Genomic DNA, 57,553 nt, shown 5'->3' with positions numbered 1-57,553 from the left:
TTTATGGCTGCAGATATCTTCGATACTGCTGTCTGCCAGCTGCTGGTTGCTGATCAGGTCTTCGTAGATATGGTATTCATCCTGGAACTCATCCTCTTCTACCAGCAGGAATTCTCTCAGGAAATCGCCCAATTCAGGTTTGATCTGCTCATCATGACATTCGTTGATGTATAGCAGCAGGTTCAGCAGCTCTGTTCCGCGGTCGATTGTGTCTTCTTCGATATCTGCCCACTCGTCAGAATCCAGGTAATCTTCTTCCAGTTTCTGAACATCACTGGCAAAGAAGTTGATCATCAGCAGATCAAAGAAGATTTCTCTCATTTCCTCAAATGCAGGATGCTCATCAAACACCTCGTCAAATTCTTCTACTTTCTCAAGGAAGCCCAGGTCTTTGCTGAACACATCTACCAGGTCTTGTTCCAGTTTTACTGAGTCGATACCCGAAAGTGCAGCGAATTTATCCAATGAAGCGACAAGGGCGCTTTGTACTTTACTATCCATATACTTGAATTTGGTTGTTGTTATATACTAATTTGACCTTACCAGTCAGGGTTTGATTTAATAAAGGTGTATTCCTGGATTTTGAATAGTTGTTCAGGCTGGTATACTCCCATTTTTCCGTCATGCTAAACAGGGTGAAGTTTGCAGCCTCTCCTGCTGCAATCACCGGTACTTTTAAGTTAAGCAATTTCCGCGGATTAACAGCTAACTTTTCTGCAATCTGTCCGGCGTCCATGCCTGCTTTTACCAGTAAGGGCAGCACCGTTTGCAGGGCGATGATGCCATATGCCGCAATTTCAAATTCTACATCTTTAAATTCAGGTTCATGCGGACGGTGCTGTGAAGAAACCGCATCGATCGTGCCCTCTTTCAATCCTGTCAGTAAAGCTTTGATATCGGCTTTGCCGCGCAAGGGCGGTTTTACTTTATAGTTGCTGTCGAAATCATTCAGCAGCTCTTCGGTAAACACCAGATGATGTGCTGCCACATCACAGGAAATCTGTACGCCGTCTTTTTTTGCTTTTTTGATCAGGGCTACTGATCCCGCGGTAGAGATATTACTGATGTGTACGGGCGACTGGTGGTAGGTGGCCAGAAAGATATCCCTTGAGATGTGCATCTCTTCTGCCAGTGCCGGCATGCCTTTCATGCCCAGCAATACGCTGGTCTTGCTCTCATTGATCTGGGTTTTTCCCGCGATGGATTTGTTCTCCGGGTAAACGATCAGCAGGCCGCTGATGCCTTTGGCGTACTGCAAAGCGCGACTCATAAAGCCATCGTCGCTCACCGGTTTGGTACCGTCTGAAAAGGCTACTGCGCCCGCCTGCTGCATATCATACAGCTCAGCCAGTTCCTTGCCTTCCAGATCATGGCTGATTGCCCCTACCGGGTAAATATCTACCAGGTTATTTTTTGATTTATTGATAATGTATTCTACTTCTGCTTTGGAATGCACAACCGGTTTGGTATGCGGCAGAACTGCCAGCCCGGTGAATCCACCGGCCTGCGCAGCAGCGCTGGCTGTTTGTATGTCTTCTTTTGTCTCAAATCCCGGATCCCCTACAGAACAGTTCAGGTCAAAAAAACCGGGAGCAAGAAACGCCCCTTTACCGTCTACCAGTTCTTCTTTTGCCTGGGGCCCTGCAGATGCCTGTGGTTTCAGCGACTTGCCAATTTCAACGATCATTCCCTGTACCACACGAACATCACATACTTGATGATTAAACTCGCTATTCGGATCGGCGATGGTCACGCCAGTGAGGAGAAGGTTCATGTTTTATATAGTTTTCTTGTTAAAAAATCTGATCAATAGGGCTTCGGCAGCTAAAAAAACGGCACACAAAACTAGACAAAGTTTCCATAATTCCGTGTGGTTATTTTCCTGCGCCGCGGGAGATAAACTGCTCCCCGCACCCGCAATAGTTAAGTTCTTTGTTCCAAAAAGCTGTGCAAGTGCCTTATCACCGGTAAAATGCATGTCTGATTCTGCACGGCTCTCATTAAAGGCATAAATGCTGAGCAGCGAATCTGTTTTCATCAGTTTATAAAAACCGGCAGCCCTGATCTGGTCGGCAATGTACAGCAGCGTTTTCCCCGGGCTTTGCCTAACCTCAGGAATCACTTCTTCCCTGCCAGACCTCAGCCGCAGCGACTGGTTAGGGTTTAGGGTAAGTTGCTGGCTGCTGAGCAGATTATCTTTGCCTATCGTATAATACAGCGGCTGCTCCTGCATACTGGTAAAGGCGATTTTATAAAGCAAAGGTACGAACACAGGGTGCTGAGGCAGGTTGCTGTCATCCGCTGTTAATGAGCTGGCGGAGAGATAAACCTGGCCGGCACCCAGCCCGTAACGACTAAAAAACGATTGATCTCCGGGCAGTTTCATGATATCCCTGCGGTTGCTGCGCGTGTTTCTCTGATACAGCAGATGGCGGTATACTTTAGGTAAATCCAGCTTTGCAGGTACTTCCTCAAATACATCATTAAAGATATTGCTTTTGAGATCCAGCGCAGTAACACTGACAGTGTCTTTGCTCATAGAAAGCACCGGAGGAAGCGATACTCCCTGCAGGAAGGATGAAAATTCTGTCGTTTTAGCATCCAGGTCTGGAAAGATCACTACCGTGCCACCGTTTTGGATAAAGCCTTTCAGCTGCAGCGCCAGTCCGCTGGACGGGCTTTTCAATCCGGATAATATGATGAGCTGATAACCTGAGAAAGCACTGTAAACCACATTGGATTCGGGCATTGTGCTTAGCCTGAAATAGCTGTCGCCGGAAAAAAGTGATGTAATATGCCGTTCAGACGGATCACCGCTAATATGTAAAATATTAATTCCGCTGTTCACTTTAAATGTAAACTTTAGTTCGTCATCAAAAGTGAGTGGAAAATCCTTGATGCTCAGCACCCCTTTTTGCCAGCCTGCAGATAGGCCGCTAAAACTAATTGTATCGGTCAGGGATTTGCCCGCAGGGATACTGAGCCTTGCCAAAACCTTCTGCTGGTTATTGATCATTAGTTTAACAGGAATAGCGGTACTGGACTCAGCAGAATAGTTGTGCAGCTTCACTACAAACTTCTCCTGTTCCCCGGGTTTGTGCGCAGGTGACAGCGACCAGATACTGTCTGCCCCAACGTTGGGTTGTGTATTGGCCTGGAGCCTTACCAGTGAAAGATGGCTTTCGCGGTCGGAATTTATTGCTTTTGACCCCACGAATCCACGCTGAAAATCGGATATGATATAGTTAAACCGGTTTCTCTTGCCGGCATCTGTGCTGTTCTGACGGTTGATCACCTGTTGTAAACTGCGATGTGCGGCTGAAATTTTGATCTCGTCCAACAGGTTCAGCAGTTCTTCGTAGCTGACCAAACGCTGGTGCCTGCCTTCAAAGTCATTTGTAATCAGCTGAAAACGGTCATTGGGAGAATATTGCCGCGCAATTTCTTTCGCCCTGCGCCTGGCTTCGTCGAGCAGGCTGCCATCTTTATTTACCGCAGCCATACTGTAAGAATTATCAATATAGATGTGAACAAGGTTGCCCCTGGCCGGATCGTATCCCGCGCCGCCCTCAGAGATATATGGACGGGCAAAAGCCAGTACAACAAACACGATGGCCAGTATGCGGCATAACAGGATGAGCAGGTTTTTGAGTTCTTCCCGGGATGAATTTTGTTCCTGTGCAGCCTTTAAAAACTGTACATTGCTAAAATATACTTTCCTGAATTTTCTGAAATTGAATAAATGAATAAGGATAGGAATGACTACCGCCAGCAGAAAAAAAAGAAAACCTGGGTATAGGAAATTCATTAAAAACCAAAGTTAGAAATTTTATCTGAATTTTTTCATCGCGGTATAAATTGCATCATCCAGATCATAGATATCGTTACGGAATTCTATCCTGCCGTTTTCTGCCCAGGCAGTTTTATAATTGATAAATACAGCTACATTCTTTTTAGTTCCAAACCATTTGGGTTTAACCTGGTAAACATTTACTGTATCCGCCTTTTTTGCCAGCCTCTTTTGATAGATTGCCATCTTCGTGGTATCTATCGGCGGCAGGTTTACTTCCATCCTCAACTGATCATACTGGTATTTATTGTCAACCAGTTTCTCTGCAAATTCAAGCGGCCGTTCTACCCGTACACAGCCATGGCTGATGGCACGGTTCGATTGCATAAAAGCTGATTTATTATTGGTATCATGCAGGTAAATACTCGATCCGTTATCAAATATAAATTTAAATTTGCCCAGCGCATTGCCCTCACCAGAACCTTGTTTAAACTGGAAAGGCAAATGTTCCCGCGGATATTTTCTCCACTGGATCGTATCCGGGTCTGCAATCAGCTGGCCTTTGTAATACACCCTCATATTATTATTTGATAAATAATAGGGATCACGCATCGCCTGGTAATAGATCTCGCTTTGCGCAATGCTCACAGGGATATTCCATACCGGATTTACCTGGATAGAATTGAACTTGCTCAGCAGGATCGGAGTCTGGTGGTTTTTTGGTTTATCATCCAGTGAATGCGTTTTCAGGAACACCTTCATCTTTTCTTCATAATCCTTTTCACGCCTTCCCCCAACGCAAACCTTCATGTGTGTAACCGTATCCTGATGGCTAAACCAGGTCAGCGAAAAATCCGGGATATTTACCTCTACATACTCGTCCCCGATCCCCGCAATTTTCCAGCGTAGCCTTTCCATATTAACCTCGATAGCTTTGATGGCTGCGGCATTTACCGAAGGGCTTTTTTTCAGGTTTGCCAGTTCACGCTCAAGGCTCAGATAATCTTCGCCTGCAGGCTGTATGGAGCGTAGTAATTGCGCAAGGCTTTTACTCTCCAATACTTTTAACATACTGGCACTGTCCGGCCTGATGGTGCTCACATAATATCTGTTGAGTACTTTCCGGGGTATGATACTGCCATAACCGATAAAAGTATCGTATTTTAAAAGGGAAGCAGCAGCAGTTAATTCAAGGTCCGCTATCACAGGATAGACGTCGGCGATAGATTTAAACTGATGTGCCGACAACTTTGACAAGAGCGCATTCAGCGCTGTATACCTGAATATTTCCGGATTAAAGCCATGTGAGGTACTCGCCGATATATAATTTTTTAGGGTATCCAATTCCCCGTTGGTAAAGAAACGGGTAACCAGATCAGTCCTGTGTTCCTGGGCGGAATAATAACTACCAATCACTTTTGGGTTGCTGAGCGTAGATTTCAGGGAGTCAAAATGGCGGTTAAATACGACATTATATGCTGCTGTGTCAAAATCCTTGTACAGCTTATCATTAAAATGTTTGGACAATACCAGCCCAACTTCAGGAGTGGTTTTGAACCAGTTACAGGCAGACAGTAAGACAGAGAAGGTTAATAACAGATAAAGTACTTTTTTCAAAACGTGTTTTTTTAGCTGACCGGCATTTTTATACTATGCGATCTCTGCACCCTGATCAAATAAAATGCCATTTATTTTTTGATTTCTCAATTCTATCTATATATTTGCAACACCTCAGTGTGCAGCCGCAAATTGAATAGGGACAAAAAAATTATGAACAAACATTTGAATCATCACTTACATTTGCACCATCGCCAGTTATGGCGATAGATATGTAATGTTTTGTACTTCAAAACTTGTTTCCGAATTATTTTCATGTTCCATTCAATAATTTCAATCAATTGAAAACACTAAAAATTGCTATCCAGAAATCTGGTAGACTAAACGAAAAATCTGTAGAAATCCTTAAAAATTGTGGTTTATCTTTCGAAAACTACAAAAGTTCACTCATATCAACTGTTACAAACTTCCCGCTGGAAATTCTTTTCCTCAGAGATGATGATATTCCTGAATACGTTCAGGACGGCATCGCCGATCTGGGTATCGTTGGCGAGAATGTGATCACTGAAGTAAATGCTGATGTAGAATACCTTCAGAAACTTGGTTTTGGAAAATGCACACTCAAAATCGCTATTCCCAACGACAGCGAAATCACTGATATCAGCGGACTTGAAGGCAAAGCCATCGCCACTTCTTACCCCGTTATCCTCGAAAAATACCTGCAGGACAATAACGTAAATGCAGTTGTGCGTACCATTTCAGGATCTGTGGAAATTGGCCCGGGCTTAGGTTTAAGCGACGCCATCTGTGATATCGTTTCTACCGGAGGAACACTGAAAAGCAACGGACTAAAACCCTTTGCCGAAGTAATGAAATCTGAAGCTGTCCTGATCGGGAACAAAGGCATCGAACTCAATGAAGATGTGATCGAACTGTTGCAAAGGATCCGCTCTGTACTGCGCGCAAAAGAAACAAAGTATGTGGTGCTCAACGTGGCCAAGTCTAACCTGGACAAAGTAGTAAGCCTGTTGCCTGGTGTAAAAAGCCCTACCATCGTTCCTTTGTTCGAACCGGATTGGGTTGCTGTCCACTCGGTAATTGCAGAACAGGACTTCTGGGAAAAGATCAACAGCCTTAAAGCTGCCGGTGCAGAAGGAATTGTAGTGATGCCAATCGAAAAGATCATCGCATAACTGAATAAACAGCAGGTTCATTCGTTAGTTATAGACTAACAAAAATTCATAAAACATGAAAGTCTACAGTTATACTGATTTGTCAGAACAGAATATTGAAGATCTCTGTTTAAGACAATTGTCTGATGATGAAACCATCGCAGACAGGGTGAAAAGTATCATTTCGCGTGTAAAAGAAGAAGGCGACAAAGCGCTCTTCAGCTACGCACAGGATTTTGATCAGGTAGGGTTGAAAGAGCTTTATATCTCAGCATCTGAAATCGACGCCATTGCGGCAACGATTCCTGATGACGCGAAAAAAGCAATTGAAACCGCCTATGCAAATATCAAAAAATTCCATGCTGCACAATTATATAAAGAAGCCGCGATAGAAACGATGCCTGGAGTCTCCTGCTGGCGCGAGGCCCGCGCAATTGAACGCGTAGGTTTATATATCCCCGGCGGCACAGCAGTGCTTCCCAGTACTTTTCTGATGCTTGGCATCCCGGCTGTACTGGCGGGATGTAAAGAAATCGTGGTATGTTCACCTCCGCAAAAGGACGGCAAAACAAACTGTTATCTCGCCTATTGCGCCACGTTGCTGGGGATAAAGAGAATTTACATGGTTGGCGGTGCACAGGCAGTTGCAGCAATGGCTTTCGGAACGGAAAGCGTGCCAAAAGTGTACAAAATCTTTGGCCCCGGAAACCGTTATGTAACACAGGCCAAACAGCTGGTGGCCTCGGGCATGACAGCGATAGATATGCCGGCCGGTCCTTCAGAAGTGCTGGTATTTGCTGATGAAACTGCCAATCCGGCTTTCGTGACCTCAGACCTGCTTGCACAGGCAGAACACGGTGCGGATAGCCAGGCGATCCTCGTTTCTACCTCTTCACAGATCATAAAAGATACGATTGAACAGGTGCAGCTTCAGCTAAAGGCACTCCCGCGTGAAGCTATTGCAGCACAGGCCATCGCAAATTCTTATGCCCTGCTCGTGGAAAACACTGCACAGGCTATGGATTTCAGCAATACCTATGCTCCGGAACATTTGATCCTCGCTACTGATTCTTTTCAGGAACTAATTCCGATGATCATCAATGCCGGTTCGGTCTTCCTCGGAAACCTGACACCTGAAAGTGCCGGGGATTATGCTTCAGGAACCAACCACACCCTGCCTACCAGCGGATTTGCAAAAGCTTATTCTGGTGTTTCTATCGATTCATTTATCAAAAAGATCACTTTTCAGCACATCAGTCCCGAAGGTTTAACCAACATCGGCCCTACTGTAGAAATATTGGCTGCAGCCGAAGGGCTGGAGGCACACAAAAATGCAATCACTATTCGTTTAAATTCATAGAGATGGATGTTAAGAACTTACAACGCGAAAATATAAAAAACCTAAAACCCTACTCAACGGCCAGAGACGAATACAAAGGTCAGGCGAGCGTTTTTTTAGATGCCAACGAAAACAGCTTCGGCTCTCCCCTGCCGGAAAACTTTAACCGCTACCCTGATCCGCTCCAGCTGGACGTAAAGGATGCGATCAGCAAAATAAAGGGAGTACCCATAGAAAATACTTTTTTGGGCAATGGCAGCGATGAAGCAATAGATTTGCTTTACAGATGTTTCTGTAACCCCGGAAAAGACAATGTGATTATCCTGCCGCCTACCTACGGCATGTACGAGGTATCGGCAAACATCAATGACGTGGAGATCCGCAGGGTGAACCTGCTGCCCAACTTTCAGCTGGACCTGGAAGGTATCGCCGAAGCTATCGATGAAAACACGAAACTGATCTTTATCTGCTCTCCGAACAACCCCACCGGAAATTCAATCATCCGTACCGATATCGAAACCATACTGGCCAATTTCAAAGGGCTCGTAGTGATCGATGAGGCTTATATCAACTTTGCCAAACAGCGCACGTTCATCCAGGAACTGACAGAATATCCGCACCTGGTGATCCTGCAAACGTTCTCCAAAGCATGGGGACTTGCCGGCCTGCGCCTCGGAATGGCTTTTGCATCCAGTATCGTGATCGATATCATGAATAAGGTGAAAGCGCCATACAACATCAGCCAGTCTACACAGGACCTTGCATTAGCTGCCCTGCAAAATGTAGCACAGGTAAACGACTGGATCAAAGTAACCGTAGCAGAAAGAGACACACTGAGCAAAAACCTCGCTGATCTTGCAATGGTCAGAAAAGTTTACCCCTCAGATGCTAACTTTGTACTTGCAGAAGTAGAGGATGCCGCCGGGACATACCACACGCTGGTAGAGCAGGGGATTATCATTCGCGACCGCTCAAAAGTGGTGCTGTGCGACGGATGCCTGAGAATTACTGTGGGTACACCAAAAGAAAACGAAATCCTGTTAAATGCTTTAAAATCGATAAAATAACCATGAAGAAGTTCCTTTTTATAGACCGCGACGGCACCCTGATCACTGAACCTGAAGACGAGCAGATCGACTCATTCGCCAAGCTCAAATTCTATCCCAAATCTTTATATTATCTGGCTAAAATAGCAGCAGAGCTTGATTTTGAACTGATCATGGTAACCAATCAGGATGGACTGGGAACAGATTCACATCCTGAATTAAACTTCTGGCCGGTACATAACTTTATCCTGGATACTTTTGCAGGTGAGGGCGTAACATTTTCAGAAGTCATTATCGATAAAACCTTTGCCCATGAAAATGCACCTACACGTAAACCCAATACAGGTTTGCTGCAGCATTTCCTCACTGGTGAGTATGATCTTGCAAACTCTTTTGTAATCGGCGACCGTATCAATGATGTGATCCTGGCCAAAAACCTGGGCGCAAAAGCGATCTGGCTGAGGAATAACGACCTGCTGGGTGCCAACGAAATACTGGACAAAGCAGAAACACTGACGGAAATTATCGCGCTGCAAACACAGCACTGGGTAGATATTTATACTTTCCTGAAAGCGGGCAGCAGACAGTTTCAGCACATCAGGAAAACCAATGAAACGGATATCGAAATTGGTATTGACCTGGATGGAACCGGAAAAGGGGACATCAAAACAGGCCTGAACTTTTTTGACCATATGCTTGACCAGATTGCCCGTCACGGGGGGATCGACCTTAAAGTGATTGCCAAAGGCGATCTGCATATCGATGAACACCATACGGTTGAAGATACGGGCATCGCCTTGGGCGAAGCTTTTGCCAAAGCACTGGGGAATAAACTGGGCATCGAACGCTATGGCTTCTGTTTGCCGATGGACGACTGTCTCGCACAGGTAGCGATCGATTTTGGCGGGCGCAACTGGATTGTCTGGAATGCAGAATTTAAACGTGAACGAGTTGGCGATGTACCTACAGAGATGTTTTATCATTTCTTTAAATCGTTCAGCGATGCCGCAAAATGCAACCTGAACGTAAAAGCTGAAGGGGATAATGAACATCATAAAATTGAAGCCATCTTTAAAGCTTTTGCAAAAGCGATTAAAATGGCAATCAAAAGAGATGCAGACAAGTTAGTTTTACCAAGTACCAAGGGGTTGTTATAACGAATTATAAAATGATAGGTATCGTAAATTACGGGGCAGGGAATATTTTTTCTCTTACCTCGGCCTTATCCAGGCTCGGGATTACTTATGGCATGATCAATTCTGAAGATGAATTTGATCAGTATTCACATATCATCATTCCCGGTGTAGGGCACGCAGGGGCAGCGATGGACAAACTGAACAAAAGTGGCCTGGTAGATAAAATCAGGTCATTAACAAAACCTGTACTGGGGATTTGTGTAGGTATGCAGCTCCTGACAGATCATTCTGAGGAAGGCGACGCCACCTTAACCAGCATCATTCCCCTCCAAACGAAACTCTTTGATAAAGAGCTGGGAATCAAGATTCCCCATATGGGCTGGAATAATGTAGAGATCAAAAACAATTCATTATTCGAAGGTGTTGAAAATCAGACACAATTTTACTTTGTGCATTCGTATTTTATTGAATATAACCCTATTTTTGGAATCGCTACCGCTGATTACGGTCAGGAATATTCGGCGGCAATACAAAAAGATAATTTTTACGGGGTGCAGTTCCACCCAGAGAAGTCCGGTGCTGCCGGAGAACGTTTATTATTGAATTTTTCAAACTTAAAATAACAAGATGTACATTATTCCCGCTATAGATATTTTAGATGGCAAGGTTGTCCGGTTAACCGAAGGCGACTACAACCAGAAAACAGTATATGAAGTCTCCATTGCCGACATGATCGAAACTTACCGGTCCAACGGTACAGAGTTTATTCATATTATTGACCTGAATGGTGCCAAAGGGGATTTCAGCAACCAGGCCGAATTATTCGAGATTATCCATAAAACAGATATGCGTGTACAGTACGGCGGTGGTATCCGTACGATTGAGCAGGTAACTAATTTACTTGACGCAGGTATCCACCGTGTCATCGTAGGTACACAGGCGATTACCAACCCGGATTTCCTTGCTGAATTGAGCAAAGAAGTGGGCAAAAAATATGATTACGCAAACCGTATCGTTATTGCCATCGATGTTCTGGATGAGGTAATCAAGTACTCAGGCTGGATGGAAAGCTCGCCGATCAAACTGATGGACTATGTTGACAAATGCCTGCAGCTGGGATTCTTCAGGTTCCTGTGCACAGATATCAACAAAGATGGTAAACTGGGCGGCGCCGCTGTAGACCTGTACAAAAAACTGCTTGAGCACTCTCCCTTCATTAAACTGATCGCCTCGGGCGGTGTAAGCTCAATGGAAGATATCGAAGAGCTGGCAAAACTTGAAGTTAGATCAGTTGTAGTGGGCAAAGCGATTTATGAGAACCGCATCACTATCGAAGAAATCAAGGAATGGAACCTTAGGGCAATGACTTCCCTTTAATCCATGCTGAGTAAACGTATCATTCCATGTCTGGATGTTAAGGACGGCAGGACAGTAAAAGGTGTTAACTTTGTGGATCTTAAAGACGCAGGAGACCCCGTAGAGCTGGCATGGCAATATGCCCAGCAGGGTGCCGATGAACTGGTATTCCTTGACATTACAGCTACCCACGAGCGTCGTAAAACGATGATCGAAATGGTGAAGTCTGTAGCAAGACAACTCAATATTCCTTTTACCATTGGCGGTGGAATCACTGAAATTGCCGATGCCGAAGCGCTGCTCAATGCCGGAGCCGACAAGATCAGCATCAATTCTGCCGCAGTAAAAAACCCACAGCTGATTGCAGACCTGGCGAAGGTTTTTGGCCGCCAGTTTGTCGTAGTTGCAGTAGATACCAAGCTGGTCAACGGAAAAAATATGGTGCACCTCAATGGCGGCCGGCTGATCACTGAACTGGAAACAGAACAATGGATCAAACAGGCCGAGGATCTGGGCGCAGGAGAAATCCTGCTGACCTCCATGGACCATGACGGCACCAAACAGGGCTTCGACTGTAATTTATTACAGACGATCAGCCAGATGATCAATATCCCCGTAATCGCTTCAGGCGGTGCCGGATCAATTGAACACTTTACAGAAGTTTTTACAACTACAGGCGTTGATGCCGCACTCGCAGCCTCGGTCTTTCACTTTGGTGAGATCCCGATCCCTGTACTGAAAAACGAATTAAAAAAACACAACATACCAGTAAGGTTATGAATATAGATTTTGAAAAAACCGATGGTTTGGTTCCTGTGATCATTCAGGACGTACAAACATTGGAAGTGTTAATGCTGGGTTATATGAACCAGGAAGCATGGACAAAAACACAGGCAGAAGGAAAAGTAACCTTTTACTCACGTTCCAAAAGCCGTTTGTGGACCAAAGGCGAAGAAAGCGGGAACTTCCTTTATGTAAAAGAAACGCATATCGACTGCGATAACGACACGATCCTGATTAAAGCTACACCGGTAGGCCCTACCTGCCATACAGGCAGCAGAAGCTGTTTTAAAACAAACTTCAACCAGAACTTTATTTTTGAACTGGAGAAGATTATTGGCGACAGATACGACAACCCTACGGAAGAATCTTATGTAAATAAGCTGCGTAAAAAAGGGCTGAATAAAATTGCCCAGAAGGTTGGTGAAGAAGGTGTGGAAACCGTAATTGCGGCACTGAATGAAACTGATGTGGATTTTGTGAATGAAAGTTCCGACCTCGTATTCCACTTGCTGGTATTACTGAGGGAAAAAGGTAAAACCTTAGCTGATATTGGTATAAACCTTGAAGGCAGGCACCGCTAGGTGCTTTTGATCCCACCTGACTTATGCTGAAACATGTAAAATCACTGAGCGGCCATCAAAACCCCGTTTATGCTTTGGCCAACTCCGGTAAAGAAGGAATCTTTTTTACCGGTGGTAATGATAAAGGCGTGGTAGAATGGTCGCTGGAGAAAATGTCTTTTCTAAAGGTATTGATGCCGGTAAAAAGCTCAGTTTATAGTCTGTATCATTCTGGCGATCAGCTTTTTGCCGGACAGCGCAGTGGCGAGCTGAGCATATTCGACTTCAAATCACAAACAATCCAGACTACTTTTCAGGCGCATGAAAAGCCTGTGTTTGATATCGTGGTCATTCCTTCCAAACAGGAATTTCTGACAGCAAGTGAAGATGGTACTGTAGCTGTGTGGTCGCTTACCGACCACTCGTTGTTATACCGTATTCCAGTTTCTTATGATACTGTCCGTGCTATTGCAATCAGTCCCGATGCTGAACATGCGGCTTTCGGATGTAAAGATGGTACGACCAGGATCTACAACCTGACAGATTACAGCCTTGAGCATACCCTGGAAAAACATACTTTACCGGTAACCTCGGTGCAGTATTCGCCTGATGGTAAATACCTGATCTCCGGAGGCAGGGATGCACAGCTCAACTTCTGGTCGGTCCCGGATTATGAATTTAAGCACAATATCCCGGCACATCTCTTCAGTATCTACGGAATTGCTTTTAACCCGGTACTCCCCTACTTCGCAACTGCCAGTCAGGACAAAAGTATCAAGTTATGGGGAACAGAGGATTTAAGGCTGTACAAGATCCTTAGCATTGAAAAGAACACGCATGGGCATACCCACTCGATCAACAAACTTGTATGGACACCGGATGGCAAATACCTGATTACAACAGGTGACGATAAGCTGGTAATGATCTGGGAGTGGGAGTAATCTTTGCCCTGACTAGAAAAACCGCTTGATGATCCTTGTTTTATGGCTGTACCTCCCCAGCTCCGGATTATAGATGCCCTGGTCATCAATAGGGTCAATTCGTATCCTTCCTGAAGCATGGATGATCCTGTGCTGATCCAGAAGGATACCTACATGGATAATCCTGCCTTCGGGATTGTCAAAGAAAGCAAGATCACCAGTTTTTACTTCCGGAAGAAAGTTAACCGTTTCTCCCTGCTCGGCCTGTTGTGCAGCATCTCTTTTAATACGGATACCAGCAAGTTTATACACAGCCTGCGAAAAACCAGAACAGTCAATTCCAAACAGTGTCCTGCCCCCCCACAGATAAGGAGCATTGAGGTAAAACATAGCCAGTTCTGCAATTTTTTCTCCTGTAACTGCGCCAACCTGATAAAGATCAAATTCCGGCTTAAACTGTTGGTCTCCTATCGTGCTCATCCCTTCAGCATATGATGGTAAAACAGCAGCCGCAGGTAAATAAAAAGCACTGCCATCTGCGGCAGTAACGGCATTTACGATCTGTGGAGGCACCAGGCTGTGGTAATTTTGAGCAGCCCGATAATCTTCTTCAGTAACTACGATCAATTGCTTAAAATCCATCCAGCCCTCATAGTCGTCATAGGCATTGCGGATACGCCACCAGGGTTCCGCCTGTTCAAGCACCTCAACTGCATCTCCAAATAGTAATTGAGTAGAGATCTCTGCCCTGTCGGATGCCGCTGGCCTTAAAGGCGCAATGGCTACCCTGCATATTGCGAATTTCTGTTCCATATTAAATACTGCCCTTAAGCATCAAAATAAGATGCTATAAAATTAATGTTCCTGAACTAATAAACGTCATTTTAAACATTTGATTCATAAAATTGTTAAATTAGTATTACAAATTAACAAACCGTATTATGAACTTCAGGAAGATTTTAATAGCCGTAGACAACAGTACATGCGCTGAGAAGGCTGCAAAATCAGGCTATGAAATGGCTAAGGCCTTTGGCGCAGAAGTTGCGCTGGCAAATATTATAGAGCCTATACCAGCTACCATCAACCAGGACCTTACCCTTGCTCCTGTTTTCCTGGAAACCTATGATAACAGTGAAGAGCATAGCCATGTCCTGCTACAGGAAATAGAGAAAACTTATTCGGGAGGGATTAAAACCACCTATTTGAGTATTATTGACAGTGCTGCACATGGCATTGTAAACCAGGCCGAAGAATGGGGCGCTGATCTGATTGTGATCGGTACTTATGGCAGAACCGGACTTTATCACTTTCTGATGGGCAGTGTTGCCGAGCATGTGGCACGTAAATCAGCCTGTCCTGTAATGATCATCCCGAACAAGGCGGATGTATAATCAAATCCGGTTTTATATATAACAGAAAAGGACGCAAATTGCGTCCTTTTCTGTTATATATCGATCAGGACTAGCCTTCCTGGTGTAACCAGGCTTTTTTCTTTAATAATTCTTCTTCTGTTTCGCGGATATCCTCATCATCCACGCAGCAATCTACCGGACATACGGCGGCGCACTGCGGCTCATCATGAAAACCTTTGCACTCTGTACATTTATCCGAAACGATATAATAAACCTCGTCAGATACTGCTTCCTGGGATGCACCTGCGTCAACCTCCTGATCACCAAAATCAATGATGCCGCTCAGATTGGTACCATCTGAAAATCTCCAGGCCGTACCTGCGTCATATATTGCATTATTTGGGCATTCAGGCTCACATGCTCCGCAATTAATACATTCGTCTGTTATTTTAATAGCCATGTCTTAGTATAAATCTATTTGCTAAAGTTACCTTTGCACTGCAAATATAACAATTAATCGTTTAAAATCATTCCAAACATGCCTACCCTTACCGCTGAAAAGTTAATTATTGCATTTCACAAACTAAGTATTTTCCTGAATCAGCCAGATGAAGATTTTAACAGGGTAACTGATTCGGCCCTGAACCACAATGCCTGGTTCCAGCCCGAAGAAGTAAAAAGGTCACTGTCCTCTTTACAGGAAATGCTGCAGCCGGGGGCACTGGAGAAATGGTTTGAACAAATCAGCGTAACAGAAACACCTAAGAAAATTGGAATGATCCTGGCAGGAAATATCCCCATGGTAGGTTTCCATGATATTCTCAGCGTGCTCGCAACCGGTAACATTGCGATGATCAAGCTTTCATCGTCAGACAGTAAACTGCTACCCATACTACTTAAACAGCTGATCACCTTTGAGCCGGCGCTTGCAGAAAGAATTATATTTGCAGAACGGCTGAAAGACTTTGATGCGATCATAGCAACAGGCAGTAACAACTCTTCGAGGTATTTTGATTATTATTTTGGTAAGGTTCCCAATATTATCAGGAAAAACAGGAACAGTATCGCTGTACTTGATGGTAAAGAAAGTACTGAAGAAATCGCCTTGTTAGGACATGATATTTTTGATTACTTTGGCCTCGGATGCCGCAACGTATCAAAGGTTTATTTGCCTGAAGGTTACGAGATTAAAAATTTCTTTGAAGCTCTTGAAACCTTCCAGCCGATCATCAACCATTTTAAATACAATAACAACTACGATTATAACAAATCTATCTTTCTGGTCAATGGAGAACCACATTTTGATAATGGTTTTCTGTTACTAAAAGAAGATAAGGGCCTTTCCTCTCCGCTTGCAGTTTTGTATTTCGAATATTACAAAAACATCGAAGAACTCAACCAAACGCTGGGCGGGATGCAGGATCAGATCCAGTGTATAGTTTCTCATGCTGATCTTAAACCGGAAAGCGATGTAGTGTCATTTGGCCAAAGCCAGCATCCACAATTATGGGATTATGCTGATAATGTGAATACTGTTGCTTTCCTAAACAGCTTATAATACACTAAGCCTGGTTTATACACTGGTCGTATACTGGTCGTGTTCTGGTCGTAGAGAGGTCGCTGAGCGCTCTGACTGTGTTTGGTAACTGCTCGGTCTGGCCATACCACAACGATACCACAGACTTACCCCAGCGATACCTCAGCAATACCTAAAAGGTATAAAAAGGGTATTGTTAAGGTATGCCTGAGCTGTTGATACGGTACGAGTGGACAGAACACGCTGAGAGTGCTCAGAAAGCACACACAGACCTCTCTTCGGACGAGATACGAGCAGTACACGAAGCAAACATATTACATCCCAAAAACAGCAGAAGAACCGTCCCCTGAGCAAAAGAATCTGCTTAGCGCCTCTTCCTTTCGTAATTCTCATTTTGAAACACTATTTTTGAACAAAATGTATGTAATCAAAGTTAAAGGCATTGCCAAAATACCAGACTATGTTCAGCTGCGCGACGATAAGTTTACGCTGCTGGCATATTTCAGGGTAGACAGACCCGATAAATCCCTGGATAAACTGGGGTTGGGCGACAAGCTGCCTTATATTATGGACCTGGTAAAAGAACTACCATTTGGCCAGATTGCAAAATTAGATATTTAAAACAATGACAGGAAACGCAGTTATCAATTTAAAGAATGTAGATGTATTTCAACAGAAACACCTGGTGCTCTCCAATGTAAATCTCAATATAGATAAAGGTGAATTTGTATTCCTGATCGGGCAGACCGGTTCCGGAAAAAGCAGTTTGCTGAAAATCATCTACGGGGATCTTCACATTGGTAATGGCGAGGGACAGATTGCCGGCTTTGACCTTAAGAAACTTGCCGAAAAAGACGTGCCTTTTCTGCGCAGGAAGCTGGGGATTGTTTTTCAGGACTTCCAGTTGTTAACGGACAGGACTGTTCAGCAGAATCTGGATTTTGTATTGAAAGCAACCGGCTGGAAGGATAAAAAACTGATCGAAGAACGTGTTAAAGATGTACTCGAAAAAGTAGGCCTGCGGTCAAAAATCAGGAAAATGCCACATGAACTTTCCGGAGGAGAACAACAGCGCGTGGTCATTGCCCGTTCTTTGTTAAACAATCCTGATATCATTCTTGCTGATGAGCCAACCGGGAACTTAGATCCTGATACTTCAGAAGAAATTGTATTGCTACTGAAACAGATCAGCCAGAATGGTACAGCTGTACTGATGGCTACCCACGATTACCATATTATCCGCACTTTGCCTTCACGCATCATTAAATGTGAATCTGGCATCGTGCATGAAGATGCTACGATAAACTAGGCATATCCCTGACAAAAATTTCCTTTTCAGCCATTCTGTACAGTGTTGTTCAATCAAAACTGACAGCATGGCTGATATATTTCATTGGCAAACATTTTGACTTTATACCCAAAAATTCTACTATAGTATGTTTAGCAAGAAGAAACCGAACGATACAGAAAATCCTACTACGGAAAACACTGCAGAAGAGCAGTTAAATAATGAGCAATTTGATGACGCGGGTGCGGCAACTGAGGAAACAGTAACAGAACCTGTTGAAGAGATTTCTGCTGAAGAGAAGCTAAAATTGGAAAATGCAGCACTGAACGACAAATACTTACGTCTTTTCGCTGAATTTGATAACTATAAAAGACGTACGCAGAAAGAACGTGTTGAGCTTTTACAAACAGCAGGCAAGGATGTAATCGTTTCGATGCTGCCTGTACTGGATGATTTTGACCGTGCAAATAAAGCGACCGAAAATGCTACCGATATCAGTGCCATCCGCGAAGGGATACAACTGGTACATACCAAACTGAAAAGCATTCTGGTTCAGAAAGGCCTGAAAGAAATGGAAAGCATCAATACTGTATTTGATACAGATCTTCACGAAGCTATTACTAAAATCCCTGCCCCTACAGATGAGCTGAAAGGAAAGGTTATAGATGAATTAGAAAAAGGATACACTTTAAATGATAAAGTGATCCGCTTTGCAAAAGTTGTTGTAGGCAGTTAATTATGAGTAAAAGAGATTATTACGATATCCTTGGCGTAGCTAAAAACTCTTCACCTGAAGAGATTAAAAAAGCTTATAGAAAGTTAGCCATCAAATACCATCCGGATAAAAACCCGGATGACCATACTGCGGAGGATAAATTCAAGGAGGCTGCAGAAGCTTATGAAATCCTGAGTAATCCCGAGAAAAAACAGCGTTATGATCATTATGGTCATGCCGGTGTTGGTGGTGCCTCGGGTGGTGGCGGTGGCTATGGCGGCGGCGGTATGAACATGGAAGATATCTTTAGCCAGTTTGGTGATATCTTTGGTGGCGGCGGCGGCGGCGGCAGTCCTTTCGAAAGCTTTTTCGGCGGTCAGCAGCGCGGCGGTGCCAGCGGCAGACGTGTAGCTAAAGGATCTAACCTTCGTATTAAGGTAAAACTCACTCTTGAAGAAATAGCGCATGGCGCAGAGAAAAAAATAAAGGTAAACAAACAGGTAGTTTGTAAAACATGCGACGGCAGTGGCGCGAAAGATAAATCATCGATCAGCACCTGTAAAACATGTGGCGGAAATGGTTCTGTGCGCAGGGTAACCAATACGATCCTGGGACAAATGCAGACAACTTCTACCTGTCCTACCTGTAATGGTTCAGGCAGCCAGATCACTTCAAAATGTACTTCCTGCCATGGCGAAGGTACAGTACGCGGTGAAGAAACTATCTCTATCAATATTCCGGCAGGAGTAAGTGACGGAATGCAGCTGAGCATGAGCGGAAAAGGAAATGCAGCACCAAACGGCGGTATTCCGGGAGACTTGATTATCCTGATCGAAGAAATCCCCCACGAAACACTGAAGCGTGAAGGTAACAATATCGTGTACGACCTGCACCTGAGTATTGTAGATGCTGCGCTGGGTTACAGTGCTGAAGTACCTACAATTGACGGCAGAGCGAAGATCAAAATTGAACCGGGAACGCAAAGCGGAAAATTACTGAGGCTGAAAGCCAAAGGTATTCCTGAAGTAAATTCTTATCACCGCGGAGATCAGATCATTCATGTCAATATTTGGACACCAAAAGCATTGAGCAGCGAAGAACGCAGTATGCTGGAAAAATTAAGAGATTCTCCAAACTTCAAACCTCAGCCAGGTAAGAATGATAAGAGCTTCTTTGAAAAAATGAAAGAATATTTTGAGTAAAAGCTCAAATAGAAAATAAGTAATACTTAAGATTGCCCCCAAAGATTTGGGGGCTTTTTTATGCGGTAAACATTTATTAAAAAGTGTTGTTCTGTATTTAACTATGGATAAACTTCAACACAGCATCTACACATTACTTTTTTTCTTTTTGACCTTCGCCGGCTTGTATTTCTCGGCAGCTTTCCTGATACCCATAGCGCTGTCTGCCATCTTTGCGATGCTGCTGAGCAGGCTGTCCTCCTGGTTCGAACATAAAGGTATGGGCAGAGGGCTGGCCTCATTTCTTTGCATTCTGATTTTTCTGGGTTCGATAGCCATTGTGGTGACCTTATTGGCCTGGCAGTTAAGCGGGTTTGCAGAAAACATAGACGTAATGAAAGAACGTGTTGCCAGTTTATTTACCAACCTGCGGCGCTGGCTGCATGAAAGCACTGGTATCACCATGAAACAACAGCAGCAGATCGCCAAAGAAGGCAGTGCAGGAAGCGGTGCCGGGTCAATGCTGGCAGCATTTGCCGCCAGTATGATGAGTATTCTGGTAAATGCCATACTCGTGCTGGTTTATATGTTTCTTTTCCTGGTATACCGGTCACATATTAAAAAGTTCATACTTAAGCTTGTTCCTGCAGACGAAAAAAATACGGCGGAAAATATTGTGCATAAGTCGGGCAATGTAGCACAGCAGTACCTCGGAGGACTGGGCGCCATGATTGTTCTGTTATGGATCATGTACGGCATTGGCTTTAGTATCGTTGGTGTAGAAAGTGCCATCTTTTTTGCCGTCTTATGTGGAATCCTTGAAATTATTCCCTTTGTCGGAAATATTACCGGAACTTCTTTAACTGTGCTGGCCGTAGTGGCCCAGGGCGGCGATACAAAGATGATTATTGGGGTACTGGTGACCTATGCCATGGTACAGTTTATCCAGACTTACCTGCTTGAACCGCTTATTGTAGGCGAACAAGTGAATATCAATCCCTTGTTTACGATCCTGGTGATTGTACTGGGAGAAATGGTATGGGGTGTTGCAGGTATGATCCTCGCGATTCCGCTGCTTGGGATTGTAAAAATCATTTGTGACCAGGTTCCCCAGCTTCAGCCCTACGGGTTTTTAATCGGAACTGAAAATCAGCGGCAGAAAAAAACGGGTGTGATCGATAAATTGAAGCTCATGCTGTCGAGATAAAAAACACTGACTGGCCTTCTTTTCAGAAAAATCGTGCGATTTGTAACAATTTCTTCTTTTTGTGTACTAACATAGAACTAAACAACTAAAACTATTTTCTATGCTAAGCGTAAACAATATTGTGAAGCAATATGCAGAGCACCGTGCACTTGATGATGTAAGTCTGACGGTTGAACAGGGCAAAATATTTGGGCTTCTCGGCCCAAATGGTGCCGGCAAAACATCCCTTATCAGGATCATTACCCAAATTACGGCACCAGACAGCGGAGAGGTGATCTTCAACGGTCAGCGTTTAAACTCAAACCACATCGCTCAGATCGGCTACTTGCCGGAAGAACGCGGATTGTACAAAAAGATGGAAATCGGCGAGCAGGTGCTATACCTTGCAAAGCTGAAAGGCCTGAGCACTGCCGAAGCCACAAAGCGGGTGAGGTACTGGTTTGAAAAACTGGAAATGGGCAGCTGGTGGAACAAGAAGGTTGAAGATCTCAGTAAAGGGATGCAGCAGAAAGTACAGTTTGTAGCCACGATCCTTCATCAACCCGAACTTATTATCCTTGACGAACCTTTCTCCGGCTTCGATCCCGTTAACGCAGAAATCATCAAAAACGAAATCCTGGAGCTGAACAAACAGGGTGCAACATTTATCTTCTCCACGCACCGCATGGAATCAGTAGAAGAATTATGCGACAGCATCGCCCTGATTCACCGCTCTAAGAAGATCCTCGACGGCTCAGTTGAGGAGATCAAGGAAAAGTACAGGAACAACACTTACTGGCTGGAATATCAGGGAGAATATAACACAGAGCTTCCTTCTGATGTATTTGAAGTCCTGCAAAAGGATATCAGAAAAGGAACAACAACGCTGAAAGTAAAAATCAAAGAAGGACAATCTGCCAATAATATGCTTGCTGCCCTGCTTCCGGTAGTCAATATTCAGCGCCTTGATGAGGTGATCCCAACAATGAACGATATTTTTATTGACCAGGTAAAAACAAAAGATTAACGCTATGAACAAGATTTTACTCATTATACAACGTGAATACCTTTCAAGAGTGAAGAAAAAGTCATTCATCGTGATGACGCTGCTCACTCCGGTAATCTTTGCCGGATTTTATGGCATGATGATTTATTTTTCCATCCAGGGGATAAAAGGCAGTTCCAATAAAATAGCGGTGGTTAACGCTAATAAAACGCTGACAGAAAAGCTGATTTCTACGAATAACGCAACTTATACCTATGTAAATAAGCCGCTGCCACAGATGAAAGCCGAACTGGCCACATCAGGTTACGATTATGTGCTTTATCTGCCCGACTTTAGTCTTGATGACCCATCAGGAATACAGCTTTTGGGCAAAAAACAGGCAGGACTCACATTGAATAACAAAGTAGCTGATGACGTAGAAAATGCAATCCGTAACCAAAAGCTGAAACAAAGCGGCCTGGCACAGAAAGACCTTGACAACCTCAAATCCTCTGTAGATATTGACATGAAGAAAATTGGCGATACCGGCAAGGAAGAAGACTCCAGTGCAGGCGCCAGTACCATCATTGCCTACGTAGGAGGGATTCTGATGTTTATGTTCATCCTGTTATATGGCATACAAGTAATGCGTGGGGTGATCGAGGAGAAAACAAACCGTATTATCGAAGTGATGATCTCCTCAGTTAAACCTTTTCAGCTCATGATGGGAAAGATCATTGGGATCGCCCTGGTGGGCCTTACACAGTTTATCCTGTGGATTGTGCTTACAGGCATTATTTCCACCGCGGTGGTGAAAATTTATGCTGATAAAAGTATGGCACAAAGCGCTGTAAGCACGGCTTTGAAAAAGCAAAATGAGAACAAAATCATCAAAGAAGCCACAGAAAAAAGCCCTATCGGAAATATACAGAAGAGCCTGGCAAACCTGGATGTGACGAAGATCATCACTTTGTTCCTGTTTTTCTTCCTCGGAGGTTATTTGTTTTACAGTGCGCTGTATGCCGCTATTGGTTCTGCGGTAGATAGTGAGACAGAAACGCAGCAGTTCATGTTTCCGGTAATGATGCCGCTCCTGCTGGGTTATACACTCTCACTGAGTGTGGTCACAAACGATCCCTACGGAAATATGGCTTTCTGGTTATCGATGATCCCTTTTACCTCTCCTATTGCAATGATGGTGAGATTACCTTATGGAGTGCCCGACTGGCAGCTGGCTTTATCAATGGCCTTGCTCATCCTGGGCTTTATCGGCACGGTATGGGTAGCCTCCAGAATATACAGGGTAGGGATTTTGATGTACGGCAAGAAAACCAGTTTCAAAGAAATGATCAAATGGTTTACCTATAAGAATTAATCAGCAGAATGAAAGCAGCAGTCATAGACCTTGGTACAAACACGTTTCATCTGATCATCTCAGAAATCAGTCCTGCCGGTGTAGACGTAATCTACAAGACTAATGTTCCCGTAAGGCTTGGCGAAGGCCGGATTAATGATAACGTGATCATTCCAGAAGCTTTTGAGCGGGGCATCAGGACTTTAAAAGAATTCAGGGATAAAATCGATGAGTATGGGGCTGCAGTGGTTAGGGCCATTGCAACCTCTGCTGTACGCAGCGCAGGCAACGGGGCCGATTTTGTAGCTGCCGCAGCAGAACGGGCAGGAATACAGATCGAAGTGATCAGCGGTGAAGATGAAGCTGCTTTCATATTCACTGGTGTAAAAGCAACCGGAGTAATTAAAGACACCTCCCTGATCATGGATATTGGTGGCGGCAGTACCGAATTTATCATCTGTAACGCAGATGGCTATCTGTGGAAGAAAAGCTATAATATAGGTGCAGCGCGCCTGATGCAGGCCTATTTTCATTCAGATCCGATCAGCGCTGAAGACGAGCAGGCAATTTTACACCGGCTCAGTTCGGAACTACCGGACCTGAAAACCGCCTATGCCCAATATCAGCCAAAAGTACTCATCGGCTCTGCCGGAGCATTTGAGACTTTTGCGGCCATGCTGCTCGAGGATACAGATATCAAAAATATAAGCTCGGCGGCGCTGGATACCGCAGCTTATAAAGAGCTGGCGAAAAAGCTTATTCGTTCCACTCATGCAGAAAGAGCTGCAATGCCTGATCTGATTTCCCTGCGGGTAGATATGATCGTGATTGCCGCACTGATCACGAGCTATGTACTTAAAGAACTGGATTTAAAAGCAATGAGCCTATCTACGTACGATCTGAAGATGGGAGTCCTTTACAGCATTTTCGAAGATCAGAAACCTGGAAACAAAGATTAGAAGCTGGACAGCGCTGTATACAATTTTTCTGTAGGCAAACCCATTACATTGGTATAGGAGCCGCTGATCTTCTCCACGGCAACAAAGCCCAGCCAGTCCTGAATCCCATAGGAGCCCGCTTTATCAAAAGGATTGTAATTGTCTACGTAGTTTTCGATCTCCTCGTCGGTAATGGCCCTGAACCAGACTTCGGTCATGTCATAAAAGGTTTTGAGCTGATCCTTATGGGCGAGGCTTACGCCGGTATATACCTGATGCACTGTTCCGGATAATTTGCGCAGCATTTCGCGGGCAGCGGCTGCATCTGCGGGCTTGCCCATGATTTCTCCGTCGTAGGCTACGATTGTATCGGCCGTGATCACAAGACTGTACTCACATTCATCAACAAAGGCCAGGGCTTTTTTTTCAGCAATATAACAGGCGATTTCAGCGGGGGAAAGATGTTCGGGGTAACTTTCATCCACATCTTTTAAAAGTACGTTAAAATCAAGCCCCATGGCTTGCATGAGTTCTTGTCTGCGCGGAGATTTGGATGCGAGGATCAGGGGAACGGTTTGCTTGTACATAGTGATTCAAATATGCGCTAAAATAATAAAAGCGGCCCGGAGCCGCTTCTATTATCTTATATTTTTTTGGGATTAGTTATTTCCCTGTCCGCCCATTCTTTTTTCCATGGCAGCTTTTCTTTCTTCCAGGTAAGCAGCATAAGCTTTTTTCTGATCATCAGTTAACAATCCTTTGATCTTTTCATTGTTGTCCTGCATCAGCTTCATCATTTTTTCGCGGGATGCTTTTCTGTCATCACCTGCTTCTTCACGCGCTTTTGCCATCTGGGTATTCTGATCAAGCAAAATAGTTTTTACTTTAGTTTGCTGATCTGTTGTCAGTGCCAGCTTTTCAGTAAGCTGAGTAGTAGCTTTTGTAGCCCGTTCTTCCGGAGTACCCATCATTCTTCCACCTTGTGCATGTGCAAATGTTATCATACTGAATAACATACCGCAGATAATCAATAATTTTTTCATCTCTGTTTTTTTAAGTTTAAGCCTGTACAAATGCAGGTTTGATTTAAGTTTTGTTTTCAGAATAGAGTGAAAAAATTACGGAAGGTTTAAAAGCAAGGTAAATATTATTTACTGGCATCTGCTGCCGAAGGATTGGCATCAAACCATCTTCCCTGTATTTTAAGTACTTTTTCAATGACATCCCTTGCGGCAGTTTTGCCGCCGTTAAAAGGAGAAATGTAACTGCAGATCGCTTTAATATCTGTAGAGGCATCAGCAGGGCATGCAGGAATTCCCACCAGTTTCATTACATTCAGATCGGGAATGTCATCTCCCATATACAGCACTTCAGCGGCGCTAAGCCCATGGCTGTCAAGATAATTATTGAAGATCTCTACTTTATCGGCAACGCCCAGATAAACATCGGGTATGCCCAGTCCGGCAAAACGTTTGGCCATCGCCTGTCCGCTGCCTCCGGAGATAATGCAGACATGGTAACCTTTTTTAACGGCCAGCTGCAAAGCGTAACCATCTTTGATATTGAAAGTGCGTAGTAGTTCGCCGGATTCGGATGCCAGCACGTCGCCGGTAGTCAGCACCCCATCTACATCAAATACAAACGTGGTGATTTCCTTTAATTTTTGCAGCAGCATTTAAATATGATTTGTTCAAAAGTAAGCAGCAAAAACCGCAAATCCCTTACAGATGCGTTTTTTTAATACTGTTGCTCAGCAATTCATAAATCTGCTGCAGCTCAGGTGAGCCCTGCAGTAATTGAAGATGTTTCTTCATCGTTTCCTGGTCATCTCTTACGGCGGGCCCTGTCTGCACCTCTGCCGGTACAGCATTTTGAATCTTCTGCGCCGTTTCAGTAATCAGGGGCTTAAGCAGGTCGAACTTCAGATGATGCTGTTCCAGTAACAGGCTGCTCAGCTGATAAAGGTGATTGGTAAAATTGCAGGCGAAAACGGCAGCAAGGTGCAGTATTTTTCGCTGGTCGCTGCTTACTTCTGCAACCTGCCGGCTCAGCAAATGTGCAATTGCAGAGATCTTTTCCAGTGTGCCGGGGCGGTCGGCCTCAATGCAAAAAGGAACATTTGTAAGATCGACCGCTTTGGTTTTAGAGAAAGTCTGTAAAGGGTACAAAACACCGTATCCACTGCCGGCACCTTCAAGAACACTGATTGATGTAGCCCCTGAGGTGTGCACAAGAATACCTTTAACTCCTTTTAAATGTAATGCGACGGCCGGTATAGCATCATCTTTGACGGCAATGATATAAAGATCGGCAGAACGGTCAATATCTTCCCAGTGCATTACCGGTTTTGCTTTTGTAAGTGCAGCCAGGATTTCAGCATTTTTACTGTCCTGGCTCCATACCTGTAGGATCTCTGCACCCATCGCTTTAAAGGCGATAGCCAGGTGTGTTGCCACGTTTCCTGATCCGATGCAAACAATGTTCATTTAAGCTCTGATTTCTTTTTGTCTTCTGATGATTGAGATCAGGAAGCCGATAACCATTACGATTAATCCAACCCAGTACAGGTTGATAAAAGGGAATTCAATAGATTTGAATACTACCCAGTCTTTCGCCTGCTGCGGTTTTTCAAATACCTGTAATTCCACCTTTTTCTGTTCAGGCAGGATTTTGGTAAAGCGTACCCTCAATCCAAGATCAGTAATATTTCGTGCAAAATCAAAAGTATTATTACCCTTTACCAGGAAGATTGGCTCGGTTTTGTAAATTTTACCATTGAGGTCGATATCCAGCGGAAGGCCTACAGCAAGATCTCCTTCGGCCAAAGCAAGGCTTTTCGCAGTAGGTTTAAAGTTGAGGCCTTTTACCGTGATAATACCACTGCTGGTATGCAGTGTATCTCCCTCACTCACATTTACGATCCTAGGTTTCTTGTAATTGGTCTCGTCACTCTCTGCATCCATTTCTCCATGTGATTCCTTTTTATCGGGCGCACTGGTGATATGTGTGTATACATCGTAAGTAAGATAATGTTTGGTATCAGGAGAAGCGATCAAGCCCATTTTCTCATTGATCTGAATCCGTGGGTTCAGGTTAAAATCTTCTTTGAGCTTATTGGTTTTTTCATCATAAACCTTAAAATTAAGGTTATAATAGGTGTTTGGTGCAATTGTAGTATCACTGGTATAGGTAACCGTAAAACGGCCCATTTTCTTTGGTTCGTTTTTGTAAAGGACAATGTTTTCACCCGGCTTATCTGCCTTTTCAAAATCCTTTACGGGAATGAAATTGGATGTATTGATGGAGATGGGTTTGTTTGTGGCAGCCGCAACCAGTGCGCCCACCAGCAGGAGCGCAAATCCGATATGTGCTACCGCCGCACCAACCAGCTTGCCTTTGCCGGACATTCCCTGCGACAATACACGTGCATTGGACAGGATCGCAAACATACAGCTAAACGAAAGCAGGATATAAATCAGGTTATTGTACACATCGGTTACATATACAAATCCTGCAGTTACCACCAAAGCAATGATAATCGTTGCAATCAGGCTGCTGTAGAATTTACGCAAATCAGTGCGTTTATATTTCAAGAACTGGGAAAATCCTGAGATCAGGGTTACCAGAATGGCGAAAGGTGCCTGCCACTGGTTATAGTATTTTACCGCATCTATCGGAGGGGCAAAGTTTGTACCGAATGCTTTGTTGAACACCGGAACTGAGGTAGAGAAAATCACCTGGATACAGGCTACAGTTACCACCAGGGCACCGATAAACATCCAGAATTCCCGTGAATAGGTTTCTTCGTCTTTATTGGTAATCGGCAATTCTTTCCATCTGCAAATGATCAGCACAACCGGGATAATCAGGAATACAATATTGAAGAAAACCAGCTGTCCGAACATACCCAGGTCTGTAAAGGCATGTACAGAGGTTTCGCCAAGAATACCGCTGCGGGTTAAGAATGAAGCGTATAAAACCAGGATAAAACTAATCAGGACAAGGGCGATAGCAGTAAAAAACGCATGTCCTGTGTTTTTAAATGCGATCATCACGTGCAGGGCCCCAATTAAAGTAAGCCATGGGATCAGGGATGCGTTTTCTACCGGGTCCCATGCCCAGAAGCCACCAAAGTTCAGCGCTTCATATGCCCAGAAAGAGCCCATAATAATTCCGGTTCCCAGTACCATAACGGCAAACAGAACCCATGGCATTGCGGGCTTAATCCATTCTTTATATCTTCTTGTCCATAAGGCCGCGATCACATAGGCGAAAGGCACTACCATACTCGCAAAGCCCAGAAACAATGTTGGCGGGTGAATCACCATCCAGTAGTTCTGCAGCAATGGATTTAAACCTCTGCCGTCTGTAATAAATTTAAGGTAATTTTTAAAGTTTTCTGCATCAGCAAACACCACAGGCGCCATCTCTTTCAGATTGACGGCATCCCTCAGCAGGATGAAGGGTGAACTGCCGATACGGTAATGGAAGATTTCAATTCCCAGTAACATCGATGTAAGGAATACCTGCGAGAACGCAATCACGGTGAGTACCGGGTTTTCCCAGGACTTTGCTTTCCAGATCAGGATGCTGCCCAAAAGGGATTGCCAGAAGGCCCAAAGCCAGAAACTACCCTCCTGTCCTTCCCAGAATGCAGAAACGATATAATATACAGGAAGTGATTTAGAGGAGTGCGAATACACATAATAGTATTCGTTATAATGGTCAAGGATCAGGTAAAATAAGGTTGCACCAATGGCTGCAATGCTAAAGAAGTTGAGCAGGAACCCAATTCTTCCAAGCCTTTGCCAGGATTGATCAGCGAGGTCTTTATTGCGTGTAGCGAAGAAATACGAAATAGTTGAAAGTAGCGAAGCTGCAAATGCTAAAACAATAAAAAACTGCCCAACTTTACCGGGAAGGAGTGATTCTCCTGTGAATTGTATGTCCATTAAAATTATTTGTATTTTATTTCCTGTGGGCTATCTTGCTTGGGCTGGGAAGCAGGGATAACTTTACCATCCTGGGTAACTTTTCCGTCCTTGTTAATCTCTACAAGGTCGTTATTGTATTTTGAAGGGCACTTCATTAATATTTTTGACGCATAAAAATTATCATTGTTCATCTTGCCTACCAGCACCAGTTTCTCTGAACGCTCAAAATCCTGAGGTTTTGTACCGCTGTAGATGACTTTTTTCACATCGCCTTTTTCATCTTTCATATAGAACGAAAAATGGTTGGGATCTTTAAAGGCATCATAAAAAGTTCCTTTATCCTTTGCCCAATGGCCCATTACGTGAAACTCTCTCGAATCTTTTGCAGCCTCAGTAAAAGAAGAGTAGTTACTGGTATCAGCATTTAAGCTTACCAGGAAACATACGCAGATCGCAATTGTAATCAAGCCGATAATTGCACTTTTTTTCATTAGATATATTTGTCTTTTATTGGTTATGAAGCTTGCATCGGCTTATTAATTTCTTTTTGAGAGCTGTAAGCTCATGCAGGTTTCATCTGTTTATTATTTTTATTATCCCCCATTGTAATCCGGAGGTACGTGGTGGTATCCAAATTTGGCAAAAGCCAGCATCGCAATAGAACAAATTTTAAGAACAAACAAAGATAAAAAATATAAGTACGTAATGCCTGTTACACACGCGCTAATACTTTAGATGACAATATATTGATAGTAGGCTGACACAAAAATTACAGAAAAATCATCTCATGCGCTTAAAAAAGCAATTTGTTCTTATTTAAGGTATTCTGCCTTAATCAATTGAGGGAGTTCTTCCCGTACGTGCATTACCTTAGGCCTCGAAACACTTCTGATGTACGGGTCCCAGGTATTTCTTTCATAATAGTTCTGATGAGAACTTTCGGCCGGGTAAAAGGCCTTGAAAGGTTCCATCTCTGTTACAAAGCTGCCCTGATTATGGTTTTTATGTTCCATGGCCGTCATTACCCTGCCAATCATTTTTAGTTCCTGCGGGTTACGGTAAAACGCGACCGACCGGTATTCAGGACCTACATCAGGCCCCTGCCTGTTCAGTTCTGTAGGATCATGCGCTGTAAAAAATGCTTTTAGCAATTGCTCATAGGAGATGACTGAGGGATCATAGTACACCTGTACGGATTCAGCATGCCCGGTCTGCTGTCCCGAAACCTCTTCATAGTTAGGATTGTCTGTCATCCCGCCGGCATATCCGCTGATCGCGGTATTTACGCCCTTGAGCTGGATCAGGCTTTCCTGCATTGCCCAGAAGCATCCACCTGCAAATGTAGCCACGGCTTCGTTTGCAGCGGGCTTCGGCAGCACGGCAAAGCCGTTCTCACTGGCGATCTTTTGTGTTTTTTGTGTTTTGCCGGAACAGGCGCTGAGGAAGAGGAGAGCCGACAATAAAAAGATACTCGCTTTCATATACCAATATACGCAATTGCGAAGGGGCAGATGTTAACCAGAGTGTCATATTCGGAGCAGGGAGAACCTCTGCCTGCCCCGAAGATTAAACAAAAATTATGGCCAGATACCCAGGTTCATATAAGAAACTGCAATCTTGTCTATTGAGCCAACAAAAGCAGCAGTTCTTAAGGTTTGGATTCCTGGTTTGGTAACCAGTGTTTCCCTGATTTCATGATAAGAATGGATCATTGTATCTTCCAGTCCTGAGTTTACCAGTTCCAGTTCAGAGGCCCCCTTAACAATCATTAAACGGTGTTCTGAAGGAATGCTCTGTCCGGTTAAGCTCTCCAGCGTATTGATCAGATTGGCATTGGAATTCTCTGCATAGCGTTTTTCCATACGGCCAAAAGCAACGTGCGAAAGATTTTTCAGCCACTCGAAATAGGATACGGTAACCCCGCCGGCATTGCAATACATATCCGGGATGATAATCCCTCCCATTTCGGTAAAGATCTCTTCTGCTTCCGGTGTACAAGGCCCGTTGGCACCTTCGGCAATAATTCTGGCCTTGATATTTTTAATATTGTGAACAGTGATCTGATTTTCCAGTGCTGCAGGAACCAGGATGTCGCATGGCTGTTCCAGTCCTTCCATAGAATTTTTAAACTCTATGGCTCCCGGAAAACCCAGGATAGAGCCTGTGAGTTTGCGGTGAGCAAAAACCTCATCCACATTGAGCCCGTTTTCATTATATATTGCGCCTTCGTATTCACAGAGGCCAACAACAGTAGCGCCAAATTCAGTAAGGAATTTTGCAGAGTGATAACCCACATTACCCAATCCCTGAACAATTACCCTCTTATCACCTAAACCGGCTTTCAATCCAATTTTCTCCATGTCTTCGGTAACCCTTACACATTCTCTTACTGCATAAGCCACGCCACGGCCTGTTGCTTCTTTACGGCCACGAATGCCATGCAGGGCGATAGGTTTTCCGGTAACACAGCCCAGTGCGTCAAGCTGTCCGGGATTCATGGTCATGTATGTATCTGCAATCCAGCTCATTTCGCGCTCGCCAGATCCATAATCAGGAGCAGGAACGTCGATACCGGGACCTATAAAATTCTTTTTGATTAATTCAGTGGTATAGCGTCTGGTAATATTTTCCAGCTCGCCTGTGGTATAGTTTTTTGGAGTAATTTTAATCCCTCCCTTGGCACCGCCAAAAGGAACGTTTACAATCGCACATTTGTAAGTCATCAGTGCAGCCAGTGCCATCACCTCATCTTCGTTAACCATTTCACTGTAACGTATCCCCCCTTTGGTAGGGCTCATATGGTGAGAATGCTCAACACGCCATGCATCAATTACCTCGAACCCGTTTCCTCTGCGGATCGGGAACTGGAAGCGGTAAACACTGTTGCAAGCTTTGATTTGGGAGAGCAGGCCTTCCGGGTGACCGGTGAATTGTGCTGCGTTGTCAAAATTTTTACAGACGTCTGTAAAGAAGTTTGTCTCATTTGCTGAAGTAGCCATTATATTTGGTTTTTTTATTTATTTGAATTAGTTATAATTCTTTACGGCTGCAAAATTGCACTAAAAAATGTGATTAATACAAATAAATAATTGCTTAGTGTATGTGACACACATGTCACATCATTCCACAAAAACACCCATTAAACGCCTTAAGACAAGGTTTTGTCCTAAGATTTTTTTTCCAGTTTTTTTAATCTGCGCTCTATAGAGAAGAGGAATAAAAGCAGTCCTGCTAAAATAATGGCTACACAGGCCACCACAACATAGATTTTTTCAGATCCGGCCAGCGTATCAGCGATGGCAGATCCTGCGCCCTGTGCAAACAATTGCATCGTAACCATTAACATCAGGGCAGTAGTCATTAATTTCTTCATGGGGATTTTATTTATTTTTTTCTAGGGAAGACACTCTGAAAAGTATGCTATATATCCAGCATCCAATCAATATCCAGCCCAGGCAGGCAGGATAAAACACCATTCTCATATGGCTGTCCAGATCGTAGGCATTGAAACCCGGATTACCTCCGTTCCCCGGGTGCAGGGAATCTGATAATCTGGGCAGCACAAAAAGCAGCACCACCATCATAGGAAAGGCAAAAATATTGTAGATGGCAGAGATTTTTGCCCTTTTCTGTTCTTCATCAATCGCATTTCTCAAAATGAGATAGGCAAAATACAATAACATTGCAATCGCTGCAAAATTCTGTTTTACATCAAAGCTCCAGGCCTGTCCCCAGGTAAAGCGTGCCCAAATGGCACCGGTAACTAAACCCAGCATACCAAAAATAATTCCGGCGTTGACACTTTGAACAGCCTTGTTGTCATCTGACTGGCTGCTGCTGCTCAGGTATTTAATGCTGTGGACTACAGATATGGTAAAAAGTATGATCATCGCAAACCACATGGGTACATGGAAATACAAATTTCTGATACTTTGATGCAATATCGGCAAGGGGGGCACTGAAGCCAGAAAACCAGCTATTGTAGAATACATGACCAGGACTGACCCTAAAATTTTCCACCAGGATTTATACATTCATTTTCAGATTTAGATTGACCGCCAAAAAGCCAGGTTGTGATAAAGATCAGGCTGTATTTGCGTCCGCAAAGTTAATAAAGCTTTATATATTTCGGTTAATTATTGTAATTCCTTAATCGCGCCACAGGTAAGGGAATAATAACACAGAAAACGCAGCAACCAGTACATTGATGATCAGCAGTGTGGCAATCTCATCAAGGCTAACACTTCTGTCCAGTCCGTCTACCGCATTTTTTGTCAGCTTGATCAGCATGATGATCACCGGGATAATCACCGGGAAGCTCAGGATGGCCATCAGCATTCCGCCATTTCCTGCTTTTGATGCAATGGCAGAGATCATGGTAAAGATCGTAGAGAAGCTCAGGCTTCCCAGAATGGTGGCCAGCAGGTACAAACCCATATCTTCCGGCACGTAATCAAACACGAGGATATAAAATGCCAGGGCGATCAGGGTAACCAGCAGCATCAGGAAAACGTTGTAAATGGTTTTTGAGATAATCAGGGCCAGCGGACTGGCGATGGTATAGATATAAAGCTGACGCCCTTTGCTTTCCTGAAGGAAGCTTTTAGACACCGTATTGATGGATGCAAAAAGCATAATGATCCAGAACAATGCGTTCCAGGTTACCCCTCTCAGCGATACAAAAGAAAGAAAACAGACAAAAACTGTTGATACCACATAGAGTACAACACCATTTAGTGCATATTTAGACCGCCACTCCAGCAGTAATTCTTTACCAATTAAAAACTTAACTTCCTTTATCAGCTGCATTTGAGCACAAAGATAATTTAATTATTGATGCGGAGCGCCGGAAACAAGGGTAACAGCTTTTCTAGCAGTGATCAGTGGCAGTGTGCCTGCAACAATTACAAGCCATCCCCAGCGGTATTTCACCATGCCTGCAGCCAGGTTGATCAATTTTTTGAAGTGAATAAAACTAAATGCATCATGAGATTTAAACCATACCGCAGCAAGTGTAAGTATCACCCATACCAGAGCAGCCCAGCCGGCAAAGCGCATCAGGCTGGTTTTATTCAGCCATGCGGCGAATAAAGCCAGCGCAACTATCAGGTAAAAGCATGTTCCCAGTACAGGATCAATCTGGAAGTAGTTCCAGTTTCCGAGGAAAGTAACGCGAACAAGCGGGCACATCCCTCCTGCTGCCATGATTACAGCTCCTGCAACGCCTAAAGTTTTCATTTGTGAATAGTTTTTTTGTACAGATGATTTAGGTTTAACACCTTCGGTTCAGGCTGCGAAATTAAATATTCTGAGATAATTTACGTTATGTTATTTCTGATTTATCTGAGTTCTTCTGCCCTGTAGTCTCTTCTGTCTATATCTGTTACAGAGAAATAACCCTGCGCATTACCAGAAATATTGCCTGTTACGTTTACCGGAACACTGGAAAATAAACCATTCCAGTCAGTTTCAAGGAAAACACCATAGAGATACTTGGCATAGGTCTCCGATATTGAAAACTTATTGATGAATACATAGGTTTTGGGAGCTATTGAAAAGCTGCGTTTGAGGTTAGTGAGCGGGTACAATGAATTTGGCGAGCCCAAAAAATGGGTATAACTGTAATAATTGGCCAGTTGAAACTTTTCTGGTCTCCAAAGAACAGATGTGGCGGCAGAAACGCCATAATTAATCCACCATTTGTTGGGATTGAGATATCCAAATGTATGTTTGGGAATGCTAACATTGTAAATATTATCAATAGTTTTGGTCACAGAGAGTGGAAGATAATCATCTACAATATTGACCACCTGCCTTAGCGTATCTACGGCAGTATAGGTCTTGTTATTGTATTTTATAGTCAGTTTATAACCATAGTTATAATTTGGTGCCCTCGAGGTATTTGCATTATAAACCCCGGGCAGCGTATCTATTTCTTTAAAAACAATATCTGCTCTGCCGTCATTAACGATGACAGATGCTTTACGGATCGGTTGAGGCTGTGTATTCGGATCAAAAGAGGGTTGTGTTAATCGGATTGCACTGCCGAAGACAGAGGTGGTAAAACCGCCCTCTACGATCATGTCATATTGCTTTTGTGGTGCATTGAAGGCGATGTCGCCACTATCTTTCTTACAGGCACTAAAAACCTGCAGCAGCAATAAAACAAAAATATACCGGCCCCTCTTCATATCAAATCTTAAAACTGTATGCAAGCCATGGATAAAATCCAAAAGCATATTCCAGGGTACTCGTTTGCGGTTGATTGCTATCTGTACTTAAATGGTAATATAAAGGATTTTTCCTGTTGTACAAATTATAAACACCAACAGATATCGTACTGTTTAAGGCGCGTTTTTTTGACAAACGCGAAGTCAGCTGGTACTGCCCTGAAATATCCAGCCTGCTGAAATTAGGGAACCTTGACAGGTTCCTGCCCTCGAATATCGGTACATTGATCCCGTCGTACTGGTAATAGCCCACCGGGAGCGTAAGCGGCCGTCCGGTAGACCAGGTAAAAAATGACTGTACAGATAACTTATCTGTAAAACTATAATTAGCACTTATCTTTAATTCATGAGGAATATCATAATTTGCTGCAAATTTCCTTCCGTCATTGACGCCCTGTATGGTACGGAACACTCTGGCATAGGTATAGGCAAAAGTTCCGTTCAGCCGGGCACCTGTTTTTTTAACTTCAAATTCTATTCCTGAAGCAGTTGAGTTTCCTGCTTCAAGCTGATTTCTGATATCAGGATTCTGAATGATCTGTGCGTGCCCTGCAAGATCAAGCTGGTGATAAAGCTTCTTCAGATAAGCATTAGCCGAGAAAGAAAACTGATCCTGTACATACCAGTACCCGCCGGAAAAATAATCAATATGCTGTGGTTTGATTTTATCTGATGCAGGTATCCAGGGCTCCAGCGAAGAAAATGCCAGCGTACTGTTTTGTATCAGTTGCAGATACTGGTAACTCCTGTTATACGTCAGGGAAAAGCGTTGTTTTGGCGCCAGGAGATAACTGATGTTCATCCGTGGTTCGGGATTCAGAAAAGTATGGCCATCTTCCTTTTTCACGCGGTTTCCATTCTGATCAAAAACATCCAGTTTTTCCTCTGCATTCAGAAATAAGCCCAGCCGCAATCCATAATTGATTTCCCAGTGTTTACTTAAGGAGATCTGCTGGTTGTAATACAGCGCGGATTCCAGCGATCTGTCTTTTGCGATATTCAGTTCATCACTGATTGAGTTATTCGTCTCACCGGGAATAAACCTGTGATAGGTGCTCATCGCACCAAATTTGATTAAATTTTCCGGAGTACTGTAATAGGTATAATCGGCTTTCAGTGTCAGGTCTTTCACCCCCGTTCTCCACTGGCTTTTTTTAGACAGTGTATCTGCATTCAGGTCCAGCAGGTTACTGTAGTTGCTGTAAATTGCAGAGGCATTCATAAACAATCTCGAATTGAAGAGGTGGTTCCAGCGCAGCGTAGAGGTGATGTTGCCCCAGTTGTTTGCAAAGGAGTTTTCCGACAAAAGATGATCCTGTCCGCCATAAACCGAGTAGTACAGGTTGTTCTTTGTATCCAGCTTGTAATTCACTTTGGCATTGATATCATAATATACGGAACTCGGGTTAAACAGTTTGAACTTACTATGGAAAATATCCAGCAAGCTCCGTCTGAAAGCAACAATAAAGGAACTTTTATCCTTCAGTACCGGCCCTTCGGCAGCAATTCTGGCCGACATCAGGTTGACGCCGCCGTTCACATGGAATTCCTTATTATTGCCCTCTGCCATGCGGTTTTCAATTACCGATGAAAGCCTGCCACCAAAGTTTGCAGGAACAAAGTCCTTATACACCTGTACGCTGTTGATCGCGTCGGGGTTAAACACAGAAACCAGTCCATACAAATGTGAAGGGTTATAAATCACCGCTTCATCCAGCAGGATCAGGTTCTGATCAGAGTTACCGCCCCTGATGAATAATCCGGAGCTGCCCTCAGAAATGGCCTTAATGCCATTCTGCATTTGCAATGCTTTTACAGCATCCTGTTCTCCGGCATAGTAGGCGATACGGCTCAGCTTTCTGGGCGTAAAAATTTGTTCGTTCAGCAGTAGCGGATCGGGCGTCACTGCCTGTTTTATCGTTACTTCTGAGAGGTTACTGGCCTCTACCGAAAGCTCGGCCTCCAGTTCATAATCCTCAGTCAGGTTTAAACGCGTCCTTTTTGTCTGATACCCCAGGTTGGATATAGAAATATCATAACGGCCTTCAGGAACATTCAGTGCATAAAACCCATACTGGTTGGTAAGCACTCCGGCCTTCAGTTCAGGAATATATACAGTAGCCCCGATCAATACCTCTCCGTTGGCGCAGTCTACCACATGGCCATGGATGGTCCGTTTTTCCTGTTTAAGCAGGGTGATAACAATATCGTTCCCAACAAGGGCAAATGTTAGGGGTGTTCCGGCCACAATCGTTTGCAGGATGCTGCCTAATGGAGTTTTCACCGCATTGATTTCCCCGACCATGTATTTTCGTAACAGATCGGGATTGAAAGAGAAGCTGGCGCCGGATTTATTTTGCAGTTTGCCCAGTATCCTGATCAGGGAATCAGGTTGCAGATGGATGGTAAGGGGTTTGGCGAGCGGGCCTGATTGCTGTGCATAAAGTTTATTTGTACATACCAGGGACACAAATAAAAGGAATGCAAAAACCTTCACAAACATATACCGCTAATTATCAGACAGCATATAGCCACCTTTAGTAGTGGTTAACTTACATTGCAAAGTAGCAGCAATAACATTTAGTGCGCTGTCTGGTGTCTGGTAATGCAGGTGTGCTGTGAGTTTCTTCTTTTTCAGGTCATTGCCATTAATAGTGATCGGTGTATGATACACCTTACTGAGCTGTCTGGTTACTTCCTGTAATGGAGTTTCTGTGAAGACAAACTTTTTATCCGCCCAGGCTTTATAGTTGACATCCTGATTTTGCTCTGCCAGGATTTTTTTAGTCTCAGAAGAATAACGGCCTGTGATACCCTTGCTGAGCATAACCGACTGAGAAGTATTTGGTTCTTCCAAAGCTACCATTCCCTCCTCAACAGTTAAACTGATATTCTCCTGATCTTTGATGATATTGAAACTTGTTCCTATATCGCGGGCATTCACCTCCCCCAGCGCTACAATGAACGGATACCGGCTGTCGTGTTTTACTGTTACAAAGACCTCCCCTTTCAAGAGCTGAAGCTTGCGGTTGGTATTAAAATCGTCACTGATATATCGCACAGAGGCTCCGGCATTCAAAGACAGCTGAGTACCGTCCGGCAGGAATAAGCTTTTTGCCATCGAGTCTTTGTCGTTTGTGACCACAGTATACCTTGCATTGTTTACAAAATAGTAACCGATAGACAGCAGCAGCAGCACTGAGGCAGCTATACTCAACCAGGTTCCCAGGTTCCTGTTTCTTCTTACATTGATCCTGCCGCTGTGATCATGCTCCAGCTTTTGGTTGAGCACCTCCCATGATTCATCAGGAGAATAGGCTTCTTTTTGATACAGAAGGTCTATATTATGCTGTATGCTTACAAATTCCTGATAGGTTGCCTCATTGGCAGGACTCATTGCACGCCATTTGTTCAGTAAATGTTTTTGTTCAGGACTGATCATCTCGTCCAGCTCATCAATGATCAGGGAGTAAATGTATTCCTCATTGGTCTCAAATTCTTCCATTTTCTGTTTTATTTAGTAGCCCAGGTATTTCAATAAAATAAATGCAGCTATCCATAATTGTCGTGGCCTGTTCCCCAGGTGTTCACGTATTTTTTGAAAACCATAGGTCAGATGATTTTTAACCGTCTTTACGGATATCTGCATCTGATCGGCAATTTCCTGTTGTTTCAATTTGCCAAAACGGCTCAGGTACATGACCTCCCTGCACTTTGGGGGCAATATATCGATCGCATTTTCAAGGTTTGCCAGCAAAGCTTCCTGCTGTTCCCTTTCATCATTTTCATTCGTTTCAGCAACATTTACCTTCAGGTATATTTCCTGTTTCCCGCGTTCTGTTTTCTCCTTTTTAATAAAATTAAGCGATGCATTCACCACTGATTTGTACAAATAGCTTTTGATTGAATATTCAATAGTCAGCTGGTCTGCTTTTTTCCAGATCATCAGGAACACATCATGCACAATCTCTTCCGCTGCAGGTGCCTGACGAACATATCTGAACGCAAGTGCAAACAGCTGTCTGTAATGTTCCTTATACAGTGTTTCAAATACGCTCCTGTCATGTGTCCTGATCGCATTAACGATATCCTGTTCCTTACTGCTCATTACAGGTTATTTTTGCTTCAAAGTAAGGCTTCCTGATATCTCAGGTACAGCATTCACGTTTGTGCATATCGCTATAAACCATAATCCCTTCAGCAGATTACGCTCCTGCAGGGGGCTAAGTGTCAAGGATCCGCTTAATGGCAGTTTAAGTACATTTGTGCCATTCGTTTTATACATTTCCCTGATCAGTTCTCCAACCGATCCTTTAACTCCGCTCCGCAAAGTGATCAGCGCAGGGAGAATATTCTCACATTCAATTGTGTAGGCCAGTATTTTGCTCTGCTCATCATATGAGCCCTTTAAAACACCTGTACCTTCAGACGCAGAGTTGGTACCCTTCTTGTCGATTCTTGCTGTAATCACATAAGTTCTTACGGGTGCTTCTATTTTTGCCTCCTCTGCTGCCTGCTGCTCCTTTTTACAGGATATTACGCTGCAGCATGCAGCAATTATAAGTACAAAAACATAACACTTACTCTTTCTTAACCCCATTTATCTCTAAAACAAAGGGCTAAAATACTAAATACCGCTTAGAAGATGTTAAACATTTTTACACTTCCCAACCCAAATTCCATGCCCCTTTCCCGGTAGAAATTTTTGTAATAACCACGCAAGAAAAATAAGACAGAACGACCAATCACCTTATTAATTTCTTTAAAATCTCCTATAAGTTCATGTGTAACAGTTTCCTGATTTACTTTAAAAATTTGTGCCTTGGCAACAGCAAGCGCCTTAGCATATGGTTTATATATGTACTTAACAGAATTACGATCTAATTTGTACTGTGGATTTGACAAACAGTAAGCTTTGTCCTCAATATAATGGAAATCATGAAAATGATAGAAAACAAGATCAAACTTCTGACCTGAAGAAAGCTCGGTGCCCCTGGTCTGTTTGCTGCTGCCGACAAAATCATACTGCTGTACATTCCAGGGAGCTACACCACCACCCAGGTTGGCAAGTACGTGTACACAGGCAAAACGCGTAGTCCAGTCGTCAAGATATTTCTGATCTCCAAATTTATTGTCTTCAAACCTGTTAAAACACCAGTCGATACAGGCATCTACCCACCAGTTGAGCACTTCCATCCCTTCTTTGGTATTTTTGAAAGTAGTAAACTGCACACAGTACAGGCCGCTTGTTGAGGTCTGGTCATATGCAGGAGTATAACGGTGTTCGGTAATCAAAACTGATTTCCCGCCCATTTCTTCCACAAGTACCGCAGGATCGCTGAAGAACAGCAGATCTGCATCAACATAGGTACAGTGGTCAAGGCGATATTCTTCTATACAATATTTGATGGTAGAGGAGGCGCAGGTCCAGCAGTACTCCCCGGCTGTACGTTCATCCTTTACTGCCAGCAGTCGTGGATTTTCAAAAGCGAACAAGCTGATGATAGTTGCATGCTCCAGTTCCATCTTTGACAGCAGTTCATAACTGTTGGAGTCAAAAGCGAAAATGTACAGGTGGAAATCCTGGCATTGCTGTTTCAGTGAATTATACATTGCTAATCCGCGTGAAAGATAGGTAGTGTTAAATAATGTGCAGAAGTTAAGCATTGAAAGATTGGTTTAGGAGGTAAAAGCCTTTATTGTAGCCCAGGGGCTGATGATCAATAGAGATGACAGATTCGCCTTCCACAAAAGGAGGCAGTTCACAGATGATGTTATAATTTGATTTGAAATGATTCAGGAAGCCTTCTTTGTTAAAGAACCATGAAGGATAAGATGCCTCATAAATTTCCGGCGGGACAGTCTGTAAGGTTAGCCTGTCGTATAATCCGTCATGAAATGCAGTGCGGTCAAACACGATGAAACCGAAATTGTAGGCGGCAACTTTTTTAAGCAGATCATGTGGTGCCGGCATGTACTGCACAGAGCCAGATAAAAGGATCAGGTCTATTTTTGTGTCTAGCAGGCAATGATCGATACTGTGGTAAAATTTCAGGTGATCATCTTCAAAATTCGCTTTACCACAATTTACATAGTGCTCCTGCTCTACAATATTCCAGCTGGCACAGCAATCCGTGCCAACAAAATCTTTAACCTGGTAATAAGTGCTGCCCAGTGACCCGCCGAAATCAAGGATATTGAGGGGGCGCTTAAGCAGGGCTGCGCTGCGAAGCAGGCAGGATATCAAGGGAAAGGGATATTCTATGTGTTCGAAGACTACTGAATCACGCTCATATACAGCAGTTCCGTTCTTAACCTGCAGGAGTGCATCTTTTGTTTTCTGAAGGATATTGCCCGAATCATAACCACCTGCAGATGCAGCTGCCTCATGCCAGGAAGCGTAATTCCCGAACCATCCATACTGGATGTCTTTGCGTTTTGGGGAGAAAAGTTTAAACATATGACCTGATAGAATTGCGGTTTTTTCAAGTGCATGACAACCGTTTATTCAAAAGGTCCTAGAAGGTTTTCAATATATTTAACTCCCTGAGGGTTTAAAAAATCCCTGGCGGGAAAAAAAAGAACAGCCGTATTGTTTGCTCCAAAGAGTGAGACACTTTATGGGGCATGCAATACGGCTGTTCTTTTATATGTAAGTGTGATGACCTAAAATGTATTCAGGCCCCGGACTGTCCTACGAGGACTATTTGCCCGGATCAATTCCCATTTTGTCGGCAAAGTGGGCACAGTAATCACGTAAGTCTTCAATGATCAGTTTCTCACCTGTAGCTTTCAAAAAGCTGTCGCCCATGGTTTGCAGCGTTTCATAAAAAAATCTTTTCATCTCGTCAACGGGCATATCTTTTGTCCACAGATCGATACGCATCGAATTTTTATAGTTGTGGTCCCATAAGGCAAGCATCATTGACTTTACAGGAACTTTTTCCTGTGTTTCTGCATCTGTGGATTCCCAGAGTAAGTTCTCAGGGACATTGTTATCATCTAATTCAACCGTAATTTTAATTTCTGCTGTCTTCATTATTTTTTAATCAGGAGCTTGCAAGCCCGGGTTATGTATTTTATTTGGGATATTATTCAACAGTGATCCTGAGGACCACCATTAAAACAAGGGTAAATACGATGAAAGCGCATTCAACCACCCATAAGTTTCGGAGCAAAGGTATAAACTTCCTGAAAATCAAGTCTGAAATGAAAGCAATAATTGCAGCTAAAAAACAAAGGCCTGTCAGCAGCCCATTTACTCCGTTTTGTAGGGGAGCGTGCTGTGCCGGACTAAAAAGCATCACCAATGCCAGCACAAGACAGGCAGATGTTACAATATTTAAGGGCGTGAGTTTCAATCCTAGGTCTTTTTGAATTTCCTCTTTTTCCAGGCGGGTGTTTTATCCATTTTCTTTTTGGCAGCAGCAACAGCGGCCGCTGCAATGGCAGCAGCATGTTTTTTCTCATGGAATGCTCCTTTGAAATCCGGATCGTCTTTCCTTTTCTGGTTGTCGATTTCCCTGGCGATGTACTGACGTTCTTCGTAAGGGGTTTCTTCTACAAACACTTCTTCCGGAAGCGGCACCACCGGGATTGGCTGGCGCATCAGTTTTTCGATTTTTTTGATGTAATACTTTTCCGCATCCGTACAGAAAGTTAAGGCATCTCCTTTTGCATATGCCCTGCCCGTACGGCCAATACGGTGTACATAATCTTCAATAATAATCGGCACATCAAAATTGATGACATGGCTAACTTCGGCCACATCGATGCCTCTTGATGCCACATCTGTAGCCACCAGTACGCGCAGGTTGCCTTCTTTAAAGGCAGCGATAGAATTGATCCTTGTATTCTGGCCTTTATTCGCATGAATTACCCTTACTGCCTCCGGGCCAAATCTGCGTTCGATAAAGCTGAAGATATTATCTGCAACAGTTTTTGTTTTGCAGAAGATCATCAGTCTTTTAAAATCAACATCATTTTTCAGCAGGTGCTGCAGCAGGTTGATCTTGGTTTTAAAGTTTGGCACTTCATACAAAACCTGGGTTACGGTCTGGGCGGGAGTTGCCTGCTCGCCCACTTCAATAATCGTTGGGTTTTTAAGGAAATCACCGGCGATTTTATGTACCAGTTCACTCATCGTTGCAGAGAACAGTAGATTCTGCCTTCTGCGGGGAACAATTTCAAGGATCCTGTGAATAGAGCCAATGAAGCCCATATCCATCATTTTATCTGCTTCATCCAGTACGAGGAACTTCAGGTATTGTGTATTGATATGGCCTGCAAGATAAATGTCAAGGAAACGGCCGGGGGTGGCAATGATGATGTCTACACCGGCTTTGATCTGTTCGATCTGTGTTTTTGGGCCGATTCCGCCAAATACAACAACAGATCTCAGGTCTGTATATTTAGCAAATACTTTTACATGTTCAGCGATCTGCATCGCCAGTTCGCGGGTTGGCGCAAGGATCAGCGCACGTGCTGCGTCGCCCTGTGCATACTTGAGCTGCATTAATATCGGCAGCACGTAAGCTGCCGTTTTACCGGTTCCCGTTTCAGCGATACCAAAGATATCCTGTCCGGAAAGTACCGGTGCAATTGCTTTTTCCTGTATTGGTGTAGCAACTGTAAACCCTGCATCAGCAACAGCATTTAAAATCTGCCTGTTGAGGTTAAATTCTTCGAATGTTTTCGACATTTTGCAAATATACTATAATCTATTTTAGCGATGCGGAAAAACACGTGTTCAGGTACTTCATAAAAAAAGAAAGATCAGTTCCCCCTGTTCTTCTTTTTAGGTTGTATTTTTTGCCTGTATGAAATAACTGAAACCCAAACTACACAAAACCCACCATATATCGTGTAGATTTTATCGCTTTCGATCGTGTTGTCATTCAAAATTGTCAATGTCGAATAAATGAGTTTGCTCCCTCCCATAATTGAAGATGAAGAAAGAAAAACCCCGCCTATTTCGGCAAGCCCTATTTCAGCCATTCTTTTTTGAAAGGCCAGCACAATGATATAAATTACAAGCAGTATGCAACCAAAACGGAAGATCTCAAGAGTATTAAAAGATATATACATTTCCTCAGTGATCTTCGGGCATTTTGCCGGAGACGGAGGCGCTGTAATTTTTGCAGACCGTCTTGTAGGCATCATACCCTGAAATAAATGATCCTAACAGTGCACCGATGATCCCTCCGGTAAACCCGAAGGCAGAGCCCAGCACTGTTCCTCCTGTCAGGCCCGAGAACGTACCTAATATAACGTCCATATAATCTTCAAACGAGATTTGCTTTATTTCTCTGGTATTCATAGTGATTCAAACTAGTTAATTAACACATCAATTATTTGCGGATAGTACATTCATCTGCCGGCAGGCGCTTCCGTATGCAATATTAATAATTAAAAAGAAATAATACAACCAGAATTATTAATTATTAGTTACAGAAAATAGAAATACAATGGCTCCAGTGCCTGAACATCCGGACAGGTACAAAACAAAATGCTGAAAAAAGTTCATAGATTTGAGCAACAATCGAACACCATAACACTACAAGATGAAAACCATCCTTATCAAAGGCGCAACCATTGTCAACGAAGGCAAAACAGTTGTTGCGGATGTCTATATCAAAGACGGATTGATTGACGAGATCAGTCCGCTGATCAGCAGAAGTGCAGACCAGGAAATCAATGCCGAGGGGCTGCACCTGTTTCCCGGCATGATAGACGACCAGGTACATTTCCGTGAACCGGGATTAACCCACAAAGCAGATATCTTTTCTGAAAGCATGGCGGCTGTAGCAGGCGGCATCACGTCATTTATGGAAATGCCCAATACTGTGCCCAATACGCTGACCCAGGAACTCCTTGCCGATAAATATGCGATTGCTTCGGAAATGTCTCTCGCCAATTATTCCTTCTTCATGGGGGCATCCAATAACAACATCGAAGAAGTCCTCAAAACAGACCCTGCAAATGTTTGCGGCATTAAGGTATTTATGGGCTCCTCTACGGGGAACATGCTGGTAGACAACGAACAGGTATTGGAGAACATTTTCAGTCAGGCACCTATGCTGGTGGCTACCCACTGTGAAGATGAGCTGACCATCCAGCGCAATATGGCTGCTTTCAAAGAGCGTTACGGGGAAAACATCACCATAGATATGCACCCGCTGATCCGCTCTGCGGAAGCCTGCTATACCTCCTCTTCACTGGCGGTGTCACTCGCAAAAAAATATAACACCAGACTCCACATCCTCCATATCTCAACGGCCATGGAAGTGGGAATATTTGACAATGTTACCCCTTTAAAGGATAAAAGAATCACTGCCGAAGCCTGTGTGCATCACCTGTGGTTTGACGACAGGGACTATGCTGAGAAAGGAAACCTGATCAAATGGAACCCGGCTGTGAAAACGGAGGCCGACAAAGACGCGATCCTCAAAGGTGTGCTGGACGGGTATATCGATATTATCGCCACAGACCATGCCCCGCATACAACCGAAGAAAAAGCACAGCCTTATTTACAGGCCCCTTCCGGCGGCCCTCTGGTGCAGCATGCACTGTCAGCCCTGCTCGAAATGTATCATCAGGGAAAAATCACACTTGAACAAATCGCAGAAAAAACCGCACATAATGTGGCTACCTGTTTTCAGATCGACAGACGTGGTTTTATCAGGGAAGGCTACTGGGCAGACCTTGTACTGGTTGCACTGAATGATCCTGTTAAAGTAACCAAAGCAAATATTCTTTATAAATGCGGCTGGTCGCCCTTTGAAGGACAAACCTTTAAAGCAGATATCACACATACTTTCATTTCAGGTAACCTTGCCTATCAGAAAGGGAAATTCATGACCAACCAAACTGGTAAAAGATTAGCTTTTAACAGGTGATGCACCCTGCAATACGAACTCAGCTCCGGCGCCTGGCCCTTATATTCAGCATTGCTGTGCTGATCTTCATTTTTGGGCTCAGCAGCAAAGCTGTAGAAGAGGTTTATTCCGACGGCTTTTACCAGTTGAGTTCGGTTGCCCAGCGTTCTGTCTCGGCGCTCTTTCCTTTTGCACTGGGAGATTTCCTGTATGGATTATTAATTCTGTACTGCCTCTGGACTGTAATCATGGTACTCCGGAAAGCATTCCGGAAACAGCTGACAAAAGAAGCACGCTATGTTATCCCTCTTCGGCTGACCAGCTTTATTCTGATCCTGTACATTGTGTTTAAGCTGTTATGGGGATTAAACTATTCGCGCCCCTCGATATCCGCGAGGCTGGGCATCAGCAATGACAAGTACACCACCAAAGACCTGGTCCTTCTGGGCGATTTTCTGGTTAAAAGGGTAAACCGCCTGGAGCATGAACGGACAAATCAAACATACACGATCGTTGAGCTCAGAGAAAAGTCTGAAAAGGCTTACGCCCGGCTGTCAAAAATAAATCCATTTTTCAGCTATAAAGCTCCTGCTGTTAAGCCCGTGATGTTTAGCTGGCTGGTAAGCAAGATAGGGATTGAAGGTTATTATTGCCCGCTCTCCGGCGAAGCCAATATCAATATGAGATTGCCGTATATGGTGCTGCCCTTCGTAGCCTGTCACGAAATTTCGCACACCCTGGGCATTGCCCGTGAGGATGAAGCCAACCTGATCGGTTACCTGGTAAACATCAACAGCACCGACACCAATTTCCGGTATTCAGGTTATTACAATATTCTGCGGAGTGTGCTGTTCGAAATCAGGATGAAGTCGCCCGAAGATTTTGCACGCCTGCTTAAACAAATCAATCCCGGCACCCTGGCTGATTTCAAACAGGAACATGAGTTCTGGAAAATGTACAACGGAGATATGTCTGCCTATATGGGCACCGCTCTCGATAAATTCCTCAAGATCAATAACCAGAAAAAAGGAACAGACAGCTATCAGGATATCGTTTTGTGGGTATTTAATTTGCACAGGCAGGAGATGCTTAAAACATTACAACCTTCACACAAATAAACTTCAAAACATTCCTAAATTTGCCGCTATGGCAAAAATATCCATTAACCTGGCAACAGGCACATTACAGAAAGCAGAGATCATCGCAGGTATTGATTTAGGAACAAGCAACAGTCTTGTGGCTTTTATCGATCCGGACAATAAACCGATGGTGATCAATGATACAGGCAAAGGCCGTTTGGTTCCCTCTATCGTGCATTTTGATGCAGCCGGCCAGGTCCGGGTGGGTCATGAAGCCAAAGATCTCCTGCTTACAGCACCTGCTGAAAACCAGCCCCACAGCCCCATTGAGGTGTCAGCAGAAATCCTGAAAGAACTGAGAAAAAGAGCAGAACATGCATTGAAAACGCCGGTGAACAAGGTAGTGATTACTGTTCCGGCCTATTTTAAAGATAGTCAGCGCCAGGCGGTAAGAGATGCCGGGCGTTTAGCTGGCCTTGAAGTACTCAAAATTATAAACGAATCTACCGCCGCCGCTTTGGCCTACGGTACCGGACTGGATCCCGCCCAGCAAAAAACTATTGCGGTTTACGACCTTGGCGGAGGATCATTCAGTATTTCTATATATAAGATTCAGAACGGCAAATATGAAGTACGCTCTGCTATAGGAAACAGCTTCCCTGCCGGAAATGATTTTGACCAGGCCATCATTAATTACTGGATTGAAAGCAACCGACTGGATGCAGCAGCGACAACGGCTGATCATGGCCTGATGCAGCAGCTCCGCCTGAAAGCAGAGACCGCTAAAATCGCACTGGGCAGCCAGAACCTGTTTAACGAAAAACTCGGGGACATCTGGTGCACGCTGGACAAACAGACTTTTGAAAAGCTCATTTCAGCGATGGTAGCAGAAACGATCAACTCCTGTACCCAGGCACTGGCCAATGCAAATATCACACTGGCGGGTATTGATGACCTGCTGCTGGCCGGCGGATCCACCCGTACGCCATATGTAAAGGAACAGGTAGCAGCGTATTTTGGCAAACAACCAAATGATCAGATCAATCCCGATGAAATCGTTGCCCTCGGTGCAGCCATACAGGCTGATATCATGGCAGGCAACCGCTCTTACATCAGTTTGCCGGATGAGGATGTGCACATTGACGAAGCGCTCACACCAGCGGCAGCACAAAGGATGCTCGACGAAGCCAGGGCCGAGGGTGAGCAGCTTGCTTATCTCGCCGGGCAGTTTATTGAGCGTCATAGATTTGTGCTGACCTCGATGGATATTTCGGGGACAAGAGAGATCCTGGACAAACTGCGGGCAGCGCTTAAGCAGGATGATCCAGCAATCATCCGCCAGTTCACGAATGAACTGAATGAGTTTACACGCCCTTTCGCAGCCCGTTTGATGAAAAATTAGTTACCAGCATATTCCTGTTTGGCATTACATTCCCGGGATGAAAAGATTTCTCATCTCAGGAATGCTCGTGGCACTTGCTATGCTCAGCAGTGCCTGGGGCTTTTTTGCCCATATGCGCATAAACGAGCTTGCCGTATATATCCTGCCCTCGGGCATGAACAGGTTTTATAAAAACAATATCGGATATATTACCAAACATGCAACAGACCCAGATAAAAGGCGATATGCAGACACGGCAGAGGCACCGAGGCATTACCTGGATGTTGAAGTATATGAGCAGAACATAGATAGTATTCCCAGAAGATGGGAAGATGCAGTGAAGAAATACGGGATTGTTAAACTGCAGAAAAACGGCATCCTGCCCTGGCAGATTCAGCGCACTTACTATCAGCTGGTGAACGCCTTCAAAGAAAGGGACTCGCTCAGGATTTTGATCAAATCTGCGTATCTGGGCCACTACCTGGGCGACGCGAATGTGCCGCTGCATACCACAGAAAACCATAACGGACAGCTGACCGGACAGGTGGGAATTCATGGTTTCTGGGAAAGCCGTCTACCCGAACTCTTCTCGGAACAGTACAACTTTGTAGTGGGCAGGGCGATATACATCGATGACCCGCTTAAAGCGGCATGGGAAATCGTTACGCATACACACCGCCTCACAGACAGCACATTAAAACTTGAAGCCGATCTTAACCGCAGTTTTCCCGCTTACCGAAAGTACAGTTACAGCAAACGGAAGGGGCAGCTGATGAAACAGTACTCATTTGAATATGCAAACGAATACCATCACCGGATGAACCATATGGTAGAAAGGCAGATGCGTGCTGCGATCCTTGCAACAGGATCATACTGGTATTCTGCATGGGTTGACGCTGGTCAGCCAACCCTTGAAAATACACCTAGCTCTCGATAACCTCTTTAGGTTTGAACATAGATTTTACGGCGGCAAAAACAACTGGTGCAAACGTAATGATGGCTATGAAGGCAATAACTGCCGAAAAGTTATTTTTGATGAATGGGATCTGCCCCATCAGGAAACCGGCGAAAAGTAAGGTTGCGATCCATGCAATTCCGCCAATCACATTAAAGTAAGTGAATTTGCCGAAGGGCATTCTGGCTACACCTGCCACAAATGGGGCAACTGTTCTGATGATCGGCAGGAAACGGCTGAAAATGATTGCCTTGCCGCCATGTTTTTCAAAGAACATGTGCGACTTGTTATAATATTCCAGCTTCAGGATCTTGTTATTCTCCTTAAAAACTTTGATACCAAAGAACATCCCCAGTCTGTAGTTCAGGCTATTTCCCAGGATACCTGCAACAGTTAAAAGCAAGAACATCAGCCAGATATCAAGTCCGGTGCCGCCCTTGGCAATCAGTGCGCCCACGGCAAACAGCATGGAGTCGCCCGGTAAAAAGGGCGTAACCACAAATCCGGTTTCTGCAAAAATGATCAGGAATAAAATAAGGTAGGTCCAGGTCTGGTAGCTACTCACGAGTTTAACCAATTCTACATCGGTATGCAGAATAAATTGTATCAGCTGATTAATGATGTCCATAGGTAGTATCTTGCTTATAAAAAAACGTCATTACGAAAGATTATATTTTCCTGCATAATGACGCTCAAAGGTAGTTTCTTTTTTTTATTAGTTGTAGTTGTTCAGCATTACCGGCATTACCAGCATCAGAACATCTTCATTTTCATCATTGGTCTGAGGGATCAGCAAGCCCGCACGGTTTGGCGTAGACAGCTCAAGGGTAACTTCTTCACCGCTGAGGTTACTTAACATTTCGATCAGGAATCGTGCGTTAAAGCCGATTTCAAGATCTTCACCTTCATACTGGCAGCTCAGGCGCTCATGTGCTTCATTTGCAAAATCAAGATCTTCAGAAGAGATGTTTAATTCACTTCCATTGATCTTCAGCCTCACCTGGTGGGTAGTTTTGTTTGCAAAAATCACCACACGGCGTAAGGTATTCAGGAACAAAGCCCTGTCGATAATCAGTTTATTAGGATTGTTGGCAGGAATTACTGCTTCATAATCAGGGTAACGCTCATCGATTAAACGGCATACCAGGTTGATATTCTCAAATTTAAAGAATGCACTGGTGGCATTGTAATCAACTGAAACATTGATATCGGTTGAAGGTAAAGCTGCTTTTAGTAAGGTAAGCGCTTTTTTTGGCAGGATAAACGAAGCCGTTTTATCAGCTTTGCTGTCCATACGCCTGTATCTCACTAATTTATGTGCATCAGTAGCCACAAAAGTGATAAACTGATCAGAAAGCTGGCAGAACACACCTGTCATCGCCGGGCGCAGTTCATCGCTGCTTACAGCAAAGATAGTTTTGGTAATGGCCTCTGTCAGTACAGATGCAGGAAGATTTACCGAGGACGCATTTTCTACCGTAGGGATCTTAGGAAAATCATCTCCGTTTTCACCACTCAGTTTATACTTTCCGTCACCGGCACTGATCTCGATTGAAAATGAAGCATCATCAATATTGAAAGAGATTGGCTGATCAGGAAGTGTTTTTAAAGTATCTAACAAGATTCTTGCCGGTACAGCTACTTTTCCGCCTTCTTTAGACTCTACTGGTAAAGATGTAGTCATGCTGGTCTGCAAATCTGTTGCAGAAATTGTCAGGCTGCCATCTTTGATCTCGAAAAGAAAGTTTTCCAGTATCGGCAAAACAGTACTGCTGCTTGATGCACCATTAACTGTTTGTAAATGTTTTAAAAGTGTTGATGTGGATACAATAAATCTCATAATTATGATCTGGTCAATTCTCAAAAATATAAAAATTACCTTGCATACTTATACTTGCGGTAATAATGTTGAAAAATTGCGAACGATATTAACAGTAAAAGGGGTACGATTACATTGATCAGCTGCCATTTCAGTTTCTCCCCGCGCAGGCGCTGCTTATCCAGTAGCCTGACCCTGACCTCTTTATTGCGCAGGTCGATCAGATTATCATCAGAAGACAAGTAATCTGCAATATTTAAAAGGAAGGCCTTATTTCCGAAATTTCTTTGTGTATAGCGGTCAAACCCGAGCGGAAATACCGAACCATCGCGGCCGCTCACCTGATTTCTGAAGATATCGCCGTCGCCGATCACAATCATTTTGGTAGGTTTGCTCAGCGCCCCGGAGCTAAAATCTTCAGAAATCCCGGCCGGTGGCTGCCTGTTTAAAAACACAGATGGAAATGATCCTTCCAGCAATACCGCTGTACTTTTTGGCGGGTGCAGGTACTGCCGCTGATCAGGTGTTTCGGCAACCACCTGCAGCGATAAAACCTCCGGTGTATTGTGTTCGATGTGATAAGGAGAGGTATGCAGGAGAACAGTCTTCCGTACACCTTTAACACCAATGGTGTCTACTGTACTCAGAAACTCCGTCCGTATCCCATCTATGTTCTTTACCAGGCTGGATGATACATCCGGCAGCAGTACCGGATAATAAATCCAGGGTGCCATCTGGATATCACGCTGCCGCCCGGCGGCTCCGCCCATAGCCAGCGGGATTTCTGCACAGTTCAGATCGGCTACAAGGTTATAATTTACCCTCGCGCCATACATAAAAAGCATATCGTCCAGGTTGAGCTTATTGTTAAAAGCGAGCTGCTGGCCTTTGCCTTTTAAGCTATCCAGATCAGCACTTACCTGATCAATGCTCCAGACAATCCGCCCGCCATTCATCACAAAATAGTTGATCTTGTATTTAAGTGCCTCAGAAAACTCCTTTTGTGGTTTGGTAATGAAAAGTATCTTCAGTTTATCCAGTCCTTCCTTACTGATCAGGTTCAGGTCTACCCGGCCCACTTCATAGCTGTCGGAGAGTGACCTGATCGCATCGCTCAGATAAGGGTCTGCCGGTTCGCCGTTTCCTTCAGTAAATCCAATCCTTGGATTTTCACCTGTTGTCACTTTTTTAATGGCAGAACTGAATACATACTCCAGGTTCTGTATCGAGTTATTGATGTTTTGTTCGTAGTTGCCCGCGGCATCCAGATTCTGCAGTAGTTTTACAGGCACCTGTCTGTTTCCGGCCTGTACAACAGCCATGGGGAAAACGGTTTTCTGGGTAAATCCGGCGTCATTTTTAATATTCAGATTGGTAGGCTCGATGCCATTGCTGTACAGGTTTCGTAAAACTGTGTCCTGTGCCTGCTGGTCGAGCCCCTCCAGCGGATCGGTAAAAACGACTTTTATTTTTACTGCCGCATTTGCCTTATAATCATTGAGTAAATTCGAAGCTGCATTTTTCAGCCTTTTAAATGCCGCCGGCAGGTTACCGTCAAGGAACACCGTAACTGTGACTTCCTTATCGGCCTTTGCCAAAACGGCCTTAGTCTTTGGATTGAGGGTAAACCTCTTTTCACCGGTAAAATCAAATCGCGTATAAATGTACGAGGAAGCGATATTCAATCCTGCCAGAGCGATGATAAACAGGACTGCTTTCATCCATTTCTTTTGTGCGCTGCTTACCATTTCCTGCCTCCGATCGCCAGTTTAGTTGCCCCAAGGAATAGTAATATAAAACTTAAAAAGTAAACCAGGTCGCGCGTATCCAGTACTCCCCTACTCATCGATTGAAAGTGCTCGTTTACACTCAGCCATAGAAAAACATCTTCCAGAGTACCTAAAGCAAAGATCTTAGCCAGGGCATCAAATCCGCTGTAAGCGATAAAAGACAGGAAAACTGCTACAGCAAAAGCGATCACCTGGTTTTTAGTGACCGATGATGCAAAAATACCTGTGGATGCAAATGCTCCGCCCAATAGTAATAAACCAATATATGATCCGGTAACTGCGCCGCCGTCGATATTTCCTTGTGGCAGGCCAAGCTGAACAATAGAATAGTAATATATCAGTGTAGGCAGCAGTGCAAACAAAACAAGGACCAGGCAGGCAAAATATTTTGCAAGGATAATCTGCCAGTCGGTCAGTGGCCTGCTGGCCAGTAATACATAGGTACCTTCCCTGCGTTCCTCTGCGAATGAGCGCATGGTAATGGCTGGCACCAGGAACATAAATAAAAATGGGGCCAGGCTAAAAAAGCCATTCAGTTCCGCATAGCCGTATTCAAGAATAGAGGTATCCGGGAAAAACCAGAGGAGCAGGCCAGATACCAATAAAAACACACCGATGGTAATGTAAGCCATCAGTGAATTTAATAAACTGAATAATTCGCGTTTAAATACTGCGTACATGAAAAATGTTAATGATGCCGAAGTTAGATAAATAACGGGAAAATGGAACCATCAGGAAGCTGTAAAACAAAAAAAGGCAGCCTGTTTTTGCAGGCTGCCTCTTACTATTCTGTTCTATTGATTATAAACCAAAGTTATATGCCAGTCTTAAACCAACAAATCTCGATTTGAAATTATAGTTGGTATTACCTGGCCCGTCATAGTTGGTTGACCACTCTTCGTATCTTGCGCTCAGGTCAATTGATCCTTTGTCTGATACCGGAAATTCAACTCCAACATGCGGCGTATAGGCAAATGAAGTTTTTGAGTTATCGCCTGTACCAAATGCAGCACCCAGCTCACCACCTACATAAATGTTTTCTGCCAGGAAGTAGTTGATACCTGCTTTTACAGGGATTACTTTCAAATCTGCATTTTTAAAGGTTACTCCACCAACAGTGGCGATATCTTCGCCTGTGAAAGTGAGGTAGCCTGCAGATGCAGTAAAGTTCAGTTTGTCTGCAATCGGTGTCTGGAATTGTAATGTTCCTCCATATCCCAGTTTATATGCGTCTCCAAAATTACCTGTTGGAAAAGCAAATTCGGCACCTATACCCAGTTTGGAACCTGACATTGCAGGATCTTTTGTCTGTGCAGAAACATTTGAGAATGCAAATATTCCGGCGATTGCGGTTAGTAAAAATAACTTTTTCATAATTGTTTTTTATTTAGTTAGCGGGATTTTTCTCCCGGCGATACCTAAACAAAAAGTTGGCCAAAAATGAGATTTGTTCAACAAAATACTATATATCAGCGGGTTAAACCTCTGAATATTTCCTCCAGAGAGTCAGTTTGATGTTTGCTTTTGAGTTCAGTAAGGCTTGCATCCGCCACAATTTTCCCTTTGTTAATAATCACTACCTGATCACAAAGCGCCTCTACTTCCTGCATAATATGCGTGGAAAGTATCACTGTTTTGTCTTTGCCCAGATTCCTGATCAGTTCCCGGATATCGGTAAGCTGGTTTGGGTCCAGTCCTGTGGTAGGCTCATCAAGGATCAGGATAGAAGGATCATGGATGATTGCCTGTGCCAAACCTACACGCTGTTTATATCCCTTGCTCAGCATCGAGATCTTTTTATGCTGCTCATCACCAAGGCCAACCCTGGCAATTACCTCTTTTACTTTGATTGCAGATCTTTCAAGCTGATAGGTGTCAGCAACAAAGGAAAGAAACTCCCGCACATACATATCCGTATATAAAGGTGTATTCTCCGGCAGATAGCCCAGAATGCGGCGCATCTCAAGGCTTTGCCGCTGAGTATCAAAACCGCCCAGATTTGCGCTGCCCGATGTGGGCTGCAGGTAACCGGTAAGCATCCGCATCGTAGTAGATTTCCCCGCCCCGTTAGGGCCTAAAAAACCCAGCACCTTGCCCGGAACCGCCCGGAAACTGATCTGATCAACGGCCTTTTGCTGCCCGTATGTTTTAGATAAACCTTCTACCTGTATACTCAATGTCTCAATTTTAAATCTGTCATGACAGGAAAAAGCCGTTTTTACCGGCTGCAAAGCTATCCCTCTCAAAAGTAATAATTAGTACTTACTTATTCGGTCAAAATTACCCTCAACTTTCTATCTTTGCAGTATTATGGCCAAAACGAATAACGACGAACAATTTAAAAATGTGATCTCCCACGCTAAAGAATACGGTTTTGTATTTCAAAGCAGCGAAATTTATGATGGATTAAGTGCCGTGTATGACTACGGTCAGATGGGTGCCGAGCTAAAAAACAACATCAAAACATACTGGTGGAAATCGATGGTACAAATGCATGAAAACATTGTAGGAATCGATTCTGCGATATTTATGCATCCTAAAGTATGGAAAGCCAGCGGACACGTGGATGGCTTTAGCGACCCGATGATCGATAATAAAGATTCGAAGAAACGTTACCGTGCCGACCAGTTATTAGAAGATAAAATTGCCCGTTATGAGAAAGACGGAAAAACAGATAAAGCAGCAAAACTTCAGTCCGATATGGATGAAGCACTTAAAGCAGAGAACCTGCCGCAGCTAAAAGTCCTGATTGAAGAACATGAGATCGCCTGCCCGGTTAGCGGCACAAAAAACTGGACAGATGTACGCCAGTTTAACCTGATGTTCAGCACCCAGTTTGGGGCCATGGCCGAAGGTGCCGAAGAAGTTTACCTGCGTCCTGAAACCGCACAGGGAATTTTTGTGAACTTCCTGAACGTACAAAAATCAGGAAGGATGAAAATCCCTTTTGGTATTGCACAGATTGGTAAAGCTTTCAGAAACGAAGTAATCGCCCGTCAGTTTATCATGCGTATGCGCGAGTTTGAACAGATGGAAATGCAATTCTTTGTTCGCCCGGGCGAGGAAATGAAATGGTATGCCTACTGGAAAGAAGCACGCCTGAAATGGCATACTGCTTTAGGTACTGATCCGGCAAAATACAAATACCATGACCATGCAAAACTTGCGCATTATGCCAATGCTGCCGTGGATATTGAATTTGAATTCCCCTTTGGATTTAAAGAAGTTGAAGGTATCCACAGCCGTACAGATTTTGATCTTACCCAACACCAGGAATTCTCCGGCAAGAAAATGCAATATTTTGATAACGACCTGAACGAGGACGGAAAACCTTACGGAAACTACATCCCATATGTGATCGAAACTTCAATTGGTCTAGACCGTATGTTCCTGCTCACGATGATCAATGCATTTGAGCAGCAGGATTTGAGCGAAGGAGAGAAAGTTGACAGCCGTACCGTACTGCACTTACACCCTTGCCTGGCCCCGATCAAAGCAGCGATCCTGCCATTGACTAAAAAAGACGGACTTCCGGAAAAAGCCCAGGAAATCATGGACGACCTGATGCTTGATTATAATGTAGTTTACGAGGAGAAAGATTCCATCGGAAAACGCTACCGCCGCCAGGACGCCATTGGGACTCCTTTCTGTATCACTATCGATCACCAGACCCTGGAAGATAATACTGTAACGATCCGTCACCGTGACAGCATGGAGCAGCAAAGAATCGATATCAAAGATTTGAATAACCTGATTGAAAGTAGGGTAAGCTGGAAAAACCTGCTGAGAAAATCATAGTATCACCAAAAAACGAAAGAGACCCGCCGGCAAACCCTGCGGGTCTTTTTTGTTGATTAAACTATTTCCTTCGCATCTGGTCTTATTATTGTTATTGAGGGGCAGGCACCAGAAAAAATCCATCAGCAACGTTAAGCACATGAAATTCATACCTATCGTTTTCTTCCTCCTGTTCTTCAGTTCCATCGCTGTAAAAGCACAGTCTTATGAGTCTGGCAATATCTGGACACAGGAAGAACTCGACAATGCAAATACAGCCAGAAATACGGATTACCTGAACGAGGAGGAAAAGCAGATCGTATTTTATATGAATCTCGCCCGAACAGACGGGCGTAAGTTTTTCGACACCTACTTTCAGGATTTCGTTAACGCATATAATATAGATATGCAGCGTTACAGCAACTACGACGACCTGAGGGTAAACCGCAAAGACAAATATTACAGGGGATTACAGCAGGATCTTGCAGGGATCAGGGATTTGCCCCTGTTCAGTCC

60 protein-coding genes (2 of these 60 only partly in view) are annotated in these 57,553 nt (G+C 44.0%); 25 read left to right on the top strand and 35 right to left on the bottom strand.

What is annotated here, in order from left to right; translation table 11 throughout:
- The 4 genes in view from FN831_RS24830 to FN831_RS24815 are tightly spaced (at most 21 nt apart) and all read right to left on the bottom strand, a layout consistent with a single transcriptional unit that may run on beyond the window.
- Window positions 1-501: the 5' portion of a hypothetical protein gene (locus FN831_RS24830; protein WP_142530919.1), read on the bottom strand. The gene continues 174 nt to the left of window position 1, outside the view; the window shows 501 of its 675 coding nt (coding positions 1-501); the start codon lies at window positions 499-501; its stop codon lies off the left edge, out of view.
- A complete protein-coding gene (locus FN831_RS24825; RefSeq protein ID WP_142530918.1) occupies window positions 494-1,774 on the bottom strand; it encodes a dihydroorotase in 1,281 nt (426 codons plus the stop codon). The genes FN831_RS24830 and FN831_RS24825 overlap by 8 nt, the downstream gene beginning before the upstream one ends.
- A 3-nt stretch (window positions 1,775-1,777) precedes the next feature.
- Entirely contained in the window at window positions 1,778-3,808 is a 2,031-nt protein-coding gene (locus tag FN831_RS24820; RefSeq protein ID WP_142530917.1) for a vWA domain-containing protein, read from the bottom strand.
- A gap of 21 nt (window positions 3,809-3,829) precedes the next feature.
- Entirely contained in the window at window positions 3,830-5,407 is a 1,578-nt protein-coding gene (locus tag FN831_RS24815) for a L,D-transpeptidase family protein (protein ID WP_142530916.1), read from the bottom strand.
- Window positions 5,408-5,688: 281 nt separating this feature from the next.
- On the opposite strand from FN831_RS24815, the gene hisG reads away from it, so the two are divergent.
- The 9 genes from hisG to FN831_RS24770 are packed head-to-tail and all read left to right on the top strand — an operon-like array spanning window position 5,689 to window position 13,680.
- The gene (gene hisG, locus FN831_RS24810) at window positions 5,689-6,540 is read left to right on the top strand and encodes an ATP phosphoribosyltransferase (RefSeq protein ID WP_142530915.1); all 852 of its coding nucleotides are present in this window, start codon (window positions 5,689-5,691) and stop codon (window positions 6,538-6,540) included.
- 55 nt (window positions 6,541-6,595) lie between these two features.
- Window positions 6,596-7,879 (top strand): histidinol dehydrogenase, encoded by a 1,284-nt coding sequence (gene hisD / locus FN831_RS24805; protein ID WP_142530914.1) that lies wholly within the window; start codon window positions 6,596-6,598, stop codon window positions 7,877-7,879.
- A 2-nt stretch (window positions 7,880-7,881) separates the two neighbouring features.
- On the top strand, window positions 7,882-8,925 hold the full coding sequence (gene hisC / locus FN831_RS24800) for a histidinol-phosphate transaminase (RefSeq protein WP_142530913.1): 1,044 nt from the start codon (window positions 7,882-7,884) through the stop codon (window positions 8,923-8,925).
- Between the two features lie 2 nt (window positions 8,926-8,927).
- The gene (gene hisB, locus FN831_RS24795) at window positions 8,928-10,061 is read left to right on the top strand and encodes a bifunctional histidinol-phosphatase/imidazoleglycerol-phosphate dehydratase HisB (protein ID WP_142530912.1); all 1,134 of its coding nucleotides are present in this window, start codon (window positions 8,928-8,930) and stop codon (window positions 10,059-10,061) included.
- 11 nt (window positions 10,062-10,072) lie between these two features.
- Window positions 10,073-10,663, top strand: a complete 591-nt coding sequence (hisH, locus tag FN831_RS24790; RefSeq protein ID WP_142530911.1) for an imidazole glycerol phosphate synthase subunit HisH — start codon at window positions 10,073-10,075, stop codon at window positions 10,661-10,663.
- Between the two features lie 4 nt (window positions 10,664-10,667).
- On the top strand, window positions 10,668-11,417 hold the full coding sequence (gene hisA / locus FN831_RS24785; protein WP_142530910.1) for a 1-(5-phosphoribosyl)-5-[(5-phosphoribosylamino)methylideneamino]imidazole-4-carboxamide isomerase: 750 nt from the start codon (window positions 10,668-10,670) through the stop codon (window positions 11,415-11,417).
- Between the two features lie 3 nt (window positions 11,418-11,420).
- Window positions 11,421-12,176: an imidazole glycerol phosphate synthase subunit HisF gene (gene hisF / locus FN831_RS24780; protein WP_142530909.1), complete on the top strand. Its 756-nt coding sequence runs from the start codon at window positions 11,421-11,423 to the stop codon at window positions 12,174-12,176.
- The gene (gene hisIE, locus FN831_RS24775) at window positions 12,173-12,760 is read left to right on the top strand and encodes a bifunctional phosphoribosyl-AMP cyclohydrolase/phosphoribosyl-ATP diphosphatase HisIE (protein ID WP_142530908.1); all 588 of its coding nucleotides are present in this window, start codon (window positions 12,173-12,175) and stop codon (window positions 12,758-12,760) included. Before hisF ends, hisIE begins: the two co-directional genes overlap by 4 nt.
- A gap of 23 nt (window positions 12,761-12,783) precedes the next feature.
- Complete coding sequence (locus FN831_RS24770) at window positions 12,784-13,680, top strand: WD40 repeat domain-containing protein (RefSeq protein ID WP_142530907.1); 897 nt, start codon at window positions 12,784-12,786, stop codon at window positions 13,678-13,680.
- 12 nt (window positions 13,681-13,692) lie between these two features.
- Here FN831_RS24770 and FN831_RS24765 read toward each other — a convergent pair whose 3' ends face one another.
- Window positions 13,693-14,472 carry a C40 family peptidase gene (locus tag FN831_RS24765; protein WP_142530906.1) on the bottom strand — a complete coding sequence of 260 codons (780 nt, stop codon included), beginning with the start codon at window positions 14,470-14,472 and terminating at the stop codon, window positions 13,693-13,695.
- A 128-nt stretch (window positions 14,473-14,600) separates the two neighbouring features.
- Between FN831_RS24765 and FN831_RS24760 the strand changes: the two genes are divergently transcribed.
- On the top strand, window positions 14,601-15,050 hold the full coding sequence (locus FN831_RS24760; protein WP_142530905.1) for a universal stress protein: 450 nt from the start codon (window positions 14,601-14,603) through the stop codon (window positions 15,048-15,050).
- Between the two features lie 70 nt (window positions 15,051-15,120).
- On the opposite strand, the gene FN831_RS24755 is transcribed toward FN831_RS24760, so the two are convergent.
- Window positions 15,121-15,471 (bottom strand): 4Fe-4S dicluster domain-containing protein, encoded by a 351-nt coding sequence (locus FN831_RS24755; protein ID WP_142530904.1) that lies wholly within the window; start codon window positions 15,469-15,471, stop codon window positions 15,121-15,123.
- Between the two features lie 78 nt (window positions 15,472-15,549).
- Here FN831_RS24755 and FN831_RS24750 point away from each other — a divergent pair, with 78 nt between their 5' ends.
- The 9 genes from FN831_RS24750 to FN831_RS24710 all read left to right on the top strand — a co-directional run bounded on the left by FN831_RS24750 (window position 15,550) and on the right by FN831_RS24710 (window position 24,216).
- The gene (locus FN831_RS24750; RefSeq protein WP_142530903.1) at window positions 15,550-16,569 is read left to right on the top strand and encodes an acyl-CoA reductase; all 1,020 of its coding nucleotides are present in this window, start codon (window positions 15,550-15,552) and stop codon (window positions 16,567-16,569) included.
- A gap of 396 nt (window positions 16,570-16,965) precedes the next feature.
- Entirely contained in the window at window positions 16,966-17,169 is a 204-nt protein-coding gene (locus FN831_RS24745) for a fructose-6-phosphate aldolase (RefSeq protein WP_142530902.1), read from the top strand.
- Between the two features lie 4 nt (window positions 17,170-17,173).
- On the top strand, window positions 17,174-17,857 hold the full coding sequence (locus tag FN831_RS24740; protein ID WP_142530901.1) for a cell division ATP-binding protein FtsE: 684 nt from the start codon (window positions 17,174-17,176) through the stop codon (window positions 17,855-17,857).
- A gap of 127 nt (window positions 17,858-17,984) precedes the next feature.
- Complete coding sequence (locus FN831_RS24735; protein WP_142530900.1) at window positions 17,985-18,572, top strand: nucleotide exchange factor GrpE; 588 nt, start codon at window positions 17,985-17,987, stop codon at window positions 18,570-18,572.
- A gap of 2 nt (window positions 18,573-18,574) precedes the next feature.
- Entirely contained in the window at window positions 18,575-19,753 is a 1,179-nt protein-coding gene (gene dnaJ / locus FN831_RS24730; RefSeq protein ID WP_142530899.1) for a molecular chaperone DnaJ, read from the top strand.
- A gap of 103 nt (window positions 19,754-19,856) precedes the next feature.
- Window positions 19,857-20,939, top strand: a complete 1,083-nt coding sequence (locus tag FN831_RS24725) for an AI-2E family transporter (protein WP_142530898.1) — start codon at window positions 19,857-19,859, stop codon at window positions 20,937-20,939.
- A 100-nt stretch (window positions 20,940-21,039) separates the two neighbouring features.
- Window positions 21,040-21,945, top strand: a complete 906-nt coding sequence (locus tag FN831_RS24720) for an ABC transporter ATP-binding protein (protein ID WP_142530897.1) — start codon at window positions 21,040-21,042, stop codon at window positions 21,943-21,945.
- A gap of 4 nt (window positions 21,946-21,949) precedes the next feature.
- On the top strand, window positions 21,950-23,278 hold the full coding sequence (locus FN831_RS24715; RefSeq protein WP_142530896.1) for an ABC transporter permease: 1,329 nt from the start codon (window positions 21,950-21,952) through the stop codon (window positions 23,276-23,278).
- 8 nt (window positions 23,279-23,286) lie between these two features.
- Window positions 23,287-24,216 carry a Ppx/GppA phosphatase family protein gene (locus FN831_RS24710; RefSeq protein ID WP_142530895.1) on the top strand — a complete coding sequence of 310 codons (930 nt, stop codon included), beginning with the start codon at window positions 23,287-23,289 and terminating at the stop codon, window positions 24,214-24,216.
- On the opposite strand, the gene FN831_RS24705 is transcribed toward FN831_RS24710, so the two are convergent.
- The 23 genes from FN831_RS24705 to FN831_RS24595 all read right to left on the bottom strand — a co-directional run bounded on the left by FN831_RS24705 (window position 24,213) and on the right by FN831_RS24595 (window position 44,678).
- Window positions 24,213-24,782 carry a Maf family protein gene (locus FN831_RS24705; protein ID WP_142530894.1) on the bottom strand — a complete coding sequence of 190 codons (570 nt, stop codon included), beginning with the start codon at window positions 24,780-24,782 and terminating at the stop codon, window positions 24,213-24,215. The two genes, FN831_RS24710 and FN831_RS24705, sit on opposite strands and share 4 nt — an antisense overlap.
- 72 nt (window positions 24,783-24,854) lie before the next feature.
- Window positions 24,855-25,238 (bottom strand): hypothetical protein, encoded by a 384-nt coding sequence (locus tag FN831_RS24700; protein ID WP_142530893.1) that lies wholly within the window; start codon window positions 25,236-25,238, stop codon window positions 24,855-24,857.
- A gap of 104 nt (window positions 25,239-25,342) precedes the next feature.
- Window positions 25,343-25,870 (bottom strand): KdsC family phosphatase, encoded by a 528-nt coding sequence (locus tag FN831_RS24695; protein ID WP_142530892.1) that lies wholly within the window; start codon window positions 25,868-25,870, stop codon window positions 25,343-25,345.
- 46 nt (window positions 25,871-25,916) lie between these two features.
- Window positions 25,917-26,681: a Rossmann-like and DUF2520 domain-containing protein gene (locus FN831_RS24690; protein ID WP_142530891.1), complete on the bottom strand. Its 765-nt coding sequence runs from the start codon at window positions 26,679-26,681 to the stop codon at window positions 25,917-25,919.
- Window positions 26,682-29,147, bottom strand: a complete 2,466-nt coding sequence (locus FN831_RS24685; RefSeq protein ID WP_142530890.1) for a heme lyase CcmF/NrfE family subunit — start codon at window positions 29,145-29,147, stop codon at window positions 26,682-26,684. It lies immediately after the preceding gene.
- Window positions 29,148-29,152: 5 nt separating this feature from the next.
- The gene (locus FN831_RS24680; protein ID WP_142530889.1) at window positions 29,153-29,620 is read right to left on the bottom strand and encodes a cytochrome c maturation protein CcmE domain-containing protein; all 468 of its coding nucleotides are present in this window, start codon (window positions 29,618-29,620) and stop codon (window positions 29,153-29,155) included.
- A 321-nt stretch (window positions 29,621-29,941) separates the two neighbouring features.
- A complete protein-coding gene (gene msrA / locus FN831_RS24675; protein ID WP_142530888.1) occupies window positions 29,942-30,610 on the bottom strand; it encodes a peptide-methionine (S)-S-oxide reductase MsrA in 669 nt (222 codons plus the stop codon).
- A gap of 96 nt (window positions 30,611-30,706) precedes the next feature.
- Entirely contained in the window at window positions 30,707-32,128 is a 1,422-nt protein-coding gene (locus tag FN831_RS24670; RefSeq protein ID WP_142530887.1) for a Glu/Leu/Phe/Val family dehydrogenase, read from the bottom strand.
- A 167-nt stretch (window positions 32,129-32,295) separates the two neighbouring features.
- Window positions 32,296-32,502: a CcmD family protein gene (locus FN831_RS24665; RefSeq protein WP_142530886.1), complete on the bottom strand. Its 207-nt coding sequence runs from the start codon at window positions 32,500-32,502 to the stop codon at window positions 32,296-32,298.
- 7 nt (window positions 32,503-32,509) lie between these two features.
- A complete protein-coding gene (gene ccsA / locus FN831_RS24660; protein ID WP_142530885.1) occupies window positions 32,510-33,163 on the bottom strand; it encodes a cytochrome c biogenesis protein CcsA in 654 nt (217 codons plus the stop codon).
- 115 nt (window positions 33,164-33,278) lie between these two features.
- Window positions 33,279-33,938 (bottom strand): heme exporter protein CcmB, encoded by a 660-nt coding sequence (locus FN831_RS24655; protein WP_142530884.1) that lies wholly within the window; start codon window positions 33,936-33,938, stop codon window positions 33,279-33,281.
- 21 nt (window positions 33,939-33,959) lie between these two features.
- Entirely contained in the window at window positions 33,960-34,367 is a 408-nt protein-coding gene (locus FN831_RS24650) for a hypothetical protein (RefSeq protein WP_142530883.1), read from the bottom strand.
- Window positions 34,368-34,468: 101 nt separating this feature from the next.
- Window positions 34,469-35,320 carry a hypothetical protein gene (locus FN831_RS24645; protein WP_142530882.1) on the bottom strand — a complete coding sequence of 284 codons (852 nt, stop codon included), beginning with the start codon at window positions 35,318-35,320 and terminating at the stop codon, window positions 34,469-34,471.
- Window position 35,321: 1 nt separating this feature from the next.
- Window positions 35,322-37,862 (bottom strand): TonB-dependent receptor, encoded by a 2,541-nt coding sequence (locus tag FN831_RS24640; protein ID WP_142530881.1) that lies wholly within the window; start codon window positions 37,860-37,862, stop codon window positions 35,322-35,324.
- A 6-nt stretch (window positions 37,863-37,868) separates the two neighbouring features.
- The gene (locus tag FN831_RS24635) at window positions 37,869-38,864 is read right to left on the bottom strand and encodes a FecR family protein (RefSeq protein WP_142530880.1); all 996 of its coding nucleotides are present in this window, start codon (window positions 38,862-38,864) and stop codon (window positions 37,869-37,871) included.
- Window positions 38,865-38,876: 12 nt separating this feature from the next.
- The gene (locus FN831_RS24630) at window positions 38,877-39,467 is read right to left on the bottom strand and encodes an RNA polymerase sigma factor (protein ID WP_142530879.1); all 591 of its coding nucleotides are present in this window, start codon (window positions 39,465-39,467) and stop codon (window positions 38,877-38,879) included.
- Window positions 39,468-39,473: 6 nt separating this feature from the next.
- Window positions 39,474-39,959, bottom strand: coding sequence for a hypothetical protein (locus FN831_RS24625; protein WP_142530878.1), 486 nt, complete (start codon window positions 39,957-39,959; stop codon window positions 39,474-39,476).
- Between the two features lie 38 nt (window positions 39,960-39,997).
- Complete coding sequence (locus FN831_RS24620; RefSeq protein WP_185960599.1) at window positions 39,998-41,026, bottom strand: glycosyl transferase; 1,029 nt, start codon at window positions 41,024-41,026, stop codon at window positions 39,998-40,000.
- Window positions 41,019-41,819, bottom strand: a complete 801-nt coding sequence (locus tag FN831_RS24615; RefSeq protein WP_142530877.1) for a TIGR04325 family methyltransferase — start codon at window positions 41,817-41,819, stop codon at window positions 41,019-41,021. The genes FN831_RS24620 and FN831_RS24615 overlap by 8 nt, the downstream gene beginning before the upstream one ends.
- A 243-nt stretch (window positions 41,820-42,062) precedes the next feature.
- Window positions 42,063-42,398: a gliding motility protein GldC gene (gene gldC, locus FN831_RS24610; RefSeq protein WP_142530876.1), complete on the bottom strand. Its 336-nt coding sequence runs from the start codon at window positions 42,396-42,398 to the stop codon at window positions 42,063-42,065.
- Between the two features lie 52 nt (window positions 42,399-42,450).
- The gene (locus FN831_RS24605) at window positions 42,451-42,720 is read right to left on the bottom strand and encodes a hypothetical protein (protein ID WP_142530875.1); all 270 of its coding nucleotides are present in this window, start codon (window positions 42,718-42,720) and stop codon (window positions 42,451-42,453) included.
- Between the two features lie 2 nt (window positions 42,721-42,722).
- Entirely contained in the window at window positions 42,723-44,060 is a 1,338-nt protein-coding gene (locus FN831_RS24600) for a DEAD/DEAH box helicase (protein WP_142530874.1), read from the bottom strand.
- 390 nt (window positions 44,061-44,450) lie between these two features.
- On the bottom strand, window positions 44,451-44,678 hold the full coding sequence (locus FN831_RS24595; protein WP_142530873.1) for a hypothetical protein: 228 nt from the start codon (window positions 44,676-44,678) through the stop codon (window positions 44,451-44,453).
- A gap of 244 nt (window positions 44,679-44,922) precedes the next feature.
- Here FN831_RS24595 and FN831_RS24590 point away from each other — a divergent pair, with 244 nt between their 5' ends.
- Genes FN831_RS24590 through FN831_RS24575 form a run of 4 tightly spaced genes read left to right on the top strand, consistent with a single transcriptional unit; the run spans window position 44,923 to window position 49,633 of the window.
- A complete protein-coding gene (locus FN831_RS24590) occupies window positions 44,923-46,257 on the top strand; it encodes a dihydroorotase (RefSeq protein ID WP_142530872.1) in 1,335 nt (444 codons plus the stop codon).
- Window positions 46,257-47,354 (top strand): DUF3810 domain-containing protein, encoded by a 1,098-nt coding sequence (locus FN831_RS24585; RefSeq protein ID WP_142530871.1) that lies wholly within the window; start codon window positions 46,257-46,259, stop codon window positions 47,352-47,354. The genes FN831_RS24590 and FN831_RS24585 overlap by 1 nt, the downstream gene beginning before the upstream one ends.
- Window positions 47,355-47,382: 28 nt before the next feature.
- On the top strand, window positions 47,383-48,717 hold the full coding sequence (locus FN831_RS24580; protein WP_142530870.1) for an Hsp70 family protein: 1,335 nt from the start codon (window positions 47,383-47,385) through the stop codon (window positions 48,715-48,717).
- A 37-nt stretch (window positions 48,718-48,754) separates the two neighbouring features.
- Window positions 48,755-49,633, top strand: coding sequence for a zinc dependent phospholipase C family protein (locus tag FN831_RS24575; protein ID WP_142530869.1), 879 nt, complete (start codon window positions 48,755-48,757; stop codon window positions 49,631-49,633).
- Here FN831_RS24575 and FN831_RS24570 read toward each other — a convergent pair.
- From FN831_RS24570 to FN831_RS24545, 6 genes are all read right to left on the bottom strand, one after another.
- A complete protein-coding gene (locus FN831_RS24570) occupies window positions 49,620-50,279 on the bottom strand; it encodes a VTT domain-containing protein (RefSeq protein WP_142530868.1) in 660 nt (219 codons plus the stop codon). The genes FN831_RS24575 and FN831_RS24570 overlap by 14 nt on opposite strands.
- A gap of 87 nt (window positions 50,280-50,366) precedes the next feature.
- Window positions 50,367-51,491 (bottom strand): DNA polymerase III subunit beta, encoded by a 1,125-nt coding sequence (gene dnaN / locus FN831_RS24565; protein ID WP_142530867.1) that lies wholly within the window; start codon window positions 51,489-51,491, stop codon window positions 50,367-50,369.
- A 35-nt stretch (window positions 51,492-51,526) separates the two neighbouring features.
- On the bottom strand, window positions 51,527-53,191 hold the full coding sequence (gene gldG / locus FN831_RS24560; RefSeq protein ID WP_246101747.1) for a gliding motility-associated ABC transporter substrate-binding protein GldG: 1,665 nt from the start codon (window positions 53,189-53,191) through the stop codon (window positions 51,527-51,529).
- Window positions 53,192-53,211: 20 nt separating this feature from the next.
- Window positions 53,212-53,940 carry a gliding motility-associated ABC transporter permease subunit GldF gene (gene gldF / locus FN831_RS24555; RefSeq protein WP_142530865.1) on the bottom strand — a complete coding sequence of 243 codons (729 nt, stop codon included), beginning with the start codon at window positions 53,938-53,940 and terminating at the stop codon, window positions 53,212-53,214.
- Window positions 53,941-54,061: 121 nt separating this feature from the next.
- A complete protein-coding gene (locus FN831_RS24550; RefSeq protein WP_142530864.1) occupies window positions 54,062-54,634 on the bottom strand; it encodes an outer membrane protein in 573 nt (190 codons plus the stop codon).
- Between the two features lie 95 nt (window positions 54,635-54,729).
- A complete protein-coding gene (locus FN831_RS24545) occupies window positions 54,730-55,437 on the bottom strand; it encodes an ATP-binding cassette domain-containing protein (protein ID WP_142530863.1) in 708 nt (235 codons plus the stop codon).
- Between the two features lie 133 nt (window positions 55,438-55,570).
- Here FN831_RS24545 and FN831_RS24540 point away from each other — a divergent pair, with 133 nt between their 5' ends.
- On the top strand, window positions 55,571-57,058 hold the full coding sequence (locus tag FN831_RS24540; RefSeq protein WP_142530862.1) for a glycine--tRNA ligase: 1,488 nt from the start codon (window positions 55,571-55,573) through the stop codon (window positions 57,056-57,058).
- A 139-nt stretch (window positions 57,059-57,197) separates the two neighbouring features.
- Window positions 57,198-57,553: the 5' portion of a CAP domain-containing protein gene (locus tag FN831_RS24535; protein WP_142530861.1), read on the top strand. The gene runs 340 nt beyond the window's last position; the window shows 356 of its 696 coding nt (coding positions 1-356); the start codon lies at window positions 57,198-57,200; its stop codon lies off the right edge, out of view.

This window comes from Pedobacter westerhofensis (assembly GCF_900182595.1).
Classification (GTDB): Bacteria; Bacteroidota; Bacteroidia; order Sphingobacteriales; family Sphingobacteriaceae; genus Pedobacter; species Pedobacter westerhofensis.
This window is presented reverse-complemented; position numbering and strand designations above follow the sequence as displayed.

What these genes read in the sequence shown, in the direction of transcription:
- FN831_RS24825 (WP_142530918.1), bottom strand. Translation starts at nt 1,774, where the DNA reads ATGAACCTTCTCCTCACTGGCGTGACCATCGCCGATCCGAATAGCGAG.
- FN831_RS24820 (WP_142530917.1), bottom strand. Translation starts at nt 3,808, where the DNA reads ATGAATTTCCTATACCCAGGTTTTCTTTTTTTTCTGCTGGCGGTAGTC.
- hisD (WP_142530914.1), top strand. Translation starts at nt 6,596, where the DNA reads ATGAAAGTCTACAGTTATACTGATTTGTCAGAACAGAATATTGAAGAT.
- hisC (WP_142530913.1), top strand. Translation starts at nt 7,882, where the DNA reads ATGGATGTTAAGAACTTACAACGCGAAAATATAAAAAACCTAAAACCC.
- hisB (WP_142530912.1), top strand. Translation starts at nt 8,928, where the DNA reads ATGAAGAAGTTCCTTTTTATAGACCGCGACGGCACCCTGATCACTGAA.
- hisH (WP_142530911.1), top strand. Translation starts at nt 10,073, where the DNA reads ATGATAGGTATCGTAAATTACGGGGCAGGGAATATTTTTTCTCTTACC.
- hisA (WP_142530910.1), top strand. Translation starts at nt 10,668, where the DNA reads ATGTACATTATTCCCGCTATAGATATTTTAGATGGCAAGGTTGTCCGG.
- hisF (WP_142530909.1), top strand. Translation starts at nt 11,421, where the DNA reads ATGCTGAGTAAACGTATCATTCCATGTCTGGATGTTAAGGACGGCAGG.
- hisIE (WP_142530908.1), top strand. Translation starts at nt 12,173, where the DNA reads ATGAATATAGATTTTGAAAAAACCGATGGTTTGGTTCCTGTGATCATT.
- FN831_RS24770 (WP_142530907.1), top strand. Translation starts at nt 12,784, where the DNA reads ATGCTGAAACATGTAAAATCACTGAGCGGCCATCAAAACCCCGTTTAT.
- FN831_RS24765 (WP_142530906.1), bottom strand. Translation starts at nt 14,472, where the DNA reads ATGGAACAGAAATTCGCAATATGCAGGGTAGCCATTGCGCCTTTAAGG.
- FN831_RS24760 (WP_142530905.1), top strand. Translation starts at nt 14,601, where the DNA reads ATGAACTTCAGGAAGATTTTAATAGCCGTAGACAACAGTACATGCGCT.
- FN831_RS24755 (WP_142530904.1), bottom strand. Translation starts at nt 15,471, where the DNA reads ATGGCTATTAAAATAACAGACGAATGTATTAATTGCGGAGCATGTGAG.
- FN831_RS24750 (WP_142530903.1), top strand. Translation starts at nt 15,550, where the DNA reads ATGCCTACCCTTACCGCTGAAAAGTTAATTATTGCATTTCACAAACTA.
- FN831_RS24745 (WP_142530902.1), top strand. Translation starts at nt 16,966, where the DNA reads ATGTATGTAATCAAAGTTAAAGGCATTGCCAAAATACCAGACTATGTT.
- FN831_RS24740 (WP_142530901.1), top strand. Translation starts at nt 17,174, where the DNA reads ATGACAGGAAACGCAGTTATCAATTTAAAGAATGTAGATGTATTTCAA.
- FN831_RS24735 (WP_142530900.1), top strand. Translation starts at nt 17,985, where the DNA reads ATGTTTAGCAAGAAGAAACCGAACGATACAGAAAATCCTACTACGGAA.
- dnaJ (WP_142530899.1), top strand. Translation starts at nt 18,575, where the DNA reads ATGAGTAAAAGAGATTATTACGATATCCTTGGCGTAGCTAAAAACTCT.
- FN831_RS24725 (WP_142530898.1), top strand. Translation starts at nt 19,857, where the DNA reads ATGGATAAACTTCAACACAGCATCTACACATTACTTTTTTTCTTTTTG.
- FN831_RS24720 (WP_142530897.1), top strand. Translation starts at nt 21,040, where the DNA reads ATGCTAAGCGTAAACAATATTGTGAAGCAATATGCAGAGCACCGTGCA.
- FN831_RS24715 (WP_142530896.1), top strand. Translation starts at nt 21,950, where the DNA reads ATGAACAAGATTTTACTCATTATACAACGTGAATACCTTTCAAGAGTG.
- FN831_RS24710 (WP_142530895.1), top strand. Translation starts at nt 23,287, where the DNA reads ATGAAAGCAGCAGTCATAGACCTTGGTACAAACACGTTTCATCTGATC.
- FN831_RS24705 (WP_142530894.1), bottom strand. Translation starts at nt 24,782, where the DNA reads ATGTACAAGCAAACCGTTCCCCTGATCCTCGCATCCAAATCTCCGCGC.
- FN831_RS24700 (WP_142530893.1), bottom strand. Translation starts at nt 25,238, where the DNA reads ATGAAAAAATTATTGATTATCTGCGGTATGTTATTCAGTATGATAACA.
- FN831_RS24695 (WP_142530892.1), bottom strand. Translation starts at nt 25,870, where the DNA reads ATGCTGCTGCAAAAATTAAAGGAAATCACCACGTTTGTATTTGATGTA.
- FN831_RS24690 (WP_142530891.1), bottom strand. Translation starts at nt 26,681, where the DNA reads ATGAACATTGTTTGCATCGGATCAGGAAACGTGGCAACACACCTGGCT.
- FN831_RS24685 (WP_142530890.1), bottom strand. Translation starts at nt 29,147, where the DNA reads ATGGACATACAATTCACAGGAGAATCACTCCTTCCCGGTAAAGTTGGG.
- FN831_RS24680 (WP_142530889.1), bottom strand. Translation starts at nt 29,620, where the DNA reads ATGAAAAAAAGTGCAATTATCGGCTTGATTACAATTGCGATCTGCGTA.
- msrA (WP_142530888.1), bottom strand. Translation starts at nt 30,610, where the DNA reads ATGAAAGCGAGTATCTTTTTATTGTCGGCTCTCCTCTTCCTCAGCGCC.
- FN831_RS24670 (WP_142530887.1), bottom strand. Translation starts at nt 32,128, where the DNA reads ATGGCTACTTCAGCAAATGAGACAAACTTCTTTACAGACGTCTGTAAA.
- FN831_RS24665 (WP_142530886.1), bottom strand. Translation starts at nt 32,502, where the DNA reads ATGAAGAAATTAATGACTACTGCCCTGATGTTAATGGTTACGATGCAA.
- ccsA (WP_142530885.1), bottom strand. Translation starts at nt 33,163, where the DNA reads ATGTATAAATCCTGGTGGAAAATTTTAGGGTCAGTCCTGGTCATGTAT.
- FN831_RS24655 (WP_142530884.1), bottom strand. Translation starts at nt 33,938, where the DNA reads ATGCAGCTGATAAAGGAAGTTAAGTTTTTAATTGGTAAAGAATTACTG.
- FN831_RS24650 (WP_142530883.1), bottom strand. Translation starts at nt 34,367, where the DNA reads ATGAAAACTTTAGGCGTTGCAGGAGCTGTAATCATGGCAGCAGGAGGG.
- FN831_RS24645 (WP_142530882.1), bottom strand. Translation starts at nt 35,320, where the DNA reads ATGAAGAGGGGCCGGTATATTTTTGTTTTATTGCTGCTGCAGGTTTTT.
- FN831_RS24640 (WP_142530881.1), bottom strand. Translation starts at nt 37,862, where the DNA reads ATGTTTGTGAAGGTTTTTGCATTCCTTTTATTTGTGTCCCTGGTATGT.
- FN831_RS24635 (WP_142530880.1), bottom strand. Translation starts at nt 38,864, where the DNA reads ATGGAAGAATTTGAGACCAATGAGGAATACATTTACTCCCTGATCATT.
- FN831_RS24630 (WP_142530879.1), bottom strand. Translation starts at nt 39,467, where the DNA reads ATGAGCAGTAAGGAACAGGATATCGTTAATGCGATCAGGACACATGAC.
- FN831_RS24625 (WP_142530878.1), bottom strand. Translation starts at nt 39,959, where the DNA reads ATGGGGTTAAGAAAGAGTAAGTGTTATGTTTTTGTACTTATAATTGCT.
- FN831_RS24620 (WP_185960599.1), bottom strand. Translation starts at nt 41,026, where the DNA reads ATGCTTAACTTCTGCACATTATTTAACACTACCTATCTTTCACGCGGA.
- FN831_RS24615 (WP_142530877.1), bottom strand. Translation starts at nt 41,819, where the DNA reads ATGTTTAAACTTTTCTCCCCAAAACGCAAAGACATCCAGTATGGATGG.
- gldC (WP_142530876.1), bottom strand. Translation starts at nt 42,398, where the DNA reads ATGAAGACAGCAGAAATTAAAATTACGGTTGAATTAGATGATAACAAT.
- FN831_RS24600 (WP_142530874.1), bottom strand. Translation starts at nt 44,060, where the DNA reads ATGTCGAAAACATTCGAAGAATTTAACCTCAACAGGCAGATTTTAAAT.
- FN831_RS24595 (WP_142530873.1), bottom strand. Translation starts at nt 44,678, where the DNA reads ATGAATACCAGAGAAATAAAGCAAATCTCGTTTGAAGATTATATGGAC.
- FN831_RS24590 (WP_142530872.1), top strand. Translation starts at nt 44,923, where the DNA reads ATGAAAACCATCCTTATCAAAGGCGCAACCATTGTCAACGAAGGCAAA.
- FN831_RS24585 (WP_142530871.1), top strand. Translation starts at nt 46,257, where the DNA reads ATGCACCCTGCAATACGAACTCAGCTCCGGCGCCTGGCCCTTATATTC.
- FN831_RS24580 (WP_142530870.1), top strand. Translation starts at nt 47,383, where the DNA reads ATGGCAAAAATATCCATTAACCTGGCAACAGGCACATTACAGAAAGCA.
- FN831_RS24575 (WP_142530869.1), top strand. Translation starts at nt 48,755, where the DNA reads ATGAAAAGATTTCTCATCTCAGGAATGCTCGTGGCACTTGCTATGCTC.
- FN831_RS24570 (WP_142530868.1), bottom strand. Translation starts at nt 50,279, where the DNA reads ATGGACATCATTAATCAGCTGATACAATTTATTCTGCATACCGATGTA.
- dnaN (WP_142530867.1), bottom strand. Translation starts at nt 51,491, where the DNA reads ATGAGATTTATTGTATCCACATCAACACTTTTAAAACATTTACAAACA.
- gldG (WP_246101747.1), bottom strand. Translation starts at nt 53,191, where the DNA reads ATGAAAGCAGTCCTGTTTATCATCGCTCTGGCAGGATTGAATATCGCT.
- gldF (WP_142530865.1), bottom strand. Translation starts at nt 53,940, where the DNA reads ATGTACGCAGTATTTAAACGCGAATTATTCAGTTTATTAAATTCACTG.
- FN831_RS24550 (WP_142530864.1), bottom strand. Translation starts at nt 54,634, where the DNA reads ATGAAAAAGTTATTTTTACTAACCGCAATCGCCGGAATATTTGCATTC.
- FN831_RS24540 (WP_142530862.1), top strand. Translation starts at nt 55,571, where the DNA reads ATGGCCAAAACGAATAACGACGAACAATTTAAAAATGTGATCTCCCAC.